This window comes from Sphingomonas pituitosa NBRC 102491 (genome assembly GCF_001598435.1).
GTDB classification, from domain to species: domain Bacteria; phylum Pseudomonadota; class Alphaproteobacteria; order Sphingomonadales; family Sphingomonadaceae; genus Sphingomonas; species Sphingomonas pituitosa.
In genome coordinates, this window is record NZ_BCYY01000017.1 from 57,672 (window position 1) to 115,067 (window position 57,396).

Below are 57,396 nucleotides of genomic sequence, written 5' to 3' on the forward strand. Positions count from 1 at the left end.
CGTTCGGGAACTGGCTTGAGCCCCGTTTCGAGGATGGTTCGCTTGTACCCGTACTGCCGCAATGGTGGCCGGTGTTCGAAGGTCCAAGGCTGTACTTCTCCAGCCGCTTCGTCCCCGCGCCGCTGCGAGCGTTCATCGACCTGGTTGCTTCTGATCGGCGGTCGGCTGTGCGCTAGAGCTGCAGCCGATCGCCGATACAGCGGCGGGACTCCATTGCTGCGGGCACGGATGAAGGCGGAAATGACCGGCCTGCCAGCGCCCCTGGCAACGCCTGCGGGACTTGGGGGCCGCAACGCCGCTGATCGCGGCCCCCACCCCGACGCCGAGGGAGGCGGCGTTGCAACCTCGTTGCTCTGGACCGTGTTCGGCGGCGTCGTGATCGGAGGCGTGACCGCCTTCGTGGTGCTGGCGGTCGCGGGCCGGACGGAGGACCATCTCGTGGAAGTGACGCTGACCACCGTCATTCCCTGGGCGAGCTTCCTGCTCGCGGAGCATGTCCATGCCTCCGGTGTGTTCGCGGCACTCGCCGCCGGTATCATTGTGGGCGAGATCGGCCCGCGCGGGTCGATCTCGGTTGCCGGGCGCCAACATGTCCAGGATTTCTGGGCCTATGCCGCCTTCCTCGCCAATTCCTGCCTGTTCCTGCTGATCGGCAGCCACGAGGCGCACCAACCGATCGCGTTGGTGAGCGGCGCGCTGGTTGCGGGCATCCTGCTCACGCTGCTCGGCCGCGCGGCGGCGGTGTACCCGCTGGCGGCACTGTTCGCCGGCACCAAGCTGCGGCTGCCCGCCACCTACCAGCATGCGCTGGTGTGGGGCGAACTGCGCGGTGCGGTGGGCCCTCGCGCTGGCGCTGGCGGTGCCGGCGAGCGTGGCCGAGCGCAGCGTGATCGTCGTCCTCACCTTCGGCGTGGTGGCCTTCTCGATCTTCGCCCAGGGGCTCACCATGCCGCCGCTGCTGCGTCGCTGGAATCTGACCGGCGCGGAGGACGCCGAGCATTGATTCAGGGGGCAGATGAAGTCGTTCGCGCTTGCGGCGTTTCGTCGCGAGCCCATCTCGCAAGCGACCGAGACAATGACCTCGAACGCCATCGCAGCCTGCTGGTGGGCGGGAAGGGAAGGGCTGTCGATCCCCTGCGATTGCTATCGTGTGCGGCGGAGATCGCATCCCTTCTTCGATTCCAGACACCCGCCTTTCGCCTGCGCGCGGAGCGGTTGCAGCAAGTGGTGCGGCCAGGCACCCCCCCTGACCTGCCGGCGTTTGACGCGCTGGCGCTTTGCTGCCAACTCGTTGTGCAACTGCGAAAGGCGCTCGGGTGCGGATCGTCATTGTCGATGACAGCGGGGCACGCGCGTCGGTGCTCGAAGAGGGCCTGCGGGAGGCGGGGTATGACGACATCCATTTCGTCCCGCCCCGGGGCGCGTTCGTCGCCCGAATCGAGCGGATGGCGCCCGATGTGGTGCTGATGGACCTTGGCAGCCCCAGCCGCGACACGCTGGAGGAAATGCTGCTCGTAAGCCGCGCGCTCGCGAAGCCGATCGCGATGTTCGTCGATCAGTCCGACGAATCGATGATCGGCGCGGCGATCGACGCGGGCGTTTCCGCCTATGTCGTCGACGGGCTGCGCAAGGATCGGGTGAAGCCGATCCTCGAACTGGCGGTGCGTCGGTTCACGGCCTTCTCGCGGATGCAGACCGAACTGGACGAGGCACGCACCGCGCTCGCCAACCGCAAGACGATCGACAAGGCCAAGGCGATCCTGATGGCACAGCGCGGACTGAACGAGGCCGATGCCTATGCGCTGCTGCGCAGCACGGCGATGAACCAGGGGAAGCGGATGGTCGATGTGGCAGAGGCGCTGATCACCGCGAGCAGCCTGCTGGGCGGAGGCGCGGCATGACGCCGGTGCGCGCCGCCTTCCTGCCGCTCACCGACAGTGCGGTGCTGGTCGCCGCGCGGGAAAAGGGTTTCGCGCAGGCGCAGGGGATCGACCTGGAACTGGTGCGGACGACCAGTTGGGCCACGCTGCGCGACCGTCTCGTCTACGGCCAGGTTCAGGCCGCGCAGATGCTGGCGCCGCTCGCCGTTGCGGTGACGCTGGGGCTGAGCCAGCAGCCGGCGGCGCTCTCCGCGCCGTGCAAGCTGAACAGCAACGGCAACATGCTGGTGATGTCGCAGGCCTTCGCCGCGGCGCTGGAGCCGGATCTTGCCGCGCGGTTGGCCGATCCGCTCGGCACCGGACATGATTTTGCCAGCGCGATCGGGCTGTTCCGGCGCAAGCCGATCATCGGCATCGTCCACCGCTTTTCCGGCCACGCGCTGATGCTGCGCTATTGGCTGGGCAGCGTGGGCATCGATCCGGATCGCGATGTCGTGCTGCGCGTGCTGCCGCCCTCGCTGACGGTGGAGGCAATGCGAGCGGGCGAGATCGACGGGTTCATCGCGGGCGATCCGTGGCCGGCGGCTGCGATCGCGCAGGGGCTGGCCGAGGCCGTCGCCATCGGCGCGCGGATCTGGCAGCGCGGCGTGGAAAAGGTACTGGCGCTGCGCACCGACTGGATGGAAGCCCATGCGGAGACGGTCGATCGGCTGCTGCTCGCCCTGGCGCAGGCGGCGCGGTGGTGCGATGATCCCGCCAACCGAAGCGAACTGGCCGCGCTGCTGTCGCGCGAGGCATATGTCGGCGAGCCGGCGGAGCTGATCGAAGCCGGGCTGAGCGGGCACGTGATTCCGCGGCTGGGTGCCCCTGCCGTCGAACAGCCGGATTTCCTGCTGTTCCACCGCGAGGCGACGGCTTTTCCGTGGCGCAGCCAGGCGCTGTGGATCTATTCGCAACTCGTCCGGTGGCGCCAGGCCGAACCGAGCGCCGAGGCCGAAGCGGCGGCCGCCGCAGTGTTTCGGCCGGACGTGTATCGCCGCGCGCTCGGCGCGAGCGGGGAGCCGATGCCCGGCGCGAGCATGAAGCTGGAAGGTGCGGTCGGCGTCTCTACCGGGGTGGGCGCGCATCGGGGCGCGTTGACGCTCGGGCCGGACCGTTTCTTTGACGGTCGCGTATTCGATCCCGAGCGGCTGGACGAATATCTGGCGGAGTTCGACGGTACGCGGGGATAAGGGTATTCGTCGGACTTCTGGGGGCAAGCGTTCCCGGTACCTGCAGCGCGCGTTGCGCGGAACGGCTGCGGTCGGACCCATCGCGGGTTGGGGGGCGACCTGCTCCCCTCAACTTCGCGCTTGCAGCACGGCGCAATCCGCGCGATGATCCATCCGTCGCGCAAGGATGCGCGCCCATCGGGAGAGCGCCCCAACGCCGGGGCATGCCTCCCCCTCTGAACGCAGCAAGGCCGCTGACCGGATTTCGCCCGCGCGAACGTCCGGCGAGCGGCTTTTTTCTTGTCCTTTTCAGATCGGTATTGGGGAAGACCTCATGGCAACGGCATTTCTGGATCGAAACGTGCATCGAGCGGGCTCCGCCACGCGCGATGACGGCTTCTGGCGCAGCGGGCATTGGCCGACGCTGGTCGCCGCATTCCTGTATTTCGATCTCGCCTTCATGGTGTGGGTGCTCCTGGGCCCGCTCGCGCCCGACATCGCCAGGACGCTGCATCTCACCGCCGCGCAAAAGGGGCTGATGGTGGCGACGCCGACGCTCGCCGGCGCCTTGCTGCGCGTCGTCAACGGGCTGCTGGTCGACCGCATCGGGCCGAAGCGCTCGGGCGCGATCAGCCAGATGATCGTGATCGGCGGGCTCCTCTCGGCCTATCTGCTGGGCGTGAACAGCTTCGGCGGCACGCTGGTGCTGGGCGTGGTCCTCGGCTTTGCCGGCGCGAGCTTCGCGATCGCGCTGCCGCTCGCCAGTCGCTGGTACCCGGCCGAGCATCAGGGCAAGGCGATGGGGCTGGCGGGGATGGGCAATTCCGGCACCGTGCTCGCCGCGCTGTTCGCCCCGGCGCTTGCCAGGCTGTTTGGCTGGAACGCAGTGCTGGGGCTGGCGTGCATTCCGCTGGGCATCGTCTTCGTGCTCTATCTGGCGATGGCCAAGGACGCACCGAACGCGCCCGCGCCCAAGTCGCTCGTCGCATATCTGCATCCGTTGAAATCGGCGGACGCTTGGTGGTTGATGGGCTTCTACGCCGTCACTTTCGGTGGCTTTGTCGGCCTGGCGGCGTCGCTTCCGATCTATTTCACCGACCAGTTCAGGCTGACGCCGATCGTTGCGGGCTATTGCACCGCCGCCTGTGTGTTCGCGGGATCGCTGGTCCGGCCGCTGGGTGGCGCACTCGCCGACAGGATCGGCGGGGTGAAGATGCTCTCGACCGTGTTCCTGGTCGCCGCTGCCGCGCTGGCGGGCGTCAGCGTTGCGCCGACCCTGCCGATGGCGCTGGGCTGCTTCGTCGTCGCGATGCTGGCGCTCGGCACCGGCAACGGATCGGTGTTCCAGCTGGTGCCGCAGCGTTTCCAGGCGGAGATCGGGGTGATGACCGGGCTGGTCGGCATGGCCGGCGGGATCGGCGGCTTCTATCTTGCCTCGTCGCTCGGCGTCGCCAAGCAACTGGCGGGCAGCTTCGCGCCGGGGTTCCTGATCTTCGCCGGGCTCGCGCTGGCCGCGCTGCTGGGCCTCACGCTGGTCAAGGCCTCGTGGCGCGCGCGCTGGACGAGCGGCGCGCGGATCTGATCGGCGCGCTGCAGCCTCACCAGGAGACGTCCTCATCGGCATAGTCGATGAAGCGCCGGCCGGCCTTGCGCCTGCGCCACGCGCCCACTCGCAGGGCCAGATAGAGGAGCAGGGCCGGTAGGGTCGCAAGCGGCGTATAGCCGAACGGCACGCCCAGGTGCAGCAGCCCGCCCAGGGAAAGCCCCGTCAAGGGAAGGGCGGCCCGGCCCCACATCAGCCACAGCTGCAGGTCCTGGTCGGACCGGAAGCGCGGTGCGTCCGTCCGTTCCACCTGTGGCACGGCGTGGGGCCTACGGGATCGGGCCCAGCCCGGGCGGCGTACCGTCATGGCGGTGATCGTACCGCACAGCCAAGGTCGCCGCCAAGGGGTATCCGCCCGACGGAAGGGCTTGAGCCGGCGCGGGAATCGCGATATGTTGCAATGCGAAGGACAAGGATGTCCCTCCCCACATAGCCACGCCAGCCCGTCGAAGGGCAAAACGTGGTCCTGTTGATGGCAAAGCCGCCATCCAGCGCTCGGTTCGAAAGACCGGGCGCCGGATGGCGGCTTTTTTCGTTTTGGAGCGAAGCGCATGGAGTTTTTCGAAGCTACGGCGACCCACGTCGATGACGGTCCGGTGCCTGCCCCTGCATCGCCCGATGCGCGGGAGCATCTGGTGGTGATCGGCAACGGCATGGCAGGCTGCCGCGCGGTGGAGGAACTGCTCGCCCGCGACGGCACGCGCTTCCGCGTCACCATCTTCGGCGCCGAGCCGCATGTGAACTACAACCGGATCATGCTTTCGCCGGTACTGGCCGGTGAGAGGACGTTCCAGGAGATCGTGATCAACGATTCCGGCTGGTATGCGCAGCACGGCATCGAGCTGGTTGCGGGTGATCCGGTGGTGGCGATCGACCGCGTCGCGCGCACCGTCACGGCGCGATCGGGCCGCGTCACCGGCTATGACAAGCTGCTGATCGCCACCGGCTCCGATCCGTTCATCATCCCCGTGCCGGGGCATGACCTGCCCGGCGTGATCAGCTTCCGCGACATGGCCGATGTCGACGCGATGCTGGCGGCAGCGGCGGGCGGCGGGGAGGCCGTGGTGATAGGGGGCGGGCTGCTGGGGCTGGAGGCGGCGCACGGCCTTACGCTGCGCGGCATGAAGGTCACCGTGCTCCACCTGATGCCGACGCTGATGGAGCGCCAGCTCGACGAGGCGGCGGGCTGGCTGCTCAAGTCGGCGCTCGAGGCGCGCGGGCAGACCATCCTTACCGGGGCCGATACCGCCGCGATCCTCGGCGACGGCAAGGTCGAGGGCGTGCAGCTGAAGGACGGCCGCGTGCTCCCGGCGAAGCTGGTGGTGATGGCGGTCGGCATTCGCCCCTCGGTGAAGCTCGCCCGTGAAGCGGGGCTCGCGGTGGGGCGCGGCATCCAGGTCGACGATCACATGGTCACCAGCGATGCCGACGTGCTCGCGGTGGGCGAATGCGTCGAGCATGACGGCCAATGCTATGGCCTGGTCGCGCCCTTGTGGGACATGTGCCGCAGCCTGGCGGACGGGTTGGTGGGGCGCACCAACCCCTATCGCGGATCGGTGACCTCGACCAAGCTGAAGGTGGCCGGGCTCGACGTCTTCTCGGCCGGGGACTTCTCCGGCGGCGAGGGCTGCGAGGACATCGTGCTGCGCGATGCGGCGCGCGGCGTCTACAAGCGGGTGGTGCTCAAGGACGACCGCATCATCGGCGCGGTGCTGTTCGGCGATACCGGCGACGGCGGCTGGTATTTCGACCTGCTCAAGAAGGGCGAGCGTGTCGCGGCGATCCGCGACGTGCTGATCTACGGCCAGGCCTTCGCCTCGGGAGGGGGGCTGGCGGACCCTAAGGCGGCCGTTGCGGCGCTCTCGGACGATGCCGAGATCTGCGGCTGCAACGGCGTTTCCAAGGGGCAGGTGGTTGCGAGCATCGCCGGCGGTGCGTGCAGCCTCGATGCCGTCCGCAGCGGCTGCAAGGCGTCCGCCAGCTGCGGATCGTGCACCGGCATCGTCGAGACCCTGCTGGCGCTGACGCTGGGCGAAGAGGGCGTGCAGGCGGGCCCGAAGACGATGTGCAAATGCACCAGCTACGGCCATGACGAGGTGCGCCGCGCGATCGTCGAACAGGGCATGCGCGCCATTCCCGAGGTGATGCAGCGGCTGCACTGGTCGACGCCCGACGGCTGTTCGTCGTGCCGGCCGGCGCTCAACTACTACCTGCTCTGTGCGCTCCCGGGCGAATATGTCGACGACCAGCAGAGCCGGTTCGTCAACGAACGGCTGCACGCCAACATCCAGAAGGACGGCACCTATTCGGTAGTGCCGCGCATGTGGGGCGGGGTGACCACGCCCACGGAGCTGCGCGCGATCGCCGACGTGGTGGAGAAGTACAACGCGCCGATGGTGAAGGTCACCGGGGGCCAGCGGCTGGATATCTTCGGCATCCGCAAGGAGGATCTGCCGGCGGTGTGGGCAGACCTGAACGCGGCCGGGATGGTCTCGGGCCATGCCTATGCCAAGGCGCTGCGCACGGTGAAGACCTGCGTCGGCTCCGAATGGTGCCGCTTCGGCACGCAGGATTCTACCGGGCTGGGGATCAAGCTGGAGCGCGGTTTCTGGGGCAGCTGGATGCCGCACAAGTTCAAGATGGCGGTCTCCGGCTGCCCGCGGAACTGCGCCGAGGCGACGATCAAGGATTTCGGCGTGGTGTGCGTGGACTCCGGCTACGAGCTGCATGTCGGCGGCAATGGCGGCATCCATGTCCGCGCCACCGACCTGCTGGTAAAGGTCACGACCGAAGAGGAGGCGATGCACACTGCCGCCGCCTTTGTGCAGCTCTACCGCGAGGAGGCGCGCTATCTGGAGCGCACCGCGCCGTGGATCGAGCGGGTGGGGCTTGGCCATGTGAAGGCCCGGGTCGTCGAGGACGAAGCCGGCCGCGACGCGCTGGCCGCGCGCTTCTGGCATTCCCAGTCCTTCAGCCAGGACGACCCCTGGGCCGAGCGTGTGGCGGGCGCAGATGCCGGCCTGCACCAGCCCCTTCTCGCCGCAGCGGAGTAAGCCGGATGACCGACTGGATCGATATCGGCACGCTCGCCGACCTGCCGCTGCGGGGCAGCCGCACGCTCACCCTTGCCGGTGACCCCGTGGCGGTGTTCCGCACCCATGACGACCGGGTCTTCGCGCTGATCGACCGCTGTCCGCACAAGGGCGGACCGCTCAGCGCGGGGATCGTGCACGGCCATGCGGTGGCCTGCCCGCTCCACAATCTGCGCATCTCCCTCGCGACCGGCGCGGTGCTGGGAGAGGATGCCGGTTGCACGCCGGTAGTGCCGGTGCGGGTGGCGGGCGAGCGGATCCTGCTCGCCAGCCCGGTGCGGGCGGCGGCGTGAGCGCGGCCGTCCGCACCACCTGCGCCTATTGCGGCGTCGGCTGCGGCATCCGCGCGACCGTCACCGGCGCGCGCACCGTCCGCATCGAGGGCGATCCCCAACACCCGGCCAATCACGGCAGGCTGTGCTCGAAGGGCACGCATCTCGGCGAGACGGTGGGGCTGGCGGGGCGCCTGCTCCACCCGATGATCGGCGACCGGCGGGCGACCTGGGACAAGGCGCTCGACCTCGTCGCCCGCCGCTTCCGCGAGGCGATCGCCGAACATGGCCCGGACAGCGTCGCCTTCTACGTCTCGGGCCAGCTGCTGACCGAGGATTATTACGTCGCCAACAAGCTGATGAAGGGCTTTATCGGCTCCGCGAACATCGACACCAACTCGCGGCTCTGCATGTCGAGCGCGGTGGCGGGCCACATGCGCGCGTTCGGCGAGGATGTGGTGGCGGGCAGCTATGCCGATATCGACGCCGCCGATCTGATCGTGCTGGTGGGGTCGAACACTGCCTGGTGCCACCCGGTGGTCTATCAGCGGATCATGGCGGCGCGGGCCGAGCGCGGGGCCCGGCTGGTGGTCATCGATCCGCGCCGCACCGAAACGGCCGAGGAAGCGGACCTGCACCTGGCCCTGCGCCCCGGCAGCGACGTGGCGCTGTTCAACGGTCTGCTCGCGCATTGCCGCGCCGAAGGGCTTATCGATGCCGAAAACCTCGACGTGCCGGAAGGTTTCTGGGATGCGCTGGGCGTGGGGCACGACCTGTGGTCGACAGCCCAGACCTGCGATCTGACGCCCGCCGATCTCCAGCTTTTCTACCAGCTGTTCGCCGCGCATCCGCGCACCGTCACGCTGTTCAGCCAGGGTATCAACCAGTCGATCCGCGGCACCGATCAGGTGAACGCGATCCTCAACCTGCACCTCGCCACAGGCCGGATCGGCACGTCCGGCGCGGCGCCCTTCTCGATCACCGGCCAGCCCAACGCCATGGGCGGGCGTGAGGTGGGCGGGCTCGCCTCGACGCTGGCGGCGCATCGCGGATTCGGCGCGGAAGACATCGCCGATGTCGGTCGCTTCTGGGCCGCCCCGCGCATGGCGACACGGCCGGGCCTGAAGGCCGTCGACCTGTTCCGCGCGGTGGGTGAGGGGCGGATCAAGGCGCTGTGGATCATGGCGACCAACCCCGCCGTGTCGATGCCCGATGCCGGCCGCGTGCGCGAGGCGCTGGCCGGCTGTCCCTTCGTCGTCGTGTCCGATGTGATCGCCGAAACCGACACCAGCGTCCACGCCCATGTCCGCCTGCCGGCGGCCGCGTGGGGGGAGAAGGATGGGACCGTCACCAACTCCGAACGCACGATCAGCCGCCAGCGTGCCTTCCTGCCGCTGCCCGGCGAGGCAAAGCCCGATTGGTGGATCATCACCCAGGTCGCGCGGCGGATGGGGTTCCGCACCGCCTTCCCCTATGACCGCCCGGCCGACATCTGGCGCGAACATGCGCGCCTGACCGCCTATCGCAACGACGGCGCGCGCATGCTCGACCTGAGGGGCAGGGCAGCGATCGGCAATCACGATTACGATGCGCTGACGCCGTTCCAGTGGCGGGCGGACCCGTTCGCCGATGGCCGCTACCCGACACCAAGCGGGCGCGCCCGGCTGGTGCCGGTCGTGCAGCGCCCGCTGGACATGCCGCTGCGCGACTGGCCGATGACGCTCAACACCGGCCGTTACCGCGATCAGTGGCACAGCATGACGCGAACCGGCTTGTCGCCAAGGCTCGCCCGGCATCGCGAGGAACCCCTGGTCGAGATCCATCCCGAGGATGCCGCGGGGCTGGGCCTCGCCGACGGGGCGCTGGCGCGGGTGGCGACGCCGCAAGGGGAAAGCCTGTTCCGCGTTGCCCATCATCCCGGCCAGCGCCGGGGCGAGCTGTTCACCCCGATCCACTGGACCGATCGTCAGGCGCGGGGCGGGCGCACCGGGCTGCTGGCGCGGGACATCGCCGATCCGCATTCGGGCCAGCCCGGCTTCAAGCTCTCGCCGGCGCGCATCGCGTCCGTGGCCGTCGACTGGCGCGGTTTCCTGATCGTGCAGGGCGAAACGCAGCCGCCGGACTGCCTGTGGGCGACGCGGGTGATGGTGCCCGGCGGCGTGCTCTACGAACTGGCCGGCATCGGCGACGCTGCCGCGCTCGATCGGGCGCTGCCCCCCGGAGAGCGGATCGAGGCGAGCGACCCTGCGCGCGGCACGCGGCGCGTGGCGGTGCTGCGCGACGGTCGGCTGGCGGCGGTGCTGTTCGTCGCGCGCGTGGGCGAACTGCCGGGCCGCGACTGGCTGATCGCCCAGCTCGACCAGCCACAGGGGCTGCAGGTACTCGCCGGCCGCGCGCCCGGCCGGAGAACGGACCGCGGGCCCATCGTCTGCGCCTGTTTCGAGGTGGGCCTGCATAGCATCACCGCGGCGATCCGCGACCAGCGGCTTGCCGATGTCGCCGCCGTCGGCGCGGCGTTGCGAGCGGGCACCAATTGCGGATCGTGCCGCCCGGCGCTTGCCCGCATTCTATCCAACATGGCAAAGGAGGTCGCGCATGGCTGACGAATTTCCCGCCGGCAGCGTCTGGTTGGTCGGGGCGGGTCCGGGCGACCCGGACCTGCTCACCCGCAAGGCCGAGCGGCTGCTTCGCACGGCCTCCATCGTCTTCTACGATGCGCTGGTGGGGGAGGGCGTGCTCGCGCTGATCCCGGCATCGGTGCGGCGAGTCGCGGTGGGCAAGCGCTCCGGTCGCCACTCCAAGGACCAGGCGACGATCAACGACCTGCTTGTCGCCGCGGCGTGCGCGGGCGAGCGGGTGGTGCGGTTGAAGGGCGGCGATCCTTCGATCTTCGGCCGGTCGATGGAGGAATGTGCGGCGCTGGCCCAAGCCGGTGTGCGGGTACGGATCTGCCCGGGAATCACCGCCGCGAGCGCGGCGGCCGCCTCTGCCGGCGTCTCGCTTTCGCTGCGGGGGCTCGCGCGGCGGGTGCAGTTCGCCACCGCGCACAAGCGCGGCGATGCTCCTCTCGATCTCGACTGGGCAGCGCTGGCGGACCCGCATTGCACGACGGTCTTCTATATGGGCCGCAGCGCAGCGGCTGAGATCAGCCGCAACCTCACGGCTGCGGGGCTTTCCGGTGCCACGCCGGTGCTGCTCGCTTGCGATGTGAGCCTGGCTAGCGAGCGGCTGCTGCACACCCGGCTCGATCTTCTGCACGTCGCGGTATCCGCCTTTTGCGACGATCGCCCCACCCTGATCATGGTAGGCGAGGCGCTTGCGGCGGGAGGCAGGATGCCGATGGCCGCTTCCGGATATGACCTCCTCCGCGACGTGAAGCTCGAAAGCACAAGCCGGGCACTCTAACGCGCGGTCGCGCCGCCATTTTCGAACGGGAGTGCTGCCCCCGGTTGTTGCCCGAGTCGGGCGCGTTCACGATGCGCGGTTTGAACCGCGCCGGGGCTGTCGGAGCCACATGGATGCGTCCCGCGGCCATGTCGATGTCGTCCGCGGCAGCATGAGGCCGGAAGCGCCTGACCGGAGTCAGGGCGCACGACGAGCATTTTCGGACGGTGACATAAGCCAAGCAACGGCGCGCTGGACGATCTGTTCGAAAGTTCATGTGTATCATGCCCTGCAAGGGGGTATTGCGTAGTGACGTGACGTCGGCCGGGCCGCTATATCGACAGACCGCTCCACCGGAGCACAGCAGCCGCCGGGCGATTGCCTGCAGGCTCATGAAAGAAGCTGCGTGATGAATGCGATTCTCGTTCTCCTCGTCGAGGACGAACCTATGCTTCTTATCAACGCTCAAGACGTCCTGGAGGATGGCGGGTTCGAGGTGGTCGACGCATCGAACGGAGAGGACGCGCTCAGAATCCTGGAGGCGGATGTCGACAAGGTCGCCGGATTGATCACCGATGTTCGGCTCGGCGCCGGGACGAGCGGGTGGGACGTTGCCCGCCGCGCTCGCGAACTCAAGCCGACGATGCCGGTCGTCTACATGACCGCGGAGAGCGGCGAGGACTGGTCGGCCCATGGTGTTCCGAAGAGCATCCTGGTCCAGAAGCCCTTCGCTCCCGCTCAGCTCCTGACCGCGATCTCGACCTTGATCAACGAGTCGGCCACCAGCCTCTGACATCGCGGCGGTCGATCACCTTCGTGGACCCGGCGCCTGCACAGGCAGGGTATCGACGCATTTTCAGATAATTTTCGCCTATCGCTGCCAAGGGCGGCGGCGCGCTCTATAAGGTAAACGAAACCCTAAGATTTGAGATCGCGATGCTGAACTCCCTGATGACTTCCTCGCGCCGTTCGGCCACCGCGGCAGAACGTGCACCTGCCACGGCATCGAGCGAACTTCGACACTTCGAGCTTTGTCCGATGTGCGGGCAAGCCGTCGACCGGAGGGATGACTTCGCGGTCATGCACCACCTGCCGCTTGGGCATAAACCCACGCCTGTCCAATGATCTAGCCGGCGGCTTGTCCGCTACCATCCAGGAGCGGAGATGCTCTGGCGCCTCCGCCCCCTCTACTGGATTGGCCGGGCCTCCGCTATCCGCCGGGAGAGCCCTGTCCATGTTCGGGCAGGCGGGGCCTGCGGCAGCGACGAACCCATTGTCGCGCCTGATGCGGCCGCTTTTGAATCTGCCTCTGGAGCAAATACTTAGGTGTAATGCCTGGGGCCGTATCGCGCTTGGCGTTAAGGGGTGCCTGCTATCCGGGACATGCTACCCTCGGCGTTGCGGTTATCCCCTCTGTCATCATCGAGGGTAGCACCGTATTCGGGCAAGCGGGGCATCGCCTGACCGGGATCGTCCGCATCGATCGAGATAGTGCGGCGGCAAGGCTGGCGGTGGGCCGCCCGCGTCCCCATATGTGCTTCATCGCGCCGCACGCCCCGAGCCTGGCCGCGACTGAGAGTTGTTCATGCTCCCGCTCTGATGCGGAGTTTTGCATGCCGATCCTCCGCCTCCTCCCATTGCATCGCCCGCCCTCACGGTTCCCGCTGGAGCCGATCGCACCCCCGTGCGGCCATCCGCACGCCGGTTCCGCAGGGCGGCGCATCGCATCTTTCGCACATCGCCCGTGGATATCCGCGCGGCCGCGAGCAACGCTTTCGAGGAACCAGGAACATGGCCAAGGGACAGCAACGCGGCAATCGCGAGACGCGAAAGCCCAAGAAGCCGGAACCGCCGAAGCAGAATGCTTCCAATCCCTCGATGAAGGGAACGCCCCCGGTGCAACCCGCGAAACAGGGCTGATCGTTCGCTCTCCATGAAAGGCCTATCCATGCAGCCCTCGTTCGACCTCTGCCGTACCCAGCAGGCGCATCAACAGGCGCTCGCCCGCGCGACCACCCTCGACAATGTCCGGCTGATCGCCAGCGCCGCCGCCGCTGCCTGGGCGAAGGAAGGCGAGGCGGCCATTCTTCGCGAAGGCCGGAAGCTGCGCACGCGCGCGTTCGCCATGGCGACGGTGGTTGAGCCCCCGTTGGGCACGCTTCGCGGGCTGAGTGAAAACCCCGATCGCGGACATGCCGACGAGGGCTGATGTCGCCAGAGGCTGCCGCAGGCGCAAGCGCGGGGATGCGGGCCGGAATGGGAGCGAGGCACGCTTCTTCCTTCGCGCCGGCCCGTTACCCGCGGCTTTCCCCAGCTCACGACCCGGTAGCTTCGCGTTCGCGCAGCGCGGCGAGCTGGCCGCGCATCTGACGGCGTACGCGGGTGCGATGCTGGTAGCTATCATGGCGCTCCCCCACCCACCCGGCGCCGAATGCCGGAGCAGGTTCGTGGGGCAGGGGGATGTCTTTCTGGTCGATGGCCATGCGTGTCTCCTCGGCCGAGCGGGAGTACGAAGCATCTCTCAGTCGCGGCGGCGCTCATGGCCAGTGCTGCGATAACGGGGATCTGGAGGCGACGAAGCGCCATGGATAGATGCGGTGACACCCTTTGGTTGCCGCGCGGCGCCTTCAGGCTTAAGCTGCTGTATAATCAGGTCAGGAACCGACATTTCCAGCGATCTCGATCATCCAAGGCACGCCTGGCATGCCAACCATTTGCGGCTGGCCATCGAAGCCGCCGGCGTATCGCTTTGGGCATGGAACGTGGACAACGGCCGCTTCTCGATGGATGCGCAGGGCTTCGCGCTCTGGGGACTTCCCTGGCGCGAGACCGTCACCTTCGAGCAACTTTCGGAGCACATTCACCCGGCCGATCAGGACCGGGTGCGGGCTGCCTTCCACGCGACGCGCGCGACCCTCGGGTCCTATGAAACCGACTTCCGCATCCTGGCGGGCAAAGATGTCCGGTGGATCGCGGCGCGGGGCCAGGGGGAGGATGCCGGTATCGTCGAGCGTACCATGTTCGGCATCTTCCTGGACGTGACCGGCCGCAAGCAGGCGGAAGAGGGACATGAACTCCTCGCCGGGGAGATGAGCCATCGCGTGAAGAACCTGCTGGCCATCGCCGCCGGGCTGACCGGAATCGCGGCGCGGACGACATCGACCAAGACCGACATGGCCCGCGAGCTCATCCAGCGCCTCACCGCACTGGGCCGCGCGCATGACCTCGTCCGGCCACTACCCGCCGACCAAGGCTCCGCCGCCCTGCTCGGCGATCTGATTTCCGTCCTGCTCGCGCCCTATGACGACACGGGCGCGTTCAGCGGGCGGATCCGGGTGGCGGTGCCCCGCATGGGGGTAGGCGAGGCGGCGGCGACCAGTCTCGCCATGGTGGTCCATGAGCTGGCCACCAACGCGCTGAAATATGGTGCGCTGTCCACGTCGTCGGGAACGCTCGACATCTCCTCGCATTCGGCGGGCGAGCGCATCTGTCTCAAGTGGGTCGAGCGCGGGGGGCCTGTCATCACCGGGCCCTGCGAAACCCGCGGGTTCGGCAGCCAACTCGTCGAACGCAGCGTCGAACGGCAGCTGGGTGGAACGATCGAACGCCAATGGTCCGCAGAGGGACTGGCCGTCACCCTGACTCTCGATCGCGCCAACCTGGCCTGCTAGGTTCCCGGTTTCGCCAGGCGCCGCACCGGCTAGCGCATCAGCCCGGCCGCGCGGAGCGCATCCTCGATCACCCGGCCGATCTTGTTCGCTGGCGCCATCCCACCCGCCGGCGCTGCCGCACGAGGGGGCGGCGTCTCGGCGTGCTGGGGAACGGCGGCCGGGACGACATTCGCGCGCTTGCTCGCCGGGCGCCCCTCTCGCATCGGCAGATCCCCGGCGATGCCCCAGAACTGCGCGATGCGCCGCGTGGAGGAGATGCCGGCTTCCAGCATGAACGGTCCAGCCGCGCCGCACCCGTCCGGGCCCGCGGTGGCCAGCGGGGTGCCGTGGCCCATTCCGTCGATCCGATATTCCTCGATGACCGCGCGGCCCTGTCCGTCGTGCCACGCCGTGCGGCGATACCCGTCGCCCTGTTCGACCTGCCTGGTCTCGCGCGATGCATGGTGCAGTGCGCGCCATTGCTCGACGACGAGCGTGGCGTTGGCGGCATGGACGGTGGCGTCGGCGGTTCCGTGCCACACCGAAAGGCGCGGCCATGGCCCGCGATGCGGCGAAGCCTTGGCGACGAGGTCGCCGAGCGCCGCTGCCGGCGGCCCGCCGTGCGCGCGCATCCGGTCGAAAGCTTCAGGCACGGAATGGGCCGTGCCATAGGGCAGGCCCGCGATGACCGCGCCGCCGGCGAACACATCGGGATAGGTGGCGAGCATCACCGAGGTCATGGCCCCGCCCGCTGACAATCCGGTCACATAGATGCGCGCCGGATCGATGCCGTGCGCGGTGACCATCGCCGCCACCATCTGGCGGATCGACAGCGCCTCGCCGGCATCGCGCCGCGTGTCCTCGGGGTGGAACCAGTTGAAGCAGAGGTTTGGGTTGTTGGCGCGCTGTTGCTCAGGATACAGCAGCGCGAAGCCATGCGCATCGGCAAGCCGTGACCAGCCGGCGCCATGATCATAGCCTGCCGCGGTCTGGGTGCAGCCATGCAGCACCACCACCAGGGGCGCGTTGTCCGCCAAATGCTCCGGCACGTAGCAGCGCGCGCGCAAGGCACCCGGGTTGCTGCCGAACGCCGGCAGATCCTGCAGGCGATCCGGGGTGCCGCCGCTTCCCGGCAGCGCGGCACCGCGCATGGCGGAAAGGCGTTCGATCGTGTCCTTGATGCTTCGCATGGGGCATTCTCCTGGCCACGGCGCTCGCCCTGACAATACAGCGACGGTTTGATGCTGCGCTGCACAATGTCGGGCTTCGATCCCCAACCGCAAGAGTGCGCTGCCAATTTAGGCGATCGCCGCCAGCGCCGCCTGCCCGGCCGACCATCAAGCCCAAGTCTCTGTTGCCGCAACGAAAAAGCGACGCGCCAAGATTGTTGCCGTGGGGACACAACCTGCTGCCCGGGGCGTTGGCGTAGCGCCGACGTAGCAATTGGATCAACATCATGTCCGACGGGGAACCGAGCGCCACAGGGGCCCCCCTCTGTCAAAGAGACATCGATCGCTTTGGAAACAATCTGATGCGATGCTATCCTGTCGATGGATTCCCTCCCTTTGAAGATCTGCTCCGCAGGATCGACAAGGTCGAACTGGCGTCCCGAGACGCCAAGGAGCGCCCCTAATAAGAACGTCGTAAACAGTCCTGTCTTGCTGTGATTTCGTCGCGGCGAAGCATCGTCGCGATATTGAAGATGCCGCGCTTGTACATCCAGGTGCGACTGAAGCACATGGTCGCGTTATCGCGACCGCCGGCACCCCCGCTCTCACGGCTTGGGAACGGTGACGGCATCGGGGTCACGTCCCTGCTGGCGATCGAGCGAGCGCATGATCGGGGTGACGGTAAGGCCGTGCAGCAGGATCGAGAAGAGCACGACGAGGCCTGCGACACCCCACAGCCGTTCGGCATGCCCTACCGCCATGTGGTTGATCCCATAGGCCAGATAGTAGATCGTGCCGACGCCGCGAATGCCGAAAAACGCCAGCGTCAGCTTCTCGCCTCTGTCCGCCGGATAGCCCCATAGTCCGAGCAAGCCGGCAAGCGGGCGGACGATCAGCAGGATCGTCGCGGCAAGGGCTGCATCCCGCCAGGTGAGGCCGGAAAGCAGCCCGCTCACCAGTGCCCCGCCGAACAGGATGAGCAGGATCATCATCACCAGCCGCTCGACCTGCTCGATGATCGTGTGCATCTCGTGGTGGAAGTCGTGCTCGCGATGCGCGTGGCGGAAGGTTAGGGCGGTCACGAACACCGCCAGGAACCCATAGACGTGCACGATCTCGGTGAGGCCGTAGGAGACGAACGTCGCGGCGAGCGCAACCATGCCGTCGCCGGTCCTGGCAAGCTTGGTTTCCGCAGGCACATGGAAGGTCAGCCATCCGAATGCCCGGCCCACCAGCCAGCCGCCGGCGATCCCGCCCAGGATCTCCCAGGCGACGCGATAGGTGAGCCACTCCGCCAGCCAGGGCTTGTGCGACACGGCGCTTGCGGCGAGCAGGATGGCGAGGTGGACGAACGGGAAAGCGGCGCCATCGTTGAGGCCGGCTTCCGAGGTCAGCCCGAACCGTACCTCGTCTTCCTCGCCGGTTTTCGGCGGGCCGACCTGGACGTCGGCGGCCAGCACCGGATCGGTGGGCGCCAGGCTCGCCGCGAGCAGCAGGGCAACGGCGACCGGCACACCCATCGCCCAGCCTGCAAGCATGGTGATCGACAGGATGCTGAGCGGCATGGTGATGGCGAGAAGCCGCCAGGTCACCGCCCAGCGCCGCCAGCCGAACACGCGGTCGATCTTCAGGCCCGCGCCCATCAACGCGATGATCACGATCAGTTCGGTGAAACGCTCGGTGACCTCGGGATATCGCATCGGCAGTGGCTGCAACGTCACCTGGGGCAGCGAGAAAAGCGCCGCGCCGAGGCCGATGCAGACGATCGGCAACGATAGCGGCAGCCGGCGTAGCGCCAGCGGCAGCCACGCGACCAGGGCTACGAGGAGCCCGAACCCGGTGAGGGTAAGAATGTACGGAGAAGGCAGCTGTCCGGCAAAGTCCATGGCGCTCCAACCCGTCAATGTCCACGTTCGGTCCGAGCGAAGAGGGAAGGGAAGCGACAAGGCGGCGAGATATCGCCGCCGATCGCAGGCTCGGGCTGGCCGGCAAACCCCTCCGTCAGGCGTCTGCGGGGCCGGCTTCCACCAGCTGGCTGATGCTCGCGGCCAGCGTCTCGACCTTGTAGGGCTTTCTGAGGATGGGAAATTCGCGTTCGTCCCGGGGGATGAACTGCTTGCTGCTATACCCGCTGGCAAGCAGCACGGGGATGGCGGAATCGATCCGCTTCACCTCGGTCGCGAGCTCCAGCCCGCTCATGCCCGGCATGACGATGTCGGAAAAGACCAGATCGACCTCGTGCTCCCGGAGCAGCGCGAGCGCTTCGTTCCCGCCGGGCGCCTCATAGACCCGGCAGCCCAGATCCTTCAGCAGCTGGTGCGCGAAGTAGCGGACATGTTCGCTATCCTCGACCAGGAGCACGCGGAGCCCGTCGGGAACCGTCACCTCGGCTTCGGTCGGCGCTTCGGCCAGGCGCGGCTTCGAGGTCCGGGGGATCCAGAGTTCCACGCACGTGCCTTCCCCCACCCGGGATTCGATCCGTGCCGAGCCGCCGGACTGAACGGCATATCCGTGAAGCTGGGAGAGCCCCAGGCCCGTTCCCTTGCCGGTCGGCTTGGTCGTGAAGAAGGGTTCGAAGACCCGCTTCAGCGTTTCGGGCGCAATGCCCTCTCCCGTATCCCGAATTGCCAGGAGGACACCGTCTCCTTCCGGACGCCGCACATTGGCGGTCGAGATGGTGATGTTGCCGCCCGAAGGCATGGCGTCGCGCGCATTGAGCACGGCGTTGAGGAGGGCCGCCTCCAGCCCGGTCGGATCGATCTCGACCGGCCACAGCGCCGGCGCGAGATCCAGCGTCAGTTGATACTGGCTGCCGAGCGTGCGCTGGAGCATCTCGCCCAGGGCGTCCAGCCGCACGCTGAGGTCGAGGACTTCGGGTTCGAGCGGCTGCCGGCGGGCGAAGGCGAGCAGCTGCGAGGTCAGGCTGGTCGCGCGCTCCGCCGTTTCCAGCATGACGCTCAGGTAGCGCGTCCGCTTCTCGATCGGCAGGTCCGGCTGCTTCAGCAGGAAGTCCGCCGACCCGCGCATGACCGTCATCAGGTTGTTGAAGTCGTGCGCGATGCCGCCCGCCAGCTCGCCCAGCGCCTGCAGCTTCTGCGATTGCAGCAGCGCCTCCTGGGTGCGGCGAAGCGCCTGCTCCGCCAGCTTCTTCTCCGACACGTCGCGGGTGATCTTGGCGAAGCCGATATGGACGCCGGCTTCATCGTAGATCGGGTCGATCAGCACATGCGCCCAGAACGGCGAGCCGTCCTTGCGCACGCGCTGCGCCTCGGCCTCGAACTTTCCCTGTTCCAGTGCGGTTTTGAGCGCGATGTCCGGCGCGCCGCGCGCACGATCCTCGTCGGTGTAGAAAAGGGAGAAATGCCGTCCCATCACCTCTGCCTGCGCATAGCCCTTGATCGCCTGGGCGCCCGAATTCCAGCTGGTGATCCTGCCCTGCGTATCGAGCATGTAGATCGCATAATCCCGCACGCCCTGGACGAGCATGCGAAGCTGCAGCGCGCTCTCGTAGGTGGCTTGCTCGAGCCGCCGCTTCTCGGTGATGTCGCGGGTGATCTTGGCGAAGCCGAGCAGCGCGCCCTGCGCGTCCCGGATCGCGTCGAGAATGGCATGCGCCCAGAAGCGGGTGCCGTCCTTGCGGATCCGCCAGCCCTCCGCTTCGAAGCGGCCTTCCCGCGCGGCGGTGGCCAGGGCGCGTTCCGGGAGCCCCGCCGCCTGGTCTTCGGCCGAGAAGAAGCGGGAGAAATGCGCGCCGATGATCTCGTGCGCGGCATAGCCCTTGAAGCGCGCTGCGCCGCTGTTCCAGGTGACGATGCGCCCTTCGGGGTCCAGCATGTACAGCGCATAGTCGGTAACGGCATCGACGAGCAGCTGAAAGGTTTCGGCGGGCGGAGGAGAACTGGGGTCGGGTGTGTGCAAAACCTGATCCTGTGCTAAGCCCCCCCGAGCTCATCACCATAGACCAAAGTCCATACCGTATGGGGATGGCCGTGCAACTGGAATCGTATGCCGGCGGCATCCAAGCCGCCGCCTGCGGCTAGAAGCCCGCTTCGATCGCCAGCCGCATCGCCTCCCCGGCGGTGGCGACCCCGAGCCGCCGGACAAGCGCGCCGCGATGCATCTTGATCGTCTTCTCGGTGAGGTTCAGCGCGTCGCCGATCTGCCGGTTGCGCAGGCCCTGGGCCATCAGCCGCAGCACCGCCTTTTGCTGCGGCGTGAGGCACGCGACGCGTTCCGCCGCGAATGCGCGGACGGATGCCTCTGCCTTGCCGCCGACTTCCATCTGGCTGCCGACGAAATGGGTCAGTTCCCCAGCGTCGTTGAAGACCGGCGCGATCATGACGGCGTTCAGGAACGTGCTGCCGTCCTTGCGATAGTTGAGCAGTTCGACGACCTGGGGCGTGCCGGTGGCAATCGCATGGCCAAGCGCGGCGGAATGCCCGGGATCGGTGTCGGGCCCGGCGAGGATCCGGCAGTTGCGGCCGATCAGCTCCTGCTCCGAATAGCCGGTCAGCTGCTGGAAGGGGCCATTGGTGGCGATGATGGGATTGTCGTCGAGGCGCGGATCGGTGACGATCGAGGCGATTGGCGATAGCCGGATGGACCGGATAAGTGCTTGTTCCTCTTCGCTGAACGTCGCCAAAGCTTCCCTCTTGTGTCCTCACAATGCGGTGCGTCGGCTGGAAGGGGACGGTGCCGCACCTTGCCTGCGCATGCGTGAACCTAGTCCGGCCGGGTGCTTCAAGGCAAATCAGGCAGGATCGGGGGGCGCGAAATCTGATATGGCCGGATGGCCGGACGTTGATGACGAGACGTACGCGGCCATCCGTTCGTCCAAAGCAATGGCGCCGGATAGAGCATTGATGCATAAGGATTTTATGAGTCTTTCACCTGCGCTCACGCACCCCCGCTTCCTCGATCATGAAAGCGAAGTCTCAGGGCTGATGCGGCGCCATGATTGGTCGACGTCTCCCTTGGGGTCGCCCGAGGGGTGGCCGCAGTCGCTGCGCCTCGTCGTCGGCCTGATGCTCTCGTCCAAATTCCCGATGTTCGTGGCATGGGGGCCGGACCTCGGCTTCCTTTACAACGATGCCTATGCCGAGATTCTCGCGCACAAGCATCCGGGCGCGCTGGGGCGCAGGTTCCACGACGTCTGGTCGGAGATCTGGGACGATATCTCTCCCCTGATCGATGCCGCGATGGCGGGGGAGGCCACCTATCGCCAGGACCTCCCGCTGCTGATGCACCGCCAGGGCTTCGACGAGCAGACCTGGTTCACCTTCTCCTATTCGCCGGTGCATGGCGACAGCGGAGAAGTTGCGGGCATGTTCTGCGCGTGCACGGAAACCACCGGGCGCATCCGGGCCGAGCACGCCGTGCGGGAAAGCGAGGCGCGCTTCCGCAACATGGCCGATCACGCGCCCGTAATGATGTGGGTGACGGATTCGAGCGGCTATTGCACCTATCTGAATCGCGCCTGGTACGAGTGCACGGGCCAGACCGCGGCGGAAGCGGAAGGCTATGGCTGGCTGGAAGCCACGCATCCGGAAGACCGAGCCGAGGCGGAAAGCGCCTTCCGCGCGGCCAACGCGGCACGGGCGCCGTTCCGAACCGAATATCGCCTGCGCTGTGCGGACGGCAGCTACCGATGGGCCCTGGACGCCGCGGCACCCCGCTTCGACGAGGACGGCGCCTTTCTCGGCTATGTCGGTTCCGTCATCGACATCGACGAGCGGAGGGCCGGAGAGGAGCGGCAGCGCGAGAGCGAGGCCCGGCTGCGGAACCGCACCGATGCGCTGCCGACCTTGGTGTGGTTCGCCGAGGCCAATGGCGAGGTCACCTACTTCAACCGGCGCTGGTACGAATATACCGGCCAGACGCCCGAGCAGGCATTGCCCAATGGCTGGGTAGCCACGCTCCATCCGGACGACAGCGAGGCAACGGCGGCGCGCTGGGCCGAGGCGCGGGCGAACCGAACGCCCTATGAGGCCGAGGTGCGCTACCGTCGCAGCGACGGCGCCTATCGCTGGCACGTCGCGCGCGCAGAGCCGATCCTGGACGAGACGGGAGGGATCACGACCTGGGTCGGCAGTTCGATCGACATCCATGATCGGAAGGAGACGGAGAACGCCCTGCGCAGCAGCGAGGCGCAATTCCGGCTGATGGCGGACGCGGTGCCCCAGATCGTCTGGATCACCGACGCCGAGGGGCAAACCGAGTTCTTCAACAAGCACTGGTCGGATTACACCGGCTCCGCCTATCACCCCACCACTGCTTCCGCCGTCGCGGTCGAGCATGTGCACCCGGACGATGCGGGCCCCACCATGGCTGCCTTCGATGCGGCGCGGCAGACGGGCTCCACCTTTCTGGTCGAACACCGCATCCGCGCCGCATCGGGCGAATATCGCTGGTTCCTCGTGCGGGGCGAGCCCCATCGGGACCCGGACACGGGCGCGGTTGTGCGGTGGTTCGGCGCGTCGGTCGACATCCATGACCGCAAGACTGCCGAGGCGGCACTCGTGCAGCTGAACGAGACCCTGGAGGCGCAGGTGGAGGCCCGCTCGGCAGAGCGGGACCGGCTCTGGAACCTGTCCCAGGACATGTTCGCGCGTGCCGATTACAGCGGGATGATGTCCGCGGTCAGCCCGGCATGGCAGCGCGTGCTCGGGTGGAGCGAACAGGATCTGCTCACCCGCGGCTATGCCTCCTTCATGCACCCCGAGGACATGCCGCCGACGCTCGCCGCCATCCAGCAGATGAGCGAGACGCATCGGCCGACCCGCTTCGAGAACCGCATTGCGACGGCAGAAGGGGGCTGGAAGCCGATCGAGTGGACCGTTGCGCCCGAACCGAACGGCGTCAACTTCGTTGCCGTGGGCCGCGACCTGAGCCTCGCCAAGGCACGCGAAGCCGAGCTGGCGGCCGCGCAGGAGGCGCTGCGGCAAAGCCAGAAGATGGAGGCGATGGGCAGCCTCACCGGCGGTGTCGCGCACGACTTCAACAACCTGCTGACGCCGATCATCGGCTCGCTCGACCTGCTCGTCCGCAAGGGGCTGGGCAACGAGCGGGAGCGGCGGCTGATCGACGGCGCGCTGCAATCCGCAGAGCGCGCCAAGACGCTGGTGCAGCGGCTGCTCGCCTTTGCCCGGCGCCAGCCGCTGCAATCGGCCGCGGTGGATCTCGTCACGCTGATCGGGGAGATGGCCGGCCTGATCGAGTCGACCGTCGGCCCGAACATCGATGTGCGGGTCGACCTGGCATCCGAGCTGCCGCCGGCGCTGGCGGATGCCAACCAGCTGGAAATGGCGCTGCTGAACCTGGCGGTGAACGCACGGGACGCGATGCCGGGCGGTGGGCAGCTGACGATCTCCGCCCGGCGAGAGAGCGTGCGCGGGCGGCATTCTGCCGGGCTGACACCAGGCCATTATGTTCGTCTGAGTGTGCGCGACACCGGCGCGGGCATGGATGACGAGACGCTGAAGCGCGCAGTGGAGCCGTTCTTTTCCACCAAGGGCATCGGGAAGGGCACGGGACTGGGGCTTTCGATGGTCCACGGGCTGGCTGCCCAGCTCGGCGGTTGTCTGACGATCGTCAGCGCCCCCGGCGAAGGTACCGAAGTGACGCTCTGGCTGCCGATCAGCGCGGCCCCGATCCGGGACCAGGAGCATGTCTCCGAACGCGCCGAAAGCGCGCGTGCGAGAGGGATCGCGCTGCTGGTGGATGACGAGGAACTCGTGCGGATGAGCACCGCCGACATGCTCAGCGACTTCGGATTCGAGGTTGTCGAGGTGGACTCCGCCGAGGAAGCGTTGCGCGTCCTGCAAGCGGGCACCACTCCCGACATTCTCATCACCGATCACCTGATGCCCGGCATGAGCGGCGCAGACCTGGCGCACAGGGCGCAAGCGACACTACCGGCGCTGCCGGTCCTGGTCGTGTCCGGCTATGCCGAGGTCGAGGGGATCGCCGCGGATCTGCCGATCCTGACCAAGCCCTTTCGCAGTGCCGATCTGGCGGCGAGCCTGGCCGCGCTGCTGCCTGCCGCCGGCGCCGAAACGCCGGGTGGATAGGGGAGGTCAGGGCTCCGAGCAGGCGGCCGGAAGCCGGGATGCCCGTAGATGCGCGGCCGCGCCTCCACGGGGAGGGCGGCGCACGCAATCCGTGGATGCGCGCGCCGACCTGCTTCCTCACATCTTGAAGCGCGCGCCGATCAGGAACGTGCGGCCGAAATGATTGAACTCATAGTTCCGGTTGGCATCGAGATCGGTGTAGCGATCGCGATAGTCATCCGTGAGGTTGGTGCCTTCGACCGACACTTCGATGTTGGGCGTGATCTTGTAGCGGATCGAGGCGTCGACATTGAGCGAGGAATTATACCCCTCGAAGATGTTGCCGGTGCCCGAGCTGCCATCGATATACGGCCCGCGATAGCTGACGGAGCCGCGCGCGCTGAACCGGCTGTCTTCATAATAGAGCGTGCCGTTATAGGCGCGCTTGGACAGGCCGTAGAGCGTCTCCGTCCGCGTTACCGGCACGAGGGCCCCGCCCGGCGTGACCGCCGGGCCGCTCTGCGTGTAGGCGGCATCCGAGTCGATGAAGGTCGCGTTGGCGATCATGCCGAAGTTCTTGAGGAAGCCCGGCAGGAAGCGGAACGCGGTCTGGAAGGAGACTTCCATGCCCTTGAGCGACGCGCCCGTGCCGTTGGTGATCGTGCTGATCTGCCAGATCTGTCCCTCCGGGTTCGACGCGGCGGGGGAACTGGGCGGAATGATCGAGGTCGGCAGCCCGGTGGATGCATAGGTGCCCGAGGTGGTCACCGACACCGGGAAGCTCTGGACGCTCTTCTTGAACAGCGCGACCGAGAAGATCGACTGGGGCGCGAAATACCATTCGGCCGCGAGATCATAGGATGTCGCGCGGAACGGCTCCAGCTGCGGATTGCCGAAGCTGATGCGGTAGTTGAAGCCGTCGACCGATCCGCCGGGGGTGAGGTTGCCCAGCGTCGGGCGCGTCATCACCTTGGAGATCGCGCCGCGCAGGATGACCTTCTCGGTCGGGAACAGCGCGACGTTCAGCGCGGGCAGCCAGTCGTCATAGCTGCGATGCACCGTCACCGGCACGCCGTTGTTCAGTCCGGTTGAGGTCTGCCCGGTCTGCACATAGCGCATGCCGGCATTGGCGGCATAGCGCAGGCCGAGCAGATCGCCCTTCACGTCGAACTCGACATAGCCGCCCTTCACCGTCTCGATGACGCTGCGGATATTGCCCACGTCCGGTGCCAGCGCGCGGTTGTAGAGGCCGGTATATTTCGCCGAGGCATCGATATTGGGGATGAGGAAGGTGCTGGTCGTGCCTGCCGGCTGGCCTGCCTTGCCGAGGTTGAACGTCTCGCCCAGCCCCGCGGCCGGGAAGCCGTACACCGCGCCCGGCACGAACACCTGGCCGGATGCCGAGCAGGTCACCGAGCCGAGGATGGCGTCCGGCGCGGCGGTCGTCTTGGTCGGGCAGACCACGGCGTCGCGGGTATAGGCCACCGAATTGAAGGAGAAGCGGCGATACAGCCCGCCCGCCTTGAGCTGGAAGCCGTCGGTCACGTCCCATTCGGTGCGCAGCTGCGCGGTGCGGAACTTGTTGACCACGTTCGACGGACGGTCGCGGATTTCGGCGAGCTGGAAGTTGGCGGGATCGGTCACGCTGGTGCCGAACGTCAGCTTCGGCTGCCACATGTTGGTGTAGTCGTAGCTGTAATTCTGCGAGGTGCGGTTGTCGAACACGAAGGTCGTCTCGACCGGAATGTCCGCGGTCGACTTCGAGATGCCGCCCAGCAGGGTGAAGCGCAGCGTGTCCGTCAGGTCCTGATCCCAGCTGCCGCCGATCTGGTAGAATTCGGTCTGCGACTGGCGCAGATAATGCTCGGTGCGGACCCACGCGTCGTTGAGCGTGGCCGAGATCATGTTGCCCTTGCCGTCATAGGTCGGGTTCAGCAGGTCGATCGAGCGCTCATTGGAGCGCAGCAGCACTTCGCCCCATTTCTCCTCGCGGGTTTCCTTGAAGCGCGAGTAGAGGCCGTCGATCGAGATCTTGGTAGCGTCGGTCGGTGCGAACTGGACACTGCCGGTCACGCCCAGCCGTTCGCGATCGTGGAGGACCTCGCCATAGCGGGGGATGCGCGGGTGGAAGGCGAGCGCGGCCTGATCGCATGCTGCGCTGGAGCGGTAGGTGCCGCCGCTGTTCCGCACCGGCGTCGTGCCGGTGGCGCTGTTGTAGAAGCACGGCGTGCCGTTGACCGAGTCGAAGCGCGCCTGCGCCCAGCGGACGGTGTTGTTGCCGAGCTCGAGATTGTCGGTCTTGCTGTACGCGGCCGAGACCGAGGCGCCGAAGGTGCCCGCTGCATTCTTCCACGAAAGCAGCCCGGCGAAGCGCGGCCGCAGGTTCTTGGAAAGATCGTTATAGCTGGCCTGCGCCGATCCGACGGCCGTGAAACCTTCCTTGGCCGCCAGCGGGTTGCCGGTGTTCAGGTCGACGACCGCACCGAGCGAGCCTTCGTCGAGCGACGCCTCCGCCGTCTTGTGGACGACGATCGAGGTGAACAGCTCCGAGGCGAAGACGTTGAAGTCGAAGGCGCGGTCGCGGTTGGCACTGGCGCCGTCGGTGGAGGTGGCGACGGTCTCCATGCCGTTGACCCGCACACGCGTGAACTGCGCACCGAGACCGCGCACGGTGATCGCGCGGCCTTCGCCGGCATCGCGCTGGATCGAGATGCCCGGGATGCGCTGGAGCGACTCCGCCAGGTTCTGGTCGGGGAACTTGGCGATGTCCTCGGCGACGATCGCATCGACCGCCGCCACCGACTCGCGCTTCACGTTCAGGGCGGCGTCGAGCGAGCGACGAAAGCCGGTGACGATGATTTCGGAATTGGTCGCGTCGGTCTGGGCATCGGTTGCGGCCGCGGGGTCGGTCTGGCGGGTCTCGGGTGCCGTCTGCGCCAGAGCCGCGACTGGCGTGGCCAGCGCAAAGATGAGCGCGCCCACGGAAATTCCCCGCAAATGCCGATTGCGTGCATGATCGCGCACCGCGAAACCCTCAGCCATCTCTCTCTCCCTTCGCCCCGCAGGGCCGGTCCATTCTGAAACCGCGCGGCGCGCCTTCGGCGTGCCGTCCGGCATCGAGTCCTTGGTGAAGAGGGCCTGCGCGCGCGACGAATCGCGCGCCCGTTGGATCCTCCCCGAACAATGCGGATCTGCGCCCGCTGCTTAGGCCTGCTATTCTTGCGCGTAGGGGTAACCGGTGTCAACCGGGCATCGACAAGTTTGCGGTTAGGCGCGCACCCGGGGCCTGCCTGGGGCGCGGTGCGGCTGCATCACCGTCCGCGCGCGCGCCGCAGATCGATTCCGAGGCGCTTCACTCGGTAGTAGAAGGTCTTGCGCGGCAACCCGAGCGAGGCGATGGCGGCGTGGATCTCGCCGTCCGCTGCGGCGATCGCGTCCAGGATCGCTGCCCGTTCAAAGGCCTCGAGCCGCTCGGTCAGGGGGCGAGTCTCGGGCGTGGCCGGTTCGGCAGCGGGCGGCTCCAGTCCGAGGACGAAGCGTTCGGCGGCGCGCTCCAGCTCGCGGACATTGCCCGGCCAGTCGCGCAGGGCGGCTGCATGCGCCGCTTCGGAAAGCGGCGGCGCCGGGCGGCGGTGGCGTTCGGCTGCCTGGAGCGCGAGATGCGCGAACAGCAGCGGCACGTCCTCGCGCCGTTCCGCCAGCGGGGGCAGTCGCAGCGGCACGCCGGCCAGCCGATGGTAGAGGCCTGGCGACAGTGCGGCTGCGCCGCCCTCGCCGATGGCGGCGATGATGCGCAGGTCGACGGGGCAGGCGTCGCGCTGGCCGGCGCCGACGGTGCGCGTCTCGGCGAACTGGGCGAGGCGGTGGTGGAGTTCCGCCGGGGCCAGATCGAGATGGTCGAGGAAAAGCGTGCCGCGGTCCGCGCGGGCGATCGTCCCGTCCCGTCCGAACAGTTCGCGTTCGACGATCGTCGGCGGCAGCGTCGCGCAGTCCACCACCTGGAAGCGATGGCGTCCGCGTCGGCCGGCGCGATGGACCAGCCGGGCATAATGTTCCTTGCCGGTCCCCGTCGCGCCTTCGAGGACGAGGTCGAGCGTTGCGTCGGCCAGCACCGGGATCATGTCGCGCAGCCGGCGAATGGCGGGTGCCTCGCCGAGTAGTGCGGCATCGGCATCGGCCGTCGCTGCCCGCAGGCGTCGGTTCTCCAGCGCCAGTGCACGGGCGGTGCCGGCGCGTTGCAGCGCAGCCGCCAGGGCATCGCCGGGAAAGGGCTTGGTGAGGAAGTCCCACGCACCGGCCTTGATGGCATCAACCGCCATGGCGACGTCCCCATGTCCCGTCATCAGGATCACCGGCAGCTCGGGGTCGACGGCGCGGAGCCGGTGGAAGAAGTCGACGCCCGACATGCCCGGCATCCGAACGTCGGTGACGACCACGCCGGGAAAGTCGCGATCGATCCGCGCGAGCGCGCCGGGGGCATCGACGAACGGCTCCACGCGATGCCCCGCCAGCGTGAGCAGCTGGGTGAGCGCAGCGCGGAAATCGTCGTCGTCGTCGACCAGGGCGACCGGCATGTTCATGCCCGGCGCAGCTCCAGCTCGAAGCACGCGCCGCTCTCGTCGGGCAGCCAGCGCAGACTGCCGCCGAGCTCGGTCATGATGTCGCTGGCGATCACGAGGCCCAGGCCCAGGCCGTTGCTGCGGCTGGTGGCGAAGGGGGTGAACAGGCGCGCCGCGATGTCCGGCGCGATGCCGGGGCCATTGTCCTGGATGCGGACCCAGACCAGGCCGTCGCTCAGCGTGACCCGGAGCGTGATCGTCGGATCGGGGCGGCCTGCAAGCGCCTCTGCCGCGTTCTGGAGCAGGTTGACGAACACCTGCTCCAGCCGCACCCGCCCGCCCATCACCAGCAGATGCGCGCCGATCGTCGGGCGCTCCAGTCGCACGCTGCGCAACTGCTCCTTCAGGATCAGCAGCGCGCCGTCGAGCACCTCGGCGAGCGGCAGCGGGCGGACTTCGCCCGGCTGGCGGCGCGAGAAGCCGCGCAACTGCGCGGTCACCGATCCGATCCGGTCGCTCAGGCGGCGGATCGTCTCCAGATTGTCGCGCACCATGTCGATCGCGCCGTGGTCGAGGAGCTGCACGCTGGTCTCGGCATAGGTGCGGATCGCGGCGACGGGCTGGGCGGTCTCGTGCGCGACGCTGGCGGTGACCTGGCCGAGCGTGGCGAGCCGGTTGGCCTGGCGCAGCCCCTCGCGCAGATCGGCGGCGCGGGCTTCGATGGCGGCGCGCTCCTCGATCTCGCGGCGGAGTTCGGCGGTGCGATCGGCAACCGCGGCCTCCAGCTCGGAGGTGCGGCGCTGGCGCTGCGTCGCGCGCTGGCGCAGGCCCCAGAGCAAGGCGGCGAGGGCGAACACCGCCATCAGCGCGCCGAGCCCGGCCGTGCGCTGCGCGGCCGCGACGGCGGGGCCGACCGCGCGGCGCAGCGACAGCGTCCAGCCCGGCTGGCTGGTCGGCACGCGTGCCTCGATCAGGTCGCCGCGCGCGGGCGGCAGCAACACCGGCGCAGAGGATTCGGGCAGCGCCGCCTCGCGCCGCAGCGCCGCGAGCACCGCCGGCACGATCGGCCGCGCGACGGCGAAGCGCAGGCCGGGATCGCTGGCGACCAGCACCAGCCCGGCAGGATCCTCGACGATGGTGTCGCCGCCTGCGCGCCGCCACGCCGCCTCGATCGCGTCGAACTCGAGCTTGACGACGATCACACCCTCTGCAGGCGTGCGGCGGGCGAGATAGAGGCCCGAATGGCGGCTGACCGTGCCGAGCGCGAACTGGCTGGCTTCGCCGCGCGTGCGCGCCTCGCGGAAATAGCGGCGGAAGCGATAGTCGGAGCCGACGAAGCTCTGCGGCGTCCGCCAGTTGCTCGCGGCGCGCGTGCGGCCGTCGGCGCCGATCACATAGATCGCGGCGGCGCCGGTGGTGCGGGCGAGCGATTCGAGCTTCTCGTTGAGCGGCCGGACGGGCGCTCCGGCAAGCGTCGCCACCACGTCGCGGTCGTCGCCGAGCGCGAGCGGCAGCAGGCGGAAGCGGGCAATCTCGCTGTCGAGCAAAGCGGCGCGCAGCTGCGCATTGGTGCGCGCGCCGGCGACGAGCGCGTCGCGCGTGCGGGCACCGGCTATCCAGCCGGCAGCCACCGCCGCCGCCATGCCGAGCAGCGCGGCGAGCGCCCAATAGCGCCAGCCCGAAAACGAGTCGCGTCGCGTCACCTGCCCGCTATCCGCCAGCGCGACGCGATGTGCAAGTTTCTGCACTTTGCTGGGCGGGAGTGTGTCGATTCTTGCGCAGCGGGGAAGCCGAAAATTCATCAAGGCTATGATATAAAACGGAATTGTATGAAGTCGATTTTCGCTTCCTCCGCAAGATTCCGCAATCGAGAATGTCCCCATCGAGTCCTACCGGCACAACGGAGGCCGAAGGAGAGGAAGTAATGGTTCGTATTCCCGCCGAGTCCCACGATGCCGCGCATGCGCCGGCCCCCGCCAAGGCGCTGCCCTGGTACCGGCACCTCTATGCGCAGGTGCTCGTCGCCATCGTGGCGGGCGTGCTGATCGGCCATTATGCGCCCGCGACCGGCGAGGCGCTCAAGCCGATCGGCGACGGCTTCATCAAGCTGGTCAAGATGATCATCGCGCCGGTGATCTTCCTCACCATCGTCACCGGCATCGCCGGGATGCGCGATCTGAAGGCCGTGGGCCGGGTCGCGGCCAAGGCGTTCGGCTATTTCCTGTTCTTCTCCACGCTGGCGCTGGTCGTCGGCATGGTCGTCGCCAATGTCGTGCGGCCGGGGGCGGGGCTCAACATCGATCCCGCGACGCTCGATGCCGGCAAGGTCGCCGACTATGCCGCCAAGGCGCATGAGAGCACGCTGACCGGCTTCCTGCTCGGCATCATCCCGGATACCTTCCTGTCCGCGATCACCGGCGGCAACATCCTGCAGACTTTGTTCGTCGCGATCCTGTTCGGCATCGGCCTGGCGCTGGTCGGCGATCGCGGCGAGCGGATCACGAACGCGCTGGAAGACATTTCGCTGGCGATGTTCAAGGTCGTCGCGATCCTGATGAAGGCGGCACCCGTCGGCGCGTTCGGCGCGATGGCGTTCACCGTCGGCAAATACGGCGTCGGCACGCTCGCCAACCTCGCGATGCTGGTCGGCACCTTCTACTTCACCTCGGCGCTGTTCGTGATCGTCGTGCTCGGCTTCGTCTCGTGGATGGCGGGCTTCTCGATCTTCCGGCTGATCGCGTACCTCAAGGCCGAACTGCTGCTGGTGCTCGGCACCTCCTCGTCCGAAAGCGCGCTGCCCTCGCTGATCGAGAAGATGGAGCGCGCCGGCTGCCCGAAGACGATCGTCGGCCTCGTCGTGCCGACCGGCTATTCGTTCAACCTCGACGGCACCAACATCTACATGACGCTGGCGGCCTTGTTCATCGCGCAGGCGACCAATGTGAACCTGTCGATCGAGCAGCAATTGCTGTTGCTCGGCGTGGCGATGCTGTCGTCCAAGGGCGCGGCGGGGGTTACCGGCGCAGGGTTCATCACGCTGGCGGCGACGCTGTCGATCGTCCCCAGCGTGCCGGTGGCGGGCATGGCGCTGATCCTGGGTGTCGACCGGTTCATGTCCGAGTGCCGCAGCCTCACCAACTTCATCGGCAATGCGGTGGCGACCGTGGTCGTCTCGCGCTGGGAAGGGCGGCTCGACCATGACGCGCTCGATGCGGCGCTGCACGGCCGTGCGCCGCGCATCGACCAGCTGGCCGCCGACGCCGTTCCGGCCGAGTAAAGGGAACCCCCATGCGACCCTTGTACCGCGTCCTGGGCGCCACCCCGGCGCTCGCCCTGAGCTTGCCTGCCGCCGCGCAGGTCGTCGAAACCGCCGGCTACCCGGCCGCTGCCGCCGGCGACGGCGCCACCACCGGCGGCTACAACCTCTCGCGCTGGGCGGAGGACTGGCGCAAGCTGTGCGATCCCGCCAAACGAGACGATCCGATCGATGCGCTGAAGTGCCTGAAGCTGACGCCCGACGGCGACGTCTATGTCACGCTCTCCGGCGAGGCGCGCCTGCGGATGAACCACACCACCAACCCCAATCTGCGCGACAGCCGCGCGCAGCGGCAGGACATCGTCCGGCTGGTCGGCGGCGCGGACGTGCACATCGGCGAGCATCTGCGCGTCTATGGCGAGGTTGCGCATGGCGGCATCACCGGCGTCGAGCTCGGCGCGCCCGCTGCGACCCTGCGCAACGCAGTCGCAGTGCAGCAGCTGTTCGTGGAAGCGAAGGGCGAGGTTGGCGGGATCGATGTCGGCGCCCGCTATGGCCGGCAGGAATTCACCGACGGACCGAACCTGCTGGTGTCGCAGCGCGACAACAACACGATCCGCTACACGCTCAACGGCTTTCGCGGCTGGGCGCGGGGAAAGACGGTGCGGGTCGATGTGTTCGACCTGAAGCCGACCCAATATGGCGATCTCGGCGCCGACGACGATGTGATCGATCCCGCGCGGCGCTTCTCGGGCGTGAGCCTGGGGTTCGTGGTGCCCAAGGCCTGGGTGGGCGGCGCCAAGCTCTATTTCGATCCGTTCTTCTGGCGCCGCCGCAACAAGGTGGGCACCTGGGGCGGGCGGATCGGGCCGGGCACGCGCTTTTATCTCGGCACGCATCTCTGGGGCGAGGCGGGGCCGGTGACGCTCGACTGGTCGATAAATCACCAATGGGGATATTGGCGCGACCAGCAGATCGATGCCTGGCAGGGCTTTTTCGCGCAGAACATCCGGCTGGGCAGCGGCAAGCGCGCGCCCCGGATCGGCTTCCATGCCGACTATGCCAGCGGCGGGGGCGGCTATGGCGGGGCCACGCTGCGCAACGCCTATGCGCCGTTCGGCAACAACATCTATTACAGCTACGGCCTGTTCCTCACGCCGAGCAACCTGGTCGCGCTGGCGCCGACGCTGAACCTGTCGCCGACATCGAAGCTGCGGCTGAACCTCGAATACCAGCGGGCGTGGCGCGCGAACGTGTACGATGCCGTGTACCGCGCCAATGGCCAGCCCTTTGCCGGTACCCAGAACGTGCGCGATTCCCGCATCGCCGATGTCGCCCGGGTGCAGGCGGTGTGGGCGCTCACCCCGCGGCTGTCGCTTACCGGGCGCTACGAGCATCTCGCCGCCGGGCCGTCGCTCACCAAGGCAGGTTATGCGAGCTCGGACTTCGTCGCGGGGTGGATCAGCTTCCGCTTCTGACGCGGCCCGGCGATCCGCCACCAGCCGAGCCCGCCATAGAGGAGCGCGAGGCCGAGCAGCGTGAGCACCCCGGGCGCCACGTCGACGAGGCTGGCGTGCATCTGGTTGAGCGGCACGAACACATGGACGCCGCTGGTCGAGGGGATCGCGTGCGAAAGCGCGCGGACGAAGCCCGGCATCTGGTCGAGCGGCCACGCGGTGCCCGACAGGAAGAAGAACGGCGCCGAGGTGGGCGCGAGGATCACCATCGCCCGCTCCGACCGGTCGAAGAAGCTGCCGAGCCACAGCCCCAGCCCGGCGACCGAGCCCGCGAGCAACGGCGCGGCGAGCAGCATGCCCGCGACATTCTCGTCGCGCGGGATGCCCTGCACCCAGAAGATGAAGCCGAACAGGAACAGGCAGGTCAGCAAGCCGACCGAAGTGAAGGCAGCCAAGGTGCCGGCATATTCCGCGTGCCCCATCCGCCAGCGGCCCTCGCTGCGGCGCCCGCCGACGAAGGTCGCGGCGCCGAACAGCAGGGTCTGCTGGATGATCACGATGGCGACGGCGGGGAAGACATAGCCCTTGTAGCCTGCCGTCGGGTTGAACATCGGCTCGCGCACGATGGTGACGGGCGGGCCCGCACGCACCGCCTGTCCCAGCACATCGAGCTTCTCGACGGCAAGATGGCGCAGCACGTCGGTCACCGCTTCGCCGATCGTGCTCGCGCGGAGCAGGTACGAGGCATTGACCCAGATCGCGATGCCCGCGCCGGGTGCGCCGGTGCGTAGCTGGCGCTGCAGCCCCCGCGCGATCAGCACCACGCCGTCGGCCTTGCCGGCACGCAGCCGCGCCTGCCCCTCGGCGACGCTCGGCGCATGATCGACCACCACCACCGCGCGCGTCGCCTCGAGGTCGCGAACCAGCTGGCGGCTGAGCGCGCTGGCATCCTCGTCGACCAGCACCACCGGCAGCTGCTGCGCGACTTCCTGGCTGTATGGGGCCGGGTAATAGAAGGCGTAGAGCACCACCGCGAGCAGCATCGTGCTGAGCAGCGTGCGCGAGGTGAGCACCGTCGCCCAGGTGGCGCGGAAGGCGGCGGCGAAGCTCATCGCGCCTGTCGCCGGATCAGCGCCCAGGCGATGCCGCCCGGCACCAGCACATAGGCGAGCAGCGCCAGCATCGGCGGCACGATGGTGCGGATGTCCTGTCCACCCAGCTGGCCGGTCTGGAGCGCGAGATAATGGGTGAGCGGCAGCACCTCGCTCCAGAAGCGCGCAAAGCCGCTGCCGCCGTTGAGCGGCAGGGTCGCCCCGGCATAGGCCAGCGCCGAGCCGGCATAGACCGCGCAGACCGACAGCGCCGTCGCCGTCTCGCGCGCGGCGGCGACCAGCAGCGCGGAGATCGCCGCGGTGCCGAGGTAGAACAGCGTCTGCCCCGCGACGATCGCCGCGATGCTGCCCTCCACCCGCCAGCCGCGTGCCAGCGTCACGAACAGCAGCCAGGCGACGCCCCACAGGCTCGCCGCCGCGACATAGGGCAGCAGCTTGCCGAACAGCGCGGGTACGATCGCGCCGCTGCGCGCCGCCCAGCCGCCGAGCGAGCGATCTTTCAGTTCGCGCCCCAGCGCCATCGCGCAGGTCACCGCCGCCACCAGATGCAGCACCGCCGGGTAGATCAGCGTGCTGAGGAACCATTCGAAGCTGGACGCGGCGTTGTTGAGCGGCACGGCCTCGACGGCGAAGCGCCGGGTGGGATCGGGCGGCAGCGCGTGGCCGGAGAGCTGATCGACCACCAGCGTCGCCGCGGCGGCCTGCACCGCGCCCGCCGCCCCGCTCGCCGCCTGCGAACCGGAGGAAAGGAAGCTGGCATTGTACAGAATCCGGATCACCGGCGTGCGGTGGCGGGCAAGCCCCGTGCCGAGATCCTTGGGCAGATGCACGAACCCGGCAGCATTGCCGCGCCGGATCTCGTCCACCGCCTCCGCCTCGGTGGCGCGGAGGCCGGCGATGCGCACGAGCGGCGCGGCGTCGATCGCGCGGAGGATGCTGCGGCTCGCCGCGCTGCGATCGTCGTCCACGACGATGATCGGCAGCCGCCGCAGCGATCCCTGCCAGAACATCGCGCCGATCAGGAACAGCAGCAGCGCGGGGATCAGCGTCAGCCCGGCCAGGTCCCAGCGGTCGCGCGCCAGATGGCGCAGCTCCGCCCGCAAGGCGTGGCCGAAGGCGCTCATTGCGGCCAGTCGAACAGCACGCTCATGCCGGGGCGCAGGCCGGGGATCGCGGCGGCCGGGCGCAGCTTCACCTCGAATGCGCGGACGTCGTAGCCCGAGGCCTGGCGCGTCGCGCGCCACGTCGCGAAGTCGCCGCGCGGGGCGATCTGGTAGACGGTGAAGTCGCCGTCGCGGCCCAGCGCGGGGATGTGGCCGCGCAGGCGCTTGCCCATCGCGATGCCCCGGAAGCGATCCTCGCGCACGGTCAGCGCGATCCAGGGATGGTCGATGTCGAGCACCTGATAGGCGGGGATCACCGGGCTGACGACTTCGCCCGGCTGCACCAGCTTGCGCGACACTTCGCCGTCGATCGGCGAGACGAGCTGCGTTTCGCGACCGAGCGCGGTGGCGGTCTGCAGCGCGGCCTCGGCGATGCGGACCTGCGCAGCGGCGGCCTGCTTGTTCTGCGGGCGGGCGCCGGCCATCGCCTTCAGATATTGCTGGCGGGTGGCTTCGGCCTGTTTGGCGGTGGCGTCGCGCGCGGCTGCCGCCTCGTCGCGCCGCTGCGCCGCGACCACGCCCTGCGCGTACAGGTTCGCGGTGCGGCGGCTGGTAACGGCGGCGAGATCGGCCGCGGCCTGCGCCGCCTGCCAGGTGGAGCGCAGCGAGGCGATGTCTTCCTGCCGCGCGCCCTCGTTGGTTTCCGAGGCGATGGCGCGGGCGGCGTCCACCGCGCCCTGCGCCTGCGCCTTGCCGCCGGCGATCTCGGGGCTCGACAGCGTCGCGAGCAGCGCGCCGGCACGGACCCGCTGGCCCTCCTCGACGACCAGCTTCTCGACGCGGGCCAGCGCCTTGGTGGCGACGTTGACCTCGTCGGCATCGACCATGCCCTGCAGCTGCTCGGGCGCGGGCCGGTTGGCGAGCCACAGCCCGCCGACGATCAGCACCAGCACCGCGATGCCGAGCGCGATCGCGAGGAGGGGCGGCTTGCGGTGCGGCGCGGGCGCGGGTTCGTCGGTCATTGCTGGTCCTCCACGTGCCGGTCGGCGCGCGCCATGAAGTCGCTATAGTCGTCGACGCGGTGGCTGGCGGCGAGCAGCGCCATCAGCCCCAGGTCATATTCATAGGCGGCGGCGAGCCGCTGGGTGCGCACCGTGGCGAGCGCCGCTTCGGCATCGATCAGCGCCGACGATGCGACTTCGCCTTCGCGGAACGAGAGCTGCTGGACGCGGAGATTTTCCTGTGCGGCGGCGAGGTTGGCATCGAGCAGCAGGAAGGACCGGCGCGCCGCCTCGGCGATGTGCCAGGCGCGGACGATCTCGCCCGCCACGTCGCGGCGCGCCTGGGCGGCGGCATCGGCGGCGGCGGCCTGGTTCTCGCGCGCGGCGGAGAGCGTCTTCTGCCGATCGAAGTTGGAGAGCAGGGTCATGCGCAGCGACACGCCGGCGATCCAGTCCGGCTCGGTCGGCAGCGCGTTGTTGCGGTTGGCGTTGTAGCTGCCGAAGGCGAAGGCCTGCGGGCGATAGCGCGACTTGGCGAGATCGACCCCGGCCTGCGCGGCGGTACGGGCGGCGTCGGCGCCCTGCGCGCGGGGCGATTGCTCGACCCCGTCGAGGAAGCGCTGGAGCGGCGGCAGCGGCTCCGAATGGACGAACAGCGGGGTCGAGGCAGTGATGCCCGCCGGCTGGTCGAGCAGCCGCGCCAGCGTATCGGTGGCGATCGCCGCCTCGCTGCGGGCATGTTCATGGGCGCGCTGCGCGGTGTTGCGGGCGACTTCGACCTCGAGCACGCGGGCATGGGCGAGCACGCCTTCCGCCTCCAGCTTGCGCGCGTCGGACAGGTGGCGGTCGAAGGCTTCGAGCTGCTCACGGGTGGAGACGGTCAGCTGGCTCGCGACCTTCTGGCCGAAATAGGCGCGCACCAGGTTGACGCGCGACAGGTCCTGCCCGCCCGCCTGCTTGGCGCGGGCGATGCCGACCGCGGCATCGGCGCCCTTCTGCACCGCCGGGATCGCGCCGCCGGTGTAGAGCGGCATCGCGGCGGTGATCGCCGGGCGGAACACGGTGTCGCGGGTTTGGAATTCGAGCGTGTTGGGGATCGCGCCGAACAGCCGGGGCAGCGCGGCGCCGATCCGCTGCGTCACCTGCGCGACGACCTGCGCGCTCTCGCCGGAGAACTGGCCGCCGAGCTGGTCGAGAAAGCCGTTGGTCGCGCTCAGCGCGTCGGCCTTGGGCTCGGACAGGTCGACCGACAGCGTCTTCTGATATTCGATGACGCTCGCCGAGGCGGTAACCACCGGGCGACGGAGCGTCCGCGTGGCGGCGGCGAGATCCTCGCTCGCGCGGACGGCATGATCCTCGCCGCTGAGCCCGGGCGAGGCCTTGTCGAGCCGGGCCAGCGCGGCCTGGAAGCTGAGCGAGGTCGCTGGTGCATCCTGCGCGGCGGCCCGGTCGGGAACCATCAACCAGGCAAGAACCAGCATCGCCGTCCCGCCACGGCAGCGTTGCGCACCCTTGCGCAGCCGATCCCGATCCACGGTTCGCACCTTGTCGTTCCCCCTGCGTCCGAAAGGACATCGGCCTGCGTGCTGGCCGGTATCCCTCATGGTGCTTGCGCATATTTGCAGCGACAGGCGGGCGCAATGCATTTTCTTGCGCGGGACTTGCGGCGGACAGATGCGCGATCTTGCACCGGGCTGGACGGATCTCCCGGTGGCGGCCGCCGTCCGCCGGGTGCATCAGGCCGGAACCGGCTCCGCAGGGTTCGTGTCGGCGGGTGCGAGGCGATTGCGGAACAGCCGATGGGCCTGTCGCTGCTCGATGACGCGCCCCGCGACGTAGAGGACCGCGAAGATGCCGGCGAAGCTGTAGCCGGGAATGCGCATGCTCTCCGCCGCATAGGCCAGCGCTGCGAACGGCGCCGGCGCGATGAAGCACCACAGCAGCGGATGGCTGGTTAGATCGTAGCGCAGCGCGGCGCCGTCTTCGGCAGGGACGATCCGCAAGGTTCCATGCTCGAACGACGCAAGCTTGTCCTGCGAGTCCGGATTTTCCTTGTGGAAGGTCAGCGTGTCGGTGCCGTATTCCAGCGTCGTCCCGCGTTCCTCGAACACGGGCGCCAGCTGGGCGAACGGGTCCCCGTGCGTGCCGGTCAGCGGCACCGCGCCGCGAACGTGCCAGATCCAGTCGATCGCGCGCAGCCGGCTCATTCCGCAGCCACCGCCGCTTCCGGCAGGCGCGGCGCGCGCAACCGCTTCAACCAGCCGACCACCGGCCGAAACGGATAGACCATCTGCTCCTTGATCCCCAGCCGGCGACAATCGTCGAGCCCGACATACTTGGCTTCGGAGTCGCGGCAGGTGCCGAAGATCCGATCGATGAAGATGAAGGTGTTGGCGTAGTTGGTGCGGCTGCTGTCGTAATCGGGCGAGTGGTGCAGGCTGTGATGTTCGACCGTGTTGAACAGATAGGACCACCAGCGCGGCGTGTTGAAGCGGATATTGGCGTGGGTATAGGCGCCGATCGCCATGCCGATGCCGCCGGCGAGCAGGGCTGCGCGCGGCAGGAAATCGAAAAAGCCGCCAATGCCCAGGCCGATCAGGAACAGCTCGATCGGATTGCCGACCGACCCCTTCAGCGCGTTGAGCTGGGTGATGTGGTGGTGCGGCGCATGGGTGAGCCACAGCGGCGTCCAGTTGTGCATGCCCCGATGCATCCAATACTGGCCGAAATCGAAGATCAGCAGGATCGCCAGCGCCTGGAACAGGATCGGAATCTGGGCCGCCCAGGCGGTCTTGAGGTGGAAATAGGCCTTGATCGCATCGATGATCGCATCGTCGCCGAAATGCTTGCCGGCATATTTGATCAGCGTGTAGCTCATGCCGACATAGAAGAGGTCGCTGGCGAGCTCCTTCCAGGTCAGCCGCCAATGGGCGTGCCGCTCGCTGATCCGCTCCATGCCGAGCAGCGCGATCTTGAAGACGATGCCGATGCCCACCGCGACCGAGGCCTTGGCGATCGAATCCGGGGCGAAGGTCCAGAACAGGATCATCGCCACCAGCACCGCCGGCTGGAAATGGGTGAAGATGAAGCGCTTGACCGGCCCGCCCTGCACGCCTGCCATTTCGTTCGCGTTCGCAACAGCTGCATCCATAATCGCGCCCGGTCCTCGCCCGTGATTCCGATGATTTGAGGATGACCGAAAGCGGCGGCACGTGCCGTAAGTCGTTTGACGTAGCGGGCGATTTCGCGGCTTGTCCGGTGTTGGGCTGTGGCCCAGCATGGCCGGCATGAACCGATTGTACCGCTGCTTTCCGCTCGCGCTCGGCGCTTCCCTGCTGCTCGGGGCGGCGGAGCCGAAGCCGCTGGCCTTCGCGCCCTGGATCAACGGCACGGCGGCGAACGAGCCGGAGACGCAGGTGCAGGCGATCGACGCCGATACCTTCGTGATCCGCCAATCGGTGAAGACCAATTTCGAGGCGCCTTTCCTGTACCTGCTCTTCGGCCGCGACCGGGCGCTGCTGCTCGATACCGGGGCGGGCGGGCTGAAGATCCGGCCAACGGTGGACCGGCTGGTCGCCGACTGGCGGGCCAGGCATGGCGGCCGCGCGATCCGGCTGGTCGTCGCGCATTCGCACGGGCATGGCGACCATCATGCCGGCGACGACGAATTCCGCGACCGGCCGGATACCGATGTCGTCGGGCTGACGCCGTCCGAAGTAGCGGCGTTCTTCCGCTTCGCCGATTGGCCGCAGGGCGTGGCGCGGTTCGATCTGGGCGGGCGCGTGCTCGACCTACTCGCGACGCCGGGGCACCAGCCGGCGCACATCATGGTCTATGATGGGCGCACCCGGCTGCTGTTCTCGGGCGACATGCTCTATCCGGGGCGGCTCTACGTGCCGCTGAACCATTTCGACGATTTCCGCAGCAGTGCCGAGCGGCTGGCGGCGTTCGCCGGGACGCATCCGATCCGGGCGCTGCTCGGCGCGCATATCGAGATGACGACCGCGCCAGGCAAGGATTACCCGATGGAAGCGCCGGTGCATGCCGACGAGCATGGGTTGGCGCTGGCGCCGTCCGCTATCGAGGAATTGCGCGCGGCGGTGGTGAAAGCCGGGCCGGTGCCGGCGATCGACCGGCACGCGGATTTCATCGTGTATCCTGTGCCGGCAAGGCCGAACGACTGACGCCCTTTTCTGTCATCCCGGCGAAAGCCGGGATCCAGTCGCCTCTCGGTTGTCGCTCCTGCCGAGACCTAGTGCCAATGGATCCCGGCTTTCGCCGGGATGACGGCTTGAGGGGTAGGGAAAAGCGTCACCCCCGCGCGATGTACGCGCGCCAGCCGCCGAGCGCGGTGATGTCCTCCGCGCCGGTCATCGCGCGCGGCTCGGCGACGAAGCCCTTGACCAGGCTGCCATCCGCCAGCGTCACCGTGCCGATCGCCAGCGGCGGCGGCACCTCCGCCACGAAGCTGCCGAAGGCGGCCATGTCGAGTTCGTAGACTTCGAGCGCGATTGCCGCGCCGTCCTCGCTATGCACCAGCGCGGGCTTGGGGGGCACGCTCTCGGCCATGGCGTAGAGCTTGTAGGTCGGCGCGGTGGTGGTTGCCTCGACGAACTTGGCCTCGCGCGACGTCAGCTGCCAGTGCAGCGGCATGCCTTCGAGATGGGCGCCTACGACCGCGAGCTTCACCGTTTCCATCCGTCCCTCCAGGTCCAGCGGCGGCGGGGATGCCGGCGCGGGGAAAAATGCGTGTGCCGCGTCGAGCAGCGCGCGATCGGTGCCCGCCGGGCCCATCAGCGTCACGCCGAAGCCGACCCCGCTGGCATAGCTGCCCGTGGGTACCGCGATCGCCGCCATGTCGAGCAGGTTCACGAAATTGGTGTAGGCGCCGAGGCTCGCGTTGAGCCGGATCGGCTCGGCGAGCATCTCCGCGACGCGGTAGCTGGTCGGCGCGGTGGGGAGGGCGAGCAGGTCGACCTGCTCCCACATCGCCTCCGCCGCGCGGGCGAGTTCGGCGAGGCGGTAGGCGCCGTTGAACGCGTCGACCGCGCTATAGCCGAAGCCTTGCTCGACGATCTCGCGCACCACCGGGTGGATCGCATCGGGGTTGTCGAGCAGCAGGCCTTGCAGCGCGGCGGTGCGCTCGGCGACCCAGGGGCCGTCATAGAGCAGGCGGGCGGCTTCATCGAGCGGGGCGAGGTCAATCTCGACCAGTTCGGCGTCGAGGCTGGCCAGCGCCTGATGGTAGAGGAATTCGGATTCGATGTCACCGAACCAGCGGCATTGCTCGGCGCGGGGTACCCCGATGCGGCGGCGGGCGCGCGGCACGTCCGGCAGCGCGCGGGAGAGCGAGTCCGTGGCGTCGAAGCCGGCGGCGATGCTGTCGACCAGCGCGACATCGTCGGTGGTGCCGGCGAAGACGGTGATGCAATCGAGCGTGCGGCAGGCAGGCACGAGGCCGGTGCTGCTCCAGCGCCCCTTGCTGGGCTTGAGCCCGACGAGATGGTTGAACGCGGCGGGGACGCGGCCCGAGCCGGCGGTGTCGGTACCGAGCGCGAAGGCGACCAGCCCGGCGGCGACCGCCACGGCGGAACCGGAGCTCGACCCGCCGCTCACCCAGGCGCGGTTATAGGCATTGCGCGGGATGCCGTACGGGCTGCGCGTGCCGTTGAGCCCGGTGGCGAACTGGTCGAGATTGGCCTTGCCTACGGGGATTGCCCCGGCAGCAACCAGCTTCGCAACCACGGTTGCCGATTGCTCGGGCTGAAAGGCGAAGGCAGGGCAGCCGGCGGTGGTGGCGAGGCCCGCCAGATCGATATTGTCCTTCACCGCAAAGGGCACGCCAGCGAGCGGCAGCGTCTCGCCGGCGGCTATCCGGGCATCCACCGTCGCGGCTGCAGCGCGGAGCGCACCGGGCTCGAAGCGCGCAATCCATACCGCCGGCTGGACCGCGTCATAGGCGTCGAGCCGTGCCAGTACGTCCTCGATCACCGCCACCGCGCTGCGCCGTCCCGCCTGCACCTCGGCCGAGATGCTTGCGACCGAGAGCCGGTCGAGCGCGGTCATGCGCGCACCAGCGCCAGCACCGGCGCGCCCGGGGTGACCGTCTGGCGCTCGGCGACATAGAGCGCCGCCACCGTGCCTGACGCGGGGCTGGTCACCGGGAACTCCATCTTCATCGCTTCCAGCACGGCGATCGTCTCGCCCGCGTCGATGGTGTCGCCGACTTCCTTGAGCAGCTTCCACACGCTGCCCCCGAACGGCGCTTCCACCAGCTCGGCACCGTCGGGCACCGTCACCGCTTCGCCGGCGCCGTCGTCGGCGGTTTCGGTGAGGCTGGCGACGCGATCGAACTCGCCCTTGCGTTCCCAATCGGCGCGCTCGGCGGCGAAGGCGGCGTTGCGCTGCTTCTCGAAGGCGGCGATCGAGCGGGCGTTTTCGGCCAGGAACTCGCGATAGTCGGCCAGCCGGAACTCGGTTTCCTCGATCTTGATTTCGCGGCGCCCGAGCGGGAAGTCGCGCCGCCATTCGGTCAGCTCTTCATGGCTGACGGGGAAGAAGCGGATCTGGTCGAAGAAGCGGAGCAGCCAGGGCTTGCCCTCGGCAAAGGCGCCGGTCTGGCGATAGGTGTTCCACACCTGGATGGTGCGGCCGAACAGCTGGTAGCCGCCCGGACCCTCCATGCCATAGATGCACATATAGGCCCCGCCGATGCCGACCACGTTCGGCGGCGTCCAGGTGCGGGCCGGGTTGTATTTGGTGGTGACGAGCCGGTGGCGCGGATCGATCGGGGTGGCGACCGGTGCGCCGAGATACACGTCGCCCAGGCCGTAGACGAGGTAGCTGGCGTCGAAGATGATCCGGTGGACCTCCTCGGCGCTTTCCAGCCCGTTGGCGCGCCGGATGAACTCGATATTGTCCGGGCACCAGGGCGCATCGTCGCGGACCACGCGCATATAGCGCTGGATCGTCTCGTGGATCGCGGGGTCGTTCCAGCTGAGCGGCAGATGGACGATGCGCGAGGGGATGACGAAATCCTCGAGATCGCCCAGCTCGTTCTCGATCTGCGTCAGCCGCTCGATCAGGCCCGCTTCCTTGAGGCGGATGCCGTCGATATGCACCTGGAACGAGCGGATGCCGGGCACGATGTCGAGAATGCCCGGCAGCGCGAGGGCTGCGAGCGCCGTGGTCGCGGCATGGACGCGCAGGCGCAGCTCGAGGTCGAGCGTGATCGGGCCATATTCGACCAGCAGGTTGCGATCGCCCTGGCGGCGGAACAGCACGCGCGGGCGGCGGCCCTTGGCGGGCAGGTCGACCAGGATCGCGTCGCGCCCGCCGCCCTTTGCCGGGTGGGTGGCGGTGGCGGCGCGGCCTTCGATCCAGGCTTCCTCGGCCTGGGCGGCGGCATCGGCCTCGTCGAGGCTGACCTGTTCGAACTGGATGCGGTCGCCGGGGGCGAGCTGGCCGATTTTCCACAGATCCGCCGCGATGACCACGAACGGGCAGACGAAGCCGCCGAGCGAGGGACCGTCGGGGCCGAGGATGATCGGCATGTCGCCAGTGAAATCCAGCGCGCCGATCGCGTACGGATTGTCGTGGATGTTCGACGGGTGGAGCCCCGCCTCGCCGCCATCCTTGCGTGCCCAGTGCGGCTTGGGGCCGACCAGCCGCACGCCGGTGCGGTTGCTGTTGTAATGCACGCCCCATTCGGCGGAGAGGATCGTGTCGACATCTTCCGGCGCGAAGAAATCGGGGGCGCCGTGCGGGCCGTAGAGGACGCGGATCGTCCAGTCGGGGCCGAGTTGCGCCTGCTCGATCGCGCGCGGGCCCGGGATCACCGCCGGGGCATGATCGGTGAGGTGCAGCGTGTCGCCGACGCGCAGCACGCGTCCGCCATGGCCGCCGAACTCGCCGAGATCGAAGGTGCTGGCGCTGCCGAGATAGCTCGGCACGTCGAGCCCGCCGGCGAACAGGATATAGCCGCGCATGCCGCCGCCGGTGACGCGGCCGAGTGCGAGCGTCTGGCCCTCGGCGATGGCGACGGGCTTGTTGCGGGGGACCGGCTTGCCGTCGAGCGTTGCGGCGAAATCGGCGCCGGTGAGGACGATGCGCGTCGCGGTGTTGAACTGGAGCGTAGGGCCGGTGGCGGTCACCTCCAGGCCGGGCGCGGCGCTGTCGTTGCCGAGCAGCATGTTGCCGAGGCGGAAGGCGCGCGCGTCCATCGGTCCGGAGGGCGGCACGCCGATGTCCCACAGGCCGACGCGGCCGGGATAATCCTGCACGCTGGTCGCGGTGCCGGCCGAGCGGACGACGATGCTCTGCGGGCGGTGGACGACGGTTTCGAGCGAGCGCGTCGAGACGTCGCCGGTGACGAAATCCTCGCTGCGCGCCACGTCGCGCAGCCAGCGGACATTGGTCTCGATGCCGGCGAAGCGGGTGTGGTCGAGCGCCGCCTGCATCGCGGCGACGGCGGACTCGCGGTCCTCGCCATGGACGATCAGCTTGGCGAGCATCGGATCGTAGAAGGAGGAGACGGCGCTGCCCGATTCGACCCAGCTTTCGACGCGCACGCCTTCGGGGAACACGACATCGGTGAGGGTGCCCGAGGCCGGGCGGAAGTCGACCGCCGGATCCTCGGCATAGAGCCGCGCCTGGATCGACCAGCCCTTGGGGGCGGGGACGGGGGTGTCGAGGAAGCTGTAATCGCCGCCTGCGCCGCGCACCATCCATTCGACCAGATCGACGCCGGTCACTTCCTCGGTAACGCCGTGCTCGACCTGGAGCCGCGTGTTCACTTCGAGGAAGAACCAGTCCTGGCGGGCGGGATCGTAGAGGAACTCGACCGTGCCGGCGGAGCGATAGTTCGCCGCCTCGCCCAGCCGCACCGCCGCCTCGATCAGCGCGGCGCGGACGGATTCGGGGAGGTGCGGGGCGGGGGCTTCTTCCACGACCTTCTGGTTGCGGCGCTGGAGCGAGCAGTCGCGTTCGCCGAGGGCGACGACGCGGCCCTGGCCGTCACCGAAGATCTGCACTTCGACATGGCGGGCGCGCGGCACGAAGCGTTCGAGGAACAGCCCGGCATCGCCGAAATTGCCCGCGCCCAGCCGCGCCACCGCCGCATAGCCGTCGCGCACCGCCTGTGCGTCGGTGCAGACGCGCATGCCGATGCCGCCGCCGCCGGCGGTCGCCTTGAGCATCACCGGATAGCCGATCCGCGCCGCCGCTTCGAGCGCGGCGTCGACGCTGTCGAGCAGGCCGGTGCCGGGGGCGAGGGGGACGTGCTGCGCCTCGGCGAGCGCGCGGGCGCTGTGCTTGAGGCCGAAGGCGCGGATGCTGTCCGGGCTCGGGCCGATGAACGCGATGCCGGCGGCCTCGCAGGCTTCGGCAAAACTGGCGTTCTCGGAGAGGAAGCCATAGCCGGGGTGGATCGCGTCGGCGCCGGTTTCCTTCGCCGCCGCCAGGATGCGGGCGACGTCGAGATAGCTTTCCGCCGCCGGTCCCGGCCCGATCCGTACCGCGATGTCGGCGAGCGCGACATGGCGCGAGGCTTCGTCGGCGTCGGAGAAGACGGCGACCGAGCGGATGCCCATCTTCTTGAGCGTGCGGATGATCCGGCAGGCGATCGCCCCGCGATTGGCGATCAGGACGGTGCGGAGCCCACTCATGCGGTGACGATCATGCGCACGGGGGTGGGGTTGAAGCCGTTGCAGGGATTGTTGATCTGCGGGCAATTCGAAACGACCACGGTCACATCCATTTCTGCGCGAAGGTCCACGGTCAGGCCGGGCGCCGAGATGCCGTCGACGATGCCCAGCGCACCATCGGCCTCGACCGGCACGTTCATGAAGAAATTGACGTTCGACACGATGTCGCGCTTGCCGCGGCCGTCGCGGAGATTGGCTTCGAGGAAATTGTCGACACAGGCGTGCTGCGCCTTGGTGTGGTGGCCGTAGCGCAGCGTGTTGGACTCGCACGAACAGGCGCCGCCGATCGTGTCGTGATACTCGACCGCCGTCGCGGTGATCGTCATCATCGGCCGGCCCTCGTTCGAGCGCAGCACGCTGCCGGTGCGCAGGAAGATGTTGGCCTGCGCGGCGATCGTGTCCTGCGCGCTGTAGCGCTCGGCATCGTCGTGGGTGGCGTAGAGCAGGAAATCGACCGCCTGGTTGCCTTCGAGATCGACGACGCGGAGCGTTTCGCCGGCCTTCACCCGGTGCAGCCAGGGGGCGCGGGCGGGGACGGTCTCGTCATGGATCACCCGGCCGGTGAGGCCGGCGAGTGCCGTATCCTGTTCCATCAGCGGCGGACCCAGTCTTCGGTGTTGAGGAAGGCGCGCTGCCGCTCGGGCGTCGCGTTGCGGATCGGATCGTCCTCCGCCGTTACCGGCCCGCGCCAGGCGGTGGCGCGCAAGGGGGTGACGGTCCAGGGGCGCGGATCGAGCACGTGCGGGCAGTTGGCCAGCACGACGATCAGGTCCATCTCGGCGCGGAGCACCAGCGCGCGGCCGGGGACGAACGGCCCGAGCTGCGGTTCGGTGCTGCCGTCGGCGGCGATGCGGACGCCCTTGAACAGGTTGATGCACGGATGGACGTCGCGGCGGGCGAGGCCGTGCTTTGCTGCGCCGAGCAGCAGCCGGCCGCGGGCATTGGGATACGGCCCCGAATTGCTGCCGTCGCCATAAAGGCGTGCGTTCGAGGCGGCGTTGGAGGCGCCGCAGAATGCGTCGTGCGTGCCCGCGTCATCGTGCTCGATGCTGGCGAGCACGCGGCCCATGTCCGACAGGAACAGGCTGCCGGTGCCGAGATAGGCGTTCCACTGCACCTTCACCGTATCGGCGACGTTGAGCCGCTCGGCCGGCATCGCGGCGTTGAACAGCTGGAGCGACGCGCAGGTATCGCCCTGCAGGTCGATCAGCCGCAGCCGGGTGCCGCGCGCCAGTACGCGGCTCGCATAGCCGCCGGCGGCGATCGTCTCTTCCCAGACCAGATCCTCGGCGCGCACGCCCGCGGGCAGGTCGTCCGCCTTGGGCGGCAGGATCGGCATCGCCTCGACGACGGTGCCGGCCATCGCCCGCGCATGGTCGCGCGCGGCATTGGGGTCGGCGAGAATGCTCATGCCGCCTTGCTCCCTTTAGGGGCCGCCGCCTCGTCCTGCTCGTGGAGCGGGGGCAGCAGCGCGGTGGTGGTGAAGAGGCGCAATTGCTGCACGCCGCGCACCTTGCGCAGCGCGTCGCACAGGTCGCGCAGCCGGCGCGCCGGGCCCTGGACCAGCAGCACCTCGAGCGACTGGTCGTCCTCTAAAAACACGTGCTGCGAGGAGATGACCTCCTTCAGATACTCGGCCTGGGTCTGCGCCAGCTGGTGGCGCACGCGGCCGAGATCGGCGCGGTAGACCAGGGTGATCGTGCCCGCGAGCATCTCCTCAGGCCGCGAGGCGGCGCTCTGCTCGGCGAGTTCGTCGCGGATCAGCTCGGCGATCAGCTGCGAGCGCGAGGGGAGCCCGCGATCCTCCACCATTTCATCGAGCTGGCGGAAGAGTTCGGCGGGCAGGCTCATGCTGAGCCGCGCGAGGGAGGAGGAGGGTTCCTTCACAGTGATTCCTCTTTCCCGGTTATTACTGATTCTGTCAATCGTAATACTTCCTGCTGCGCCTCGACGATCGCCGCGCGCGTCTTGCGGGTGAGGTGGAGATCGTAGACGGCGGTCGCGCCGTAGCGGTGCGGGGCGTGCGGATCGATGCGTCGCTTGTCGAAGGTGAGCACGCGCGTGCCGAGGTTGAACGCCTCAGAAATGTCGTGGGTGACCATCAGCACGGTGAGGGCGTGTTCCTCCCACAGCTTGAGGATCAGCCGGTGCATGTCCTGGCGGATGCCGGGATCGAGCGCGCCGAACGGCTCGTCGAGCAGCAGCACGCGTGGCCTTGCGATCAGCGCCTGCGCGATGGCGAGGCGCTGCTGCATGCCGCCGGAGAGCTGCGCCGGATACAGGTCGAGCGCGTCGCCCAGTCCTACTTCCGCCAGCATCGCGGCGGCCTCGTCGCGCGCGCGGCGGCGGGCGGCGCCGAACAGCCGGGCGGTGAGCGGGGCGCCCACGCATTCGCGCTCGAACATCACGTTCCTGAGCGCGGTCAGATGCGGGAACACCGAATAGCGCTGGAACACCACGCCGCGATCGGGGCCGCATTCGCCGGGCAAGGGCGTGCCGTCGAGCAGGATCTTGCCACGGGTCGGGCGTTCCTGGCCGAGCGCGAGCCGGAGGAAGCTGCTCTTACCCGCGCCCGAGGGGCCGACGATCGAGACGAAGCTGCGCTCGGCGATGTCGAGATCGACCCGCTCCAGCACGATCTTGTCGCCATATTCGAGCCAGACATTCTGGAAGGAGAGGAGCGCGCTCATCGGCCGGCTCCGTGTGCCCATGCGAAGGCGCGCTTGCTGAGCTGGGCCAGTGCCACGTCCATCAGGATGGCGAGGATCGAGATCCAGGCGACGTAGGGAATGATGATGTCCATCGACAGATAGCGCCGAACGAGGAAGATCCGGTAGCCGAGTCCCACGTCCGACGCGATCGCCTCGGCCGAGATCAGGTACACCCAGGCCGGCCCGAGCGAGAGGCGGATGCCCGCGATCAGCCGGGGCAGCGCCTGCGGCAGCGCGACGCGGAGCGCGAGCTGCCAGCTGCTCGCGCCGAGCGTCTGCGCCTTGATCAGCTGTTCTTGGGGAATCGCGGTGATGTGGTCGGCGAGGTCGCGGATCAGGAAGGGGGTGACGCCGATGACGATCAGCGCGACCTTGGCGGTGTCGCCCAGCCCGAAGACGATGAACAGCACCGGCAGCAGCGCGATCGGCGGGATCACCGCGATCGTCGTCACGAAGGCACCGAAGGTGGCGCGGGCGGCGGGCAGCACGCCTAGCACCATGCCGACGAGCAGCGCCGAGAGCGCGCAGATGCCGAGCGCGAGCCCGAGCCGCTCCAGGCTCGCCAGCGTGTCCGCCCAGAAGAGCAGCCGGCCGCTCAGCGGATCGGCCTGGGCAAGCAGGCCGTGCATCGCCTCGACCATCGCGCCCGGCGTCGGCAGCAGCTTGTCCGAGGGGTTCTCGGCGTGCCGCGCCGCCGAGGCGAAGAGGTAGACGATCGCCGCGAGCAGCAGCGGCAGGCTGCCCAGCAACCAGCCGGTGCGGCGGCGGGGTCGGATGTTCACCCAGCGCATAGAGGAGCCGGCCTCAGAGCTTGCCGGCCGCGGCCAGCTCCATATAGGTCGGGTCGAAGCGCAACTTGACGTTGTTCGCGTCGCCGATCGTCTTGCCGGGCACCGATATGCCGATCGCGTCGGCGGACTTGGCGCCCTGGCCGAACAGCCCCTTGGAGAAGCTGAAGTCGCGCACCTTCACCATGGTCGCGCCGATCGCCGGCGACTTGACCGCCGCGACGGCATCCTGGGGCGTGCCGTAGAGATGGGTGGTGGTGAGCTGGGCGTCGAACGCCTGCGGGGTGGCGCCGGCGAGCTTCGCCATCGCCGCGCGGGCGGCGGCGCCGGCGGCATCCTTTTTCTGCATCAGCTGGATCGTCTCGTACCAGATGCCCGCCAGCGCCTTGCCGAGGTTCGGGTTGGCCTTGAGCGTCGCGGTGTCGACGGCGAGCAGGTCGAGGATCTCGGCAGGCACCTGGCTCGAATCGAACACCTTGGCAGCACCCGGCAGCTTGGCGACTTCGGTCAGCTGCGGGTTCCAGGTGACGACGGCGGTGGCGGCGGGGTTGGCGAAGGCGCCGACGATGTCCGCGTCCGAGGTGTTGACCGTCTTCACGTCCGACAGCTGGAGGCCCACCGAGGAGAGGCCGCGCGCGAGCAGATAGTGCGAGACCGAGAGCTCGACGAGATAGACGGTGCGGCCCTTGATGTCCGCCAGGCTCTTGGCGTTCTTGAGGACGATGCCGTCATTGCCGTTGGAATAATCGCCCAGGATGATCGCGCTGGTATCCTTGCCGCCGGCGGCGGGGATGGTGAGCGCGTCCATGTTGGTGACGGTCACGCCGTCCAGCTTGCCGGCGTTGAACTGGTTGACCGATTCGACATAGTCGTTGACCTGCACGAAGTGGATTTTCACCCCGTATTTGTCGGCCCATTTCTTCACGATGCCGGCCTGTTCGGCATAGGGCCAGGGCATCCAGCCGGCATAGATCGACCAGCCGATGTTGAAGTCGGTGCGCGCTTTTGGTGCACTGCCGCTACCGCCGCACGACGCCGTCGCCAGCATCGCCATTGCCGCCACTGCGATCCGCGCCTTCGACACCCATTTTGTCATGATCGACCCCCATGTTCGCAGCGCGAGAAAGCGCGAATTTCAGCCGCCGGATGGTCGCAACCGATATTACGTTTGCTCAATCCAGTAATACGACTTATAGGCATGTCACATGGCATGTGTCACTCCAAATCGTGATGCTGCAATGCGTCATTCAGGCACTGGCGCGCCCCGCTTCCGGCGCGCCGCCGCCGCGCGTCTTTCCAGGCGAAAGGGCTGAATCGGCATGGCGATGGCGCGTATTCTTGGGACGATTTGCCTGGGGCTCGCGATCGCCGTCGCCGCTACCTTCGCGCGGCTGTTCCTGAAGGCGCGCGCGGGCCACCGTGCAGCCGAAGACGCGAATCGCGCGCAGACCGAACGGCTCTGCGCGGAGATTGCCGCCCATCGCGAAACCGAAAACGCGCTCGCGCACGCCAAGGACGCGGCCGAGGCCGCCAACGCCGCCAAGACGCGCTACCTCGTCGCCGTGAGCCACGAGATCCGCTCGCCGCTCAACGCCATCTATGGCTATGCCCAGCTGCTCGAGCGCGGCGACTCGATCCCGCCGCGCGAGGCGGGCGGGGTGATCCGGCGCTCGGCCGAGCATCTCACCAACCTCGTCGAGGGCCTGCTCGACATCTCGCGCGTCGAAAGCGGCGTGCTGCAGGTGCGGCAGGAACTGGTGCGGCTGCCGGCTTTGCTCGACCAGGTGGTGGAGATGTTCCGCGTCCAGGCCTCGGCCAAGGGGCTGTCGCTCGACTATGTCGTGGAAGGGCGGCTGCCCGCCTATGTCCGTACCGACGAGAAACGGCTGCGGCAGATCCTGATCAACCTTCTGTCCAACGCCATCAAATATACCGAGAAGGGCGGCGCGACGCTCACCGTGCGCTATCGCAGCCAGAGTGCGGCGATCGAGGTGCGCGATACCGGCCCGGGCATCCCGCCCGAGGATCTGGAGCGCATCTTCGAGCCGTTCGAGCGCGGCAGGGAAACCGATGCGGCGATGCAGCCGGGCATCGGCCTCGGTCTGGCGATCACCCGCGTGCTGGCGCGCATCCTCGGCGGCGAAGTAACGGTGACCAGCGAGGTGGGAACGGGCAGCAGCTTCCTGCTCCGCCTGATGCTGCCCGAGCCTCTCGAGGCACCTGCAGGCGCCGCGGCCTATCGCCGCGTCACCGGCTATCAGGGGCCGCGCAAGACCATCCTCGTGATCGACGACAGCCCCGCGCAGACCACGGTGGTCAACCATCTGCTGCGGCCGCTCGGCTTCTCGGTGTTCGAGGCGGGCGGTGGCGCAGCGGGGCTCGCGCTGGCCGACCATTGCGTACCGGACCTGGTGCTGCTCGACATCCAGATGCCGGGTACCAGCGGCTGGGACGTTGCCGAGCAGCTGCGCGCCCGGTCTGGCCCGGGGCTGCGCATCGTGATGGTCTCGGCGAACGCGCACGAATTCCATGCCGGGCGGGACGGCCACCGCGCGCACGATGCCTTCCTTACCAAGCCGGTCGATCTGGATGCGCTGCTCGACATGATCGCCCGGCAGCTGGGGCTCGACTGGATCATCGAGGATGCCGAAGCCGCGCCAGCGCCGCCGCGTCCGCCGCTGGCGCTGCCGGACGCGGCAACGCCCTATCTCGAAGAGCTTCGCCGCTTTATGAAACTCGGGCATGTCCGTGGAATCGAAGCGACACTCGTGAACCTGGAGAGGGACGTCCCCGAAAGCGCCGATCTCGTCGCGCGGCTGCGGCCGCAGCTGGAGGGGTTCGACCTGCGCGGGCTGGCAAGGACGCTCGACGATGCCCGCTAGCGAGCCTGGCGCCACGATCCTGGTGGTGGACGACACCCCCGAATCGCTCCGCTTCCTTACCGCGACGCTGGAGCAGGCGGGGATGACCGTGCTGATCGCGGTCGACGGGCTCGCCGCGCTGGAACTGCTGGAGCATGGCACGCCCGACCTGATCCTGATGGACGCGGTGATGCCGGGGCTCGACGGGTTCAGCACGACGCGGCGGATCAAGGGCGACGGTCGCTTCCGCCATGTCCCGGTGATCTTCATGACCGGACTGACCGAAAGCGAGCATGTCGTGCGCGGGCTCGATGCGGGCGCGGTGGATTATGTCCACAAGCCGATCGTGGTCGACGAGCTGCTGGCGCGGGTGACGGTGCACCTCGCCAATGCGCGGATCACCCAGAGCAGCCAGCTGGCGCTGGACACCGCCGGGCGGCCCTCCTTCGCGGTGGATGGTGACGGGCAGACGAGCTGGCTGACCCCGCTCGCCGCCGACACGCTGGAGCGGCTGTTCCCCGACTGGTCGCCGCGTGACCTGCAGCTGCCAGACGAAATCGCGGCGATCGTGCGGCGGCTGCAGGATCCGGCGGTGCCGGCGGGCGCGCAGGCGGGCCTGCAGATCGGCGACAGCGCGCTCCAGTGCAGCTTTCTGCGCCAGACCAGCGCGCGCGAATGGCTGTTCCGGCTGACCGAGAAGCGCGAAGGCGATGCCGAACGCGTGCTCGCCGAGCGCCACGGCCTCACCTCGCGCGAGGCGGAGGTGCTGGTATGGCTCAGCCGCGGCAAGCAGAATCGCGAGATCAGCGAGATTCTGGAGATCAGCCCGCGGACCGTGAACAAGCATCTCGAGCAGATCTTCCAGAAGATGGGCGTGGAGAACCGCGCCTCGGCCACCGCCATCGCTGTGGCGACGCTGGCGGGATGAGCGCGGCGGCGGCGCGGGCGGCGCTGGAGCAGGGCGATTTCGATGCGGCGGTCCGGCTGGCTTCGTCGGCGCTTCCCTCCGCCGAGGCTGCCTTTCTGCTGGGCGTGATCGCGGCGGAGCAGGGGCGTATCGGCGCGGCGATCCGGCAGATCGAGGCGGCGGTGGCGGAGGACCCGCGCGGCGAATTTCGCGCGCAGCTGGCCCGGCTCTACACGCTGGTGCGGCGCGACGGCGATGCGGCCGAACAGCTCGCCGCGATCGAGGCCGAGCCGCCGGCCGATGCGCTGTCGCGCGACACGATCGGCTGCGTCTATGCGCGGCTCGGCGACCATGAAGCGGCGCTGCCGCACTTCACCGTAGCGGTGACGCTGGCGCCGGAGAACGACGCGTTCCTCTACAACCACGCAGCGACGTTGAGCTTTCTCGGCCAGGCCGACGATGCCGAGGCGGCGCTGGAGACGCTGCTCGCCCGCAGCCCCGACGATGCGCGCGCGCACCATCTGCTCGCCGGGCTGCGCAAGCAGGGCGCCGACCGGAACCACGTCGCCCGGCTGGAGGCGGCCACGCGGCGCGCGCGCGGGCCCGACCGGCTGCTCACCGGCTATGCGCTGGCCAAGGAGCTGGAGGATATCGGCCGCGGCGACGAAGCGCTGGCCCGGCTGCTGGAAGTCAACGCCGAACATCGCGCGGCGCTGGGTTATGATCCGGCGCGCGATGCGGCGATCGTCGACGCGGTGGTGGGAAGCTGGCCCGCTTTCGCGACGGCACCGGCAACGGATTGCCCGGCGGAGGCGCCGATCCTGATCATCGGCATGCCGCGCACCGGCACCACGCTGGTCGACCGTATCCTCGCCGCGCACCCGGCGGTGGAAAGCGTCGGCGAGCTCCAGGTCCTGCCGCTGGCGGTGAAGGCCGCGTCCGGCACCCGCAGCCGCACGGTGCTCGATCCCGAGACGCTGCACGCCGCCGGCGGCGCCGATCTCGGCGCGATCGGCCGCGACTATCTGGTGCGTGCGGCGCATCACCGGCGGATGCCCGATCGGCGCTTCGTCGACAAATTTCCGGGCAATTTCCATTATGCCGGCATCGCCGCGCGGGCGCTGCCGAACGCTGCGATCGTCTGCCTGCGGCGCAACCCGATGGACACGGTGCTGGCGAACTTCCGCAACCTGTTCGCGATCAGCTCGCGCTATTACGACTATAGCTATGACCTGCTCGACATCGCCGCCTATGTCGCGGGGTTCGAGCGGCTGATGGCCTTGTGGCGCACGGCGCTGCCCGGCCGCATCCTGGAGCTGCGCTACGAAGATATCGTCGCCGACCAGGAAGGCGCGACGCGGCGGCTGCTCGCGCATTGCGGGCTCGACTGGTCGGACCGCTGCCTCGATTTTCACGCGCAGGGCGGGGCGGTCTCGACCCCGAGCGCGGCGCAGGTCCGCCGCCCGATCTACCGCGACTCGGTGGCGCGCTGGCGCCGGCACGAAGCGGTGCTGGCACCCGTCGCCGCCTATTTCGCCGAGCGCGGCATCGCCATCGACTGAGTGCCGTGTACGTCAAACGGCGCATGGTGCGTCGCGGCGGGGTCGTTCAGCGTCGCGGGCATGGCAATATTCTCTCGTCTCGCCTTGGGTGCCGCGCTGCTGATCGCGCCGGCGGCGCATGCGGACGGGCTTCCCACCGCCAAGCTGGTCCGCTGCGAGGGGGGCGACTGCCTGCTGATCCGCGGCATGCGCAGCGCTTCGACGGCGACGATCACGATCAACGACCGCGCCGTCGCGGCAAGCGGTCGGCGCGGCTGGAAGGTCCGGGTGCCGGTGGCGCAGGTCCGTGAACTTGCCGCGCCATTCGCCCGTACCCTGGAGGTGGCGGTGCGCGATGCCGCCGGGCGGGTCGAGCGCCGCGAAAGCGTGCGCTTGCCGGTCGGGCTGATGGGGCACACCACCGAGCTGGCCTCGCTGGTGGTACGCGCACGGTGATTCGTAATAACGATGGAGTTGCGGCAATGGGTATGAAGAAACGATAGAGTCGTAATACAGGATTGCTGCATTGCAGAACTTCCGCTATCATCGTGGTTCGGAAGTTGATCGGCGTTTCCGCATCTTTTCGTATTGATCTTTGTTGTCTCCACAACTAGACGCGCCCCAACCGCTCGGGTGAGGCGGTCTTGGTTGCAGGAGATTGCCATGAAGATGCTCGTCGCGGCCGCCGCCGCCCTTTCGATCAGCACCGCTGCCTTTGCCGGCGCCACCGACACGAGCTTCGGCAAGCCGAGCGCGACGCTGACGCTCGCCGGGCTCGATCTCGCCACCGCCGATGGCCAGCAGCGCCTCGCCACCCGCGTCGACCAGGCTGCCCGCGCGGTGTGCGGCGAGAGCCTTGCCACGATCCACCCGGACCTCGAAGCCCGCGCGCGCCTGTGCCGCGCCGACGTGGCCGAGCAGGTCCGCACCCAGATCGAAGCGCGCGTCGCCCAGGCGGCCAAGACGCGCGGCGTGCAGGTCGCCGCGCTGCGCTGAACCCACTCTACTATACGGCAAGTGCGGCCGCGTGTGTCCCGAAAGGATGCTCGCGGCCGTGTCGTTTGGGCCTGCTACGTCATTCGGCCACCTGCGCAGGCATCGTTTGCAGGCCTAGGCTCCGGGTCAAAGAGAGGCGGCTCCGCCTCGCTCGCGATCGGGACGACAAGCGCATGACCAAAGGGCTCGTGAACCTCCTTCCGCCGGCGACCGTGGTCGCGGTCGTCTGCTTCTGGGCGTTTGCGCCCGCGGCCATGCTCGCCAATCCCTGGACGATCGTGATCGTGTCGGCGCTGATCACGCTGTATATCCAGGGCCTCGAATTCCTGTTCGAGCGGCACGCGGGCTGGCGGATGAACTGGCGCGAGTTCTGGACCGACCTGTTCTATGTCGTGCTCAGTTCGACCGCGATCTCCTGGGTGTCGCGCACGCTGGCCGATACGCCGCTGCTCGCGCTCAAGCAGTCGCTGGGCATCGCGACGCCTTGGGCCATGCACTGGCCGTTTCTGGCGCAGGTGGCGCTGGTGGTGTTCCTGATCGAGTTCGGCCAATATTGGATGCACCGGCTGATGCACAATTCGGCGCCCTTCTGGATGACGCATGCGCCGCACCACCACCTCACCCAGCTCAACGCGGCCAAGGGCTATGTCGGCAATCCGATCGAGCTGTTCCTGATCAGCCTCAGCGTCGTCGCGCTGTTCGACCTGCCGCTGACCGCGATCTTCTGCGCGGTGAGCGTACTGGGCGTCGTCTCGGGCTTCGCGCACGCCAATGTCCGTTCGGACCCGCCGATCTGGTACAGCTTCGTGTTCACCACGATCCGCCACCACAGCCTGCACCATTCGGTGCCGTACGAGGACACGCGCTGCAACTATGGCAACTCGCTGATCCTGCTCGACCGTATCTTCGGCACCTACAAGGAAGGCGAGGCATCGCTGGTCGGCCAGGACGAGCGGCGGCGGTTGTCGATCCGCGAGCAATGGCTGTTCCCGTTCCAGCCGATCCTTGCGCGGCTGAAGCAGCAGCGGCCGGCGGCCACCACCGATGTGGCGGCGGGCTGAGCGATGGTCTGGATGCCGATGCTCGCCATG

The 57,396-nt window shown here is 68.5% G+C and carries 46 protein-coding genes and 2 pseudogenes (2 of these 48 running past the window's edge); 24 read left to right on the forward strand and 24 right to left on the reverse strand.

The window, feature by feature from the left end; translation table 11 throughout:
* From SPI01S_RS14355 to SPI01S_RS23080, 3 genes and pseudogenes are all read left to right on the forward strand, one after another.
* Positions 1-176: the 3' portion of a LysR substrate-binding domain-containing protein gene (locus SPI01S_RS14355; protein WP_066723798.1), read on the forward strand. It extends 748 nt beyond the left edge of the window; only the last 176 of its 924 coding nucleotides appear in the window; the start codon falls outside the window, past its left edge; its stop codon occupies positions 174-176.
* A 64-nt stretch (positions 177-240) separates the two neighbouring features.
* Positions 241-777 (forward strand): annotated as a pseudogene (locus SPI01S_RS23075) (cation:proton antiporter domain-containing protein); the annotation flags it as partial.
* A gap of 52 nt (positions 778-829) precedes the next feature.
* Positions 830-1,003: a hypothetical protein gene (locus tag SPI01S_RS23080; protein WP_245653612.1), complete on the forward strand. Its 174-nt coding sequence runs from the start codon at positions 830-832 to the stop codon at positions 1,001-1,003.
* A 36-nt stretch (positions 1,004-1,039) separates the two neighbouring features.
* On the opposite strand, the pseudogene SPI01S_RS23085 reads toward SPI01S_RS23080, so the two are convergent.
* Positions 1,040-1,232 (reverse strand): annotated as a pseudogene (locus tag SPI01S_RS23085) (IS5/IS1182 family transposase); the annotation flags it as partial.
* An 84-nt stretch (positions 1,233-1,316) separates the two neighbouring features.
* Between SPI01S_RS23085 and SPI01S_RS14365 the strand changes: the two are divergent.
* The 3 genes from SPI01S_RS14365 to SPI01S_RS14375 all read left to right on the forward strand — a co-directional run bounded on the left by SPI01S_RS14365 (position 1,317) and on the right by SPI01S_RS14375 (position 4,673).
* Entirely contained in the window at positions 1,317-1,901 is a 585-nt protein-coding gene (locus SPI01S_RS14365) for an ANTAR domain-containing response regulator (protein WP_066723800.1), read from the forward strand.
* On the forward strand, positions 1,898-3,112 hold the full coding sequence (locus tag SPI01S_RS14370) for a CmpA/NrtA family ABC transporter substrate-binding protein (protein WP_066723804.1): 1,215 nt from the start codon (positions 1,898-1,900) through the stop codon (positions 3,110-3,112). The genes SPI01S_RS14365 and SPI01S_RS14370 overlap by 4 nt, the downstream gene beginning before the upstream one ends.
* Positions 3,113-3,425: 313 nt before the next feature.
* Positions 3,426-4,673: a nitrate/nitrite transporter gene (locus SPI01S_RS14375; protein ID WP_066723807.1), complete on the forward strand. Its 1,248-nt coding sequence runs from the start codon at positions 3,426-3,428 to the stop codon at positions 4,671-4,673.
* Between the two features lie 16 nt (positions 4,674-4,689).
* Here SPI01S_RS14375 and SPI01S_RS14380 read toward each other — a convergent pair whose 3' ends face one another.
* Positions 4,690-4,953, reverse strand: a complete 264-nt coding sequence (locus SPI01S_RS14380; RefSeq protein ID WP_157084708.1) for a hypothetical protein — start codon at positions 4,951-4,953, stop codon at positions 4,690-4,692.
* Positions 4,954-5,245: 292 nt separating this feature from the next.
* On the opposite strand from SPI01S_RS14380, the gene nirB reads away from it, so the two are divergent.
* The 6 genes from nirB (at position 5,246) to SPI01S_RS14410 (ending at position 13,651) form a co-directional block, all read left to right on the forward strand.
* Positions 5,246-7,747, forward strand: a complete 2,502-nt coding sequence (nirB, locus tag SPI01S_RS14385; RefSeq protein WP_066723817.1) for a nitrite reductase large subunit NirB — start codon at positions 5,246-5,248, stop codon at positions 7,745-7,747.
* 5 nt (positions 7,748-7,752) lie between these two features.
* Positions 7,753-8,079: a nitrite reductase small subunit NirD gene (nirD, locus tag SPI01S_RS14390; protein WP_066723820.1), complete on the forward strand. Its 327-nt coding sequence runs from the start codon at positions 7,753-7,755 to the stop codon at positions 8,077-8,079.
* Positions 8,076-10,661 carry a nitrate reductase gene (locus tag SPI01S_RS14395; protein ID WP_066723823.1) on the forward strand — a complete coding sequence of 862 codons (2,586 nt, stop codon included), beginning with the start codon at positions 8,076-8,078 and terminating at the stop codon, positions 10,659-10,661. The genes nirD and SPI01S_RS14395 overlap by 4 nt, the downstream gene beginning before the upstream one ends.
* Complete coding sequence (cobA, locus tag SPI01S_RS14400; RefSeq protein ID WP_066723826.1) at positions 10,654-11,463, forward strand: uroporphyrinogen-III C-methyltransferase; 810 nt, start codon at positions 10,654-10,656, stop codon at positions 11,461-11,463. Before SPI01S_RS14395 ends, cobA begins: the two co-directional genes overlap by 8 nt.
* A 388-nt stretch (positions 11,464-11,851) precedes the next feature.
* Entirely contained in the window at positions 11,852-12,235 is a 384-nt protein-coding gene (locus SPI01S_RS14405) for a response regulator (protein ID WP_066723828.1), read from the forward strand.
* A gap of 1,155 nt (positions 12,236-13,390) precedes the next feature.
* The gene (locus SPI01S_RS14410) at positions 13,391-13,651 is read left to right on the forward strand and encodes a hypothetical protein (protein ID WP_066723832.1); all 261 of its coding nucleotides are present in this window, start codon (positions 13,391-13,393) and stop codon (positions 13,649-13,651) included.
* Between the two features lie 106 nt (positions 13,652-13,757).
* On the opposite strand, the gene SPI01S_RS22355 is transcribed toward SPI01S_RS14410, so the two are convergent.
* Positions 13,758-13,925, reverse strand: a complete 168-nt coding sequence (locus SPI01S_RS22355) for a hypothetical protein (RefSeq protein ID WP_157084709.1) — start codon at positions 13,923-13,925, stop codon at positions 13,758-13,760.
* Between the two features lie 231 nt (positions 13,926-14,156).
* Between SPI01S_RS22355 and SPI01S_RS14415 the strand changes: the two genes are divergently transcribed.
* A complete protein-coding gene (locus SPI01S_RS14415; protein ID WP_245653608.1) occupies positions 14,157-15,113 on the forward strand; it encodes a sensor histidine kinase in 957 nt (318 codons plus the stop codon).
* Between the two features lie 29 nt (positions 15,114-15,142).
* Here the strand turns inward: SPI01S_RS14415 and SPI01S_RS14420 are convergent, their stop codons facing one another.
* The 4 genes from SPI01S_RS14420 to SPI01S_RS14435 form a co-directional block, all read right to left on the reverse strand.
* Entirely contained in the window at positions 15,143-16,282 is a 1,140-nt protein-coding gene (locus tag SPI01S_RS14420; RefSeq protein ID WP_066723835.1) for an extracellular catalytic domain type 1 short-chain-length polyhydroxyalkanoate depolymerase, read from the reverse strand.
* A gap of 584 nt (positions 16,283-16,866) precedes the next feature.
* A complete protein-coding gene (locus SPI01S_RS14425) occupies positions 16,867-18,147 on the reverse strand; it encodes a cation:proton antiporter (protein ID WP_066723838.1) in 1,281 nt (426 codons plus the stop codon).
* A 115-nt stretch (positions 18,148-18,262) separates the two neighbouring features.
* Positions 18,263-20,179 carry a hybrid sensor histidine kinase/response regulator gene (locus SPI01S_RS14430; RefSeq protein ID WP_066723840.1) on the reverse strand — a complete coding sequence of 639 codons (1,917 nt, stop codon included), beginning with the start codon at positions 20,177-20,179 and terminating at the stop codon, positions 18,263-18,265.
* A gap of 118 nt (positions 20,180-20,297) precedes the next feature.
* Positions 20,298-20,903: a PAS domain-containing protein gene (locus tag SPI01S_RS14435; RefSeq protein WP_084253487.1), complete on the reverse strand. Its 606-nt coding sequence runs from the start codon at positions 20,901-20,903 to the stop codon at positions 20,298-20,300.
* 235 nt (positions 20,904-21,138) lie between these two features.
* On the opposite strand from SPI01S_RS14435, the gene SPI01S_RS21915 reads away from it, so the two are divergent.
* Positions 21,139-24,330, forward strand: a complete 3,192-nt coding sequence (locus SPI01S_RS21915) for a PAS domain S-box protein (protein ID WP_169804520.1) — start codon at positions 21,139-21,141, stop codon at positions 24,328-24,330.
* Positions 24,331-24,447: 117 nt separating this feature from the next.
* Here SPI01S_RS21915 and SPI01S_RS14445 read toward each other — a convergent pair whose 3' ends face one another.
* From SPI01S_RS14445 to SPI01S_RS14455, 3 genes are all read right to left on the reverse strand, one after another.
* The gene (locus tag SPI01S_RS14445) at positions 24,448-27,351 is read right to left on the reverse strand and encodes a TonB-dependent receptor (protein WP_084253481.1); all 2,904 of its coding nucleotides are present in this window, start codon (positions 27,349-27,351) and stop codon (positions 24,448-24,450) included.
* A 269-nt stretch (positions 27,352-27,620) separates the two neighbouring features.
* Positions 27,621-28,889, reverse strand: a complete 1,269-nt coding sequence (locus tag SPI01S_RS14450) for a sigma-54-dependent transcriptional regulator (protein WP_066723842.1) — start codon at positions 28,887-28,889, stop codon at positions 27,621-27,623.
* A complete protein-coding gene (locus SPI01S_RS14455) occupies positions 28,886-30,511 on the reverse strand; it encodes a sensor histidine kinase (RefSeq protein ID WP_174539111.1) in 1,626 nt (541 codons plus the stop codon). Before SPI01S_RS14455 ends, SPI01S_RS14450 begins: the two co-directional genes overlap by 4 nt.
* A 281-nt stretch (positions 30,512-30,792) precedes the next feature.
* Between SPI01S_RS14455 and SPI01S_RS14460 the strand changes: the two genes are divergently transcribed.
* Positions 30,793-32,145 carry a dicarboxylate/amino acid:cation symporter gene (locus SPI01S_RS14460; protein WP_066723844.1) on the forward strand — a complete coding sequence of 451 codons (1,353 nt, stop codon included), beginning with the start codon at positions 30,793-30,795 and terminating at the stop codon, positions 32,143-32,145.
* Between the two features lie 11 nt (positions 32,146-32,156).
* Positions 32,157-33,602, forward strand: a complete 1,446-nt coding sequence (locus SPI01S_RS14465; protein WP_066723846.1) for an alginate export family protein — start codon at positions 32,157-32,159, stop codon at positions 33,600-33,602.
* Here SPI01S_RS14465 and SPI01S_RS14470 read toward each other — a convergent pair.
* From SPI01S_RS14470 to SPI01S_RS14495, 6 genes are all read right to left on the reverse strand, one after another.
* Complete coding sequence (locus SPI01S_RS14470) at positions 33,554-34,693, reverse strand: ABC transporter permease (protein WP_066723849.1); 1,140 nt, start codon at positions 34,691-34,693, stop codon at positions 33,554-33,556. The genes SPI01S_RS14465 and SPI01S_RS14470 overlap by 49 nt on opposite strands.
* Positions 34,690-35,817, reverse strand: a complete 1,128-nt coding sequence (locus tag SPI01S_RS14475) for an ABC transporter permease (protein ID WP_066723852.1) — start codon at positions 35,815-35,817, stop codon at positions 34,690-34,692. Before SPI01S_RS14475 ends, SPI01S_RS14470 begins: the two co-directional genes overlap by 4 nt.
* Entirely contained in the window at positions 35,814-36,818 is a 1,005-nt protein-coding gene (locus SPI01S_RS14480) for an HlyD family secretion protein (protein ID WP_066723855.1), read from the reverse strand. The genes SPI01S_RS14475 and SPI01S_RS14480 overlap by 4 nt, the downstream gene beginning before the upstream one ends.
* Complete coding sequence (locus SPI01S_RS14485; protein ID WP_066723951.1) at positions 36,815-38,278, reverse strand: TolC family protein; 1,464 nt, start codon at positions 38,276-38,278, stop codon at positions 36,815-36,817. Before SPI01S_RS14485 ends, SPI01S_RS14480 begins: the two co-directional genes overlap by 4 nt.
* A 255-nt stretch (positions 38,279-38,533) precedes the next feature.
* Positions 38,534-39,004: a hypothetical protein gene (locus SPI01S_RS14490; protein WP_066723859.1), complete on the reverse strand. Its 471-nt coding sequence runs from the start codon at positions 39,002-39,004 to the stop codon at positions 38,534-38,536.
* Positions 39,001-39,948: a sterol desaturase family protein gene (locus tag SPI01S_RS14495; RefSeq protein ID WP_066723862.1), complete on the reverse strand. Its 948-nt coding sequence runs from the start codon at positions 39,946-39,948 to the stop codon at positions 39,001-39,003. The genes SPI01S_RS14490 and SPI01S_RS14495 overlap by 4 nt, the downstream gene beginning before the upstream one ends.
* A 136-nt stretch (positions 39,949-40,084) precedes the next feature.
* Here SPI01S_RS14495 and SPI01S_RS14500 point away from each other — a divergent pair, with 136 nt between their 5' ends.
* Positions 40,085-40,981, forward strand: coding sequence for an MBL fold metallo-hydrolase (locus SPI01S_RS14500; RefSeq protein WP_084253488.1), 897 nt, complete (start codon positions 40,085-40,087; stop codon positions 40,979-40,981).
* A 127-nt stretch (positions 40,982-41,108) separates the two neighbouring features.
* Here SPI01S_RS14500 and atzF read toward each other — a convergent pair whose 3' ends face one another.
* The 8 genes from atzF to SPI01S_RS14540 are packed head-to-tail and all read right to left on the reverse strand — an operon-like array spanning position 41,109 to position 51,096.
* Positions 41,109-42,863: an allophanate hydrolase gene (gene atzF, locus SPI01S_RS14505; RefSeq protein WP_066723868.1), complete on the reverse strand. Its 1,755-nt coding sequence runs from the start codon at positions 42,861-42,863 to the stop codon at positions 41,109-41,111.
* Positions 42,860-46,462 (reverse strand): urea carboxylase, encoded by a 3,603-nt coding sequence (uca, locus tag SPI01S_RS14510; RefSeq protein WP_066723871.1) that lies wholly within the window; start codon positions 46,460-46,462, stop codon positions 42,860-42,862. Before uca ends, atzF begins: the two co-directional genes overlap by 4 nt.
* Entirely contained in the window at positions 46,459-47,094 is a 636-nt protein-coding gene (locus SPI01S_RS14515; protein WP_066723874.1) for an urea amidolyase associated protein UAAP2, read from the reverse strand. Before SPI01S_RS14515 ends, uca begins: the two co-directional genes overlap by 4 nt.
* A complete protein-coding gene (locus tag SPI01S_RS14520) occupies positions 47,094-47,912 on the reverse strand; it encodes an urea amidolyase associated protein UAAP1 (protein ID WP_066723877.1) in 819 nt (272 codons plus the stop codon). The genes SPI01S_RS14515 and SPI01S_RS14520 overlap by 1 nt, the downstream gene beginning before the upstream one ends.
* Complete coding sequence (locus SPI01S_RS14525) at positions 47,909-48,352, reverse strand: CopG family ribbon-helix-helix protein (protein ID WP_174539112.1); 444 nt, start codon at positions 48,350-48,352, stop codon at positions 47,909-47,911. The genes SPI01S_RS14520 and SPI01S_RS14525 overlap by 4 nt, the downstream gene beginning before the upstream one ends.
* 32 nt (positions 48,353-48,384) lie before the next feature.
* Positions 48,385-49,191 carry an ATP-binding cassette domain-containing protein gene (locus SPI01S_RS14530; RefSeq protein WP_066723881.1) on the reverse strand — a complete coding sequence of 269 codons (807 nt, stop codon included), beginning with the start codon at positions 49,189-49,191 and terminating at the stop codon, positions 48,385-48,387.
* Positions 49,188-50,003 carry an ABC transporter permease gene (locus SPI01S_RS14535; RefSeq protein ID WP_010543567.1) on the reverse strand — a complete coding sequence of 272 codons (816 nt, stop codon included), beginning with the start codon at positions 50,001-50,003 and terminating at the stop codon, positions 49,188-49,190. The genes SPI01S_RS14530 and SPI01S_RS14535 overlap by 4 nt, the downstream gene beginning before the upstream one ends.
* Before the next feature lie 13 nt (positions 50,004-50,016).
* Positions 50,017-51,096 carry a putative urea ABC transporter substrate-binding protein gene (locus SPI01S_RS14540; RefSeq protein ID WP_174539109.1) on the reverse strand — a complete coding sequence of 360 codons (1,080 nt, stop codon included), beginning with the start codon at positions 51,094-51,096 and terminating at the stop codon, positions 50,017-50,019.
* 229 nt (positions 51,097-51,325) lie between these two features.
* On the opposite strand from SPI01S_RS14540, the gene SPI01S_RS14545 reads away from it, so the two are divergent.
* The 7 genes from SPI01S_RS14545 to SPI01S_RS14575 form a co-directional block, all read left to right on the forward strand.
* Positions 51,326-52,882 (forward strand): ATP-binding response regulator, encoded by a 1,557-nt coding sequence (locus SPI01S_RS14545; protein ID WP_245653609.1) that lies wholly within the window; start codon positions 51,326-51,328, stop codon positions 52,880-52,882.
* Complete coding sequence (locus SPI01S_RS14550; protein WP_066723886.1) at positions 52,872-53,789, forward strand: response regulator transcription factor; 918 nt, start codon at positions 52,872-52,874, stop codon at positions 53,787-53,789. Before SPI01S_RS14545 ends, SPI01S_RS14550 begins: the two co-directional genes overlap by 11 nt.
* Positions 53,786-55,330, forward strand: coding sequence for a tetratricopeptide repeat-containing sulfotransferase family protein (locus SPI01S_RS14555; RefSeq protein WP_066723888.1), 1,545 nt, complete (start codon positions 53,786-53,788; stop codon positions 55,328-55,330). Before SPI01S_RS14550 ends, SPI01S_RS14555 begins: the two co-directional genes overlap by 4 nt.
* Before the next feature lie 60 nt (positions 55,331-55,390).
* Positions 55,391-55,765, forward strand: coding sequence for a hypothetical protein (locus SPI01S_RS14560; RefSeq protein ID WP_157084712.1), 375 nt, complete (start codon positions 55,391-55,393; stop codon positions 55,763-55,765).
* Positions 55,766-55,972: 207 nt separating this feature from the next.
* Positions 55,973-56,305: a UrcA family protein gene (locus SPI01S_RS14565; protein WP_066723893.1), complete on the forward strand. Its 333-nt coding sequence runs from the start codon at positions 55,973-55,975 to the stop codon at positions 56,303-56,305.
* A gap of 173 nt (positions 56,306-56,478) precedes the next feature.
* Positions 56,479-57,366 carry a sterol desaturase family protein gene (locus SPI01S_RS14570; RefSeq protein WP_066723896.1) on the forward strand — a complete coding sequence of 296 codons (888 nt, stop codon included), beginning with the start codon at positions 56,479-56,481 and terminating at the stop codon, positions 57,364-57,366.
* Positions 57,367-57,369: 3 nt separating this feature from the next.
* Positions 57,370-57,396 carry the beginning of a Vgb family protein gene (locus tag SPI01S_RS14575; RefSeq protein WP_157084713.1) on the forward strand. It continues 906 nt past the right edge of the window, so 27 of the gene's 933 nt are visible here — the first part of the coding sequence; its start codon is at positions 57,370-57,372; its stop codon lies beyond the right edge, outside the window.

Excerpts from the sequence above, each read along its gene's own strand:
- SPI01S_RS14495 (WP_066723862.1), bottom strand. The coding sequence starts at position 39,948 with ATGGATGCAGCTGTTGCGAACGCGAACGAAATGGCAGGCGTGCAGGGC.
- SPI01S_RS14370 (WP_066723804.1), top strand. The coding sequence starts at position 1,898 with ATGACGCCGGTGCGCGCCGCCTTCCTGCCGCTCACCGACAGTGCGGTG.
- SPI01S_RS14475 (WP_066723852.1), bottom strand. The coding sequence starts at position 35,817 with ATGAGCGCCTTCGGCCACGCCTTGCGGGCGGAGCTGCGCCATCTGGCG.
- atzF (WP_066723868.1), bottom strand. The coding sequence starts at position 42,863 with ATGACCGCGCTCGACCGGCTCTCGGTCGCAAGCATCTCGGCCGAGGTG.
- cobA (WP_066723826.1), top strand. The coding sequence starts at position 10,654 with ATGGCTGACGAATTTCCCGCCGGCAGCGTCTGGTTGGTCGGGGCGGGT.
- SPI01S_RS14485 (WP_066723951.1), bottom strand. The coding sequence starts at position 38,278 with ATGCTGGTTCTTGCCTGGTTGATGGTTCCCGACCGGGCCGCCGCGCAG.
- SPI01S_RS14460 (WP_066723844.1), top strand. The coding sequence starts at position 30,793 with ATGGTTCGTATTCCCGCCGAGTCCCACGATGCCGCGCATGCGCCGGCC.
- nirB (WP_066723817.1), top strand. The coding sequence starts at position 5,246 with ATGGAGTTTTTCGAAGCTACGGCGACCCACGTCGATGACGGTCCGGTG.
- SPI01S_RS14540 (WP_174539109.1), bottom strand. The coding sequence starts at position 51,096 with ATGACAAAATGGGTGTCGAAGGCGCGGATCGCAGTGGCGGCAATGGCG.
- SPI01S_RS14565 (WP_066723893.1), top strand. The coding sequence starts at position 55,973 with ATGAAGATGCTCGTCGCGGCCGCCGCCGCCCTTTCGATCAGCACCGCT.
- SPI01S_RS14490 (WP_066723859.1), bottom strand. The coding sequence starts at position 39,004 with ATGAGCCGGCTGCGCGCGATCGACTGGATCTGGCACGTTCGCGGCGCG.
- SPI01S_RS14500 (WP_084253488.1), top strand. The coding sequence starts at position 40,085 with ATGAACCGATTGTACCGCTGCTTTCCGCTCGCGCTCGGCGCTTCCCTG.
- SPI01S_RS14455 (WP_174539111.1), bottom strand. The coding sequence starts at position 30,511 with ATGGCGGCGGCGGTGGCTGCCGGCTGGATAGCCGGTGCCCGCACGCGC.
- SPI01S_RS14555 (WP_066723888.1), top strand. The coding sequence starts at position 53,786 with ATGAGCGCGGCGGCGGCGCGGGCGGCGCTGGAGCAGGGCGATTTCGAT.
- SPI01S_RS21915 (WP_169804520.1), top strand. The coding sequence starts at position 21,139 with ATGAGTCTTTCACCTGCGCTCACGCACCCCCGCTTCCTCGATCATGAA.
- SPI01S_RS14530 (WP_066723881.1), bottom strand. The coding sequence starts at position 49,191 with ATGAGCGCGCTCCTCTCCTTCCAGAATGTCTGGCTCGAATATGGCGAC.
- SPI01S_RS14535 (WP_010543567.1), bottom strand. The coding sequence starts at position 50,003 with ATGCGCTGGGTGAACATCCGACCCCGCCGCCGCACCGGCTGGTTGCTG.
- SPI01S_RS14420 (WP_066723835.1), bottom strand. The coding sequence starts at position 16,282 with ATGCGAAGCATCAAGGACACGATCGAACGCCTTTCCGCCATGCGCGGT.
- SPI01S_RS14450 (WP_066723842.1), bottom strand. The coding sequence starts at position 28,889 with ATGAACATGCCGGTCGCCCTGGTCGACGACGACGACGATTTCCGCGCT.
- SPI01S_RS22355 (WP_157084709.1), bottom strand. The coding sequence starts at position 13,925 with ATGGCCATCGACCAGAAAGACATCCCCCTGCCCCACGAACCTGCTCCG.
- SPI01S_RS14545 (WP_245653609.1), top strand. The coding sequence starts at position 51,326 with ATGGCGCGTATTCTTGGGACGATTTGCCTGGGGCTCGCGATCGCCGTC.
- SPI01S_RS14465 (WP_066723846.1), top strand. The coding sequence starts at position 32,157 with ATGCGACCCTTGTACCGCGTCCTGGGCGCCACCCCGGCGCTCGCCCTG.
- SPI01S_RS14375 (WP_066723807.1), top strand. The coding sequence starts at position 3,426 with ATGGCAACGGCATTTCTGGATCGAAACGTGCATCGAGCGGGCTCCGCC.
- SPI01S_RS14570 (WP_066723896.1), top strand. The coding sequence starts at position 56,479 with ATGACCAAAGGGCTCGTGAACCTCCTTCCGCCGGCGACCGTGGTCGCG.
- SPI01S_RS14560 (WP_157084712.1), top strand. The coding sequence starts at position 55,391 with ATGGCAATATTCTCTCGTCTCGCCTTGGGTGCCGCGCTGCTGATCGCG.
- uca (WP_066723871.1), bottom strand. The coding sequence starts at position 46,462 with ATGAGTGGGCTCCGCACCGTCCTGATCGCCAATCGCGGGGCGATCGCC.
- SPI01S_RS14520 (WP_066723877.1), bottom strand. The coding sequence starts at position 47,912 with ATGAGCATTCTCGCCGACCCCAATGCCGCGCGCGACCATGCGCGGGCG.
- SPI01S_RS14480 (WP_066723855.1), bottom strand. The coding sequence starts at position 36,818 with ATGACCGACGAACCCGCGCCCGCGCCGCACCGCAAGCCGCCCCTCCTC.
- SPI01S_RS14410 (WP_066723832.1), top strand. The coding sequence starts at position 13,391 with ATGCAGCCCTCGTTCGACCTCTGCCGTACCCAGCAGGCGCATCAACAG.
- nirD (WP_066723820.1), top strand. The coding sequence starts at position 7,753 with ATGACCGACTGGATCGATATCGGCACGCTCGCCGACCTGCCGCTGCGG.
- SPI01S_RS14405 (WP_066723828.1), top strand. The coding sequence starts at position 11,852 with ATGAATGCGATTCTCGTTCTCCTCGTCGAGGACGAACCTATGCTTCTT.
- SPI01S_RS14425 (WP_066723838.1), bottom strand. The coding sequence starts at position 18,147 with ATGGACTTTGCCGGACAGCTGCCTTCTCCGTACATTCTTACCCTCACC.
- SPI01S_RS14445 (WP_084253481.1), bottom strand. The coding sequence starts at position 27,351 with ATGGCTGAGGGTTTCGCGGTGCGCGATCATGCACGCAATCGGCATTTG.
- SPI01S_RS14470 (WP_066723849.1), bottom strand. The coding sequence starts at position 34,693 with ATGAGCTTCGCCGCCGCCTTCCGCGCCACCTGGGCGACGGTGCTCACC.
- SPI01S_RS14525 (WP_174539112.1), bottom strand. The coding sequence starts at position 48,352 with ATGAGCCTGCCCGCCGAACTCTTCCGCCAGCTCGATGAAATGGTGGAG.
- SPI01S_RS14550 (WP_066723886.1), top strand. The coding sequence starts at position 52,872 with ATGCCCGCTAGCGAGCCTGGCGCCACGATCCTGGTGGTGGACGACACC.
- SPI01S_RS14515 (WP_066723874.1), bottom strand. The coding sequence starts at position 47,094 with ATGGAACAGGATACGGCACTCGCCGGCCTCACCGGCCGGGTGATCCAT.